We start from the raw sequence: 57,671 nt of genomic DNA, 5'->3' as shown, positions 1-57,671 counted from the left end.
CGACGGGCTCTCCACCCCGCCCGCGCCCCGCCCGCGCGGCGCCCGATCCAGCCCGAGATACCGCGCGATCCCGTCGCGCCGCCTCGAGGCGACCCCGAGCAGCGCGCCCGGCGCGCCGAGGGCCAGCGCCCAGACGAACGGCCAGGCAAAGCGGCCTCCAGGGAGCGCCTGCACGATCTCGCGCAGCGCCGCCGCACCGCGGAACACCCGCCCATCCGCCGGGTCGCCCGCGTCGCGCACCTCGAAGAGCTCCGGCCGGGGCTCCCCTCCCCCGGCCGCCTCCGCGCCGCCCGCCGGGACAGCGCGCGCCTCCTCGAACCGGAGCAGCTCCAGCGCGTCGAGCCGGACAAGGAGCCGCATGAGCGCGAACGCGAGCGGCGAATCGCCGTCATAAACGACGACCCGGGGCGCCGCGCGGCGGCGGTACCAGCGCTCGAGCGCGTCCCAGTGCTGCGCCGTCGGCAGCAGGAACGACCAGGCGATCATGAACCACGAGAACGGGCCGAGGCGCATCATCACCCCGAACGTCCCGTGCAGGGCCCACATCCCCCCCATCGCGAGCGCCCGCGTGAAGCGGCGGCCATAGGGCGAGAGGATCCACGTGATGAGCAGCGCCTCGAGCACCAGCACGCCCCAGGTGAGCCCCTTCGTCGCCCAGAAAGGGATGAGCTCCCGCGCGAGGACGGCGAGCCCGGTCACCATGCGATCGAGGTGCAAGACGTAGTGCACCGTCTCGCCGCGACGCCAGATCTGGCCCGACTTGTTGACGACGTTGAAATAATAGATGGTCGCCAGGTTCAGGATCGCGAGGAGCACGATCCCCGAGACGTACGGCCGCTCGGCCCACTCGGGGCGCCTCCTATCCGCGAGATCGGCGGCCGTCCGCTCCCGCCGCTCGCGGTACGAGCGAATCAGCGCGTCGACGGAGAAGCGCCTGCCGGTCGGCATGAACATGGCCCAGCAGGTGATGATGTTCACGACGACATAGCCGCCGTTCTCGATCATCACGATCCGGTTGTCCCTGCTCGCCACGAGCACGAACGACAGGATCGAGAACAGCCGCGTGTTCCATCCGACGAAGAAGCAGAGGAAGCAGAAGAGCGAGAGCGCGAACGCGACGTGGACCTCTGCCGTCGACGAGAACGCGTGATACAGGCTGAAGTTGTATCCGCTGCTCGGGTGGAAGAGGTGATAGTGGTTGGTGAGCACCCCGTCGTTGCTGTAGATCCAGCTCGCCTCGGCCCAGTGGCGCACGCAGTCGGCCGAGAGGAGGAAGCCGAGCACCAGCCTGAACAGGCCGAGCGTGCGCACGTCGATGGTGCAGTAACGCTCCTTGATCCATCGCCCCACCCGCCGGAGGCGCCCCTCGGCCGGGCGCCTCGGAGCCCCGCCCTCGGGCGCTCGTGGCGCGCCCTCACCGCGCGGCGCGCTCTCCGGCGGCGCGCCCTCGCCGGGCGGAACCTCCCCTGTCGGCGCGCCTTCGCCGGGCGGCGCGCCCGCGCCGCTTCCGAGCGCCGCGTCGGGCTCCGCGGCGCTCGGGTCCTCGTCAGGCCGGCCCATCCGAGCGCCTCAGTTCGGCTTGCCGTGGTGCCGGAGGACGCTCGGCGCGATGGGTAGGCCCCGCTCGCCCAGCTTCCCCGTGCCGCCCCGCGAGTGCGAGAACAGCTTGTCCCGCTCGAAGCTGCTCGGCGCGGGCTCGCCCGGCGCGGGGATCGGCGCCGAGACCCAGTACGCATCGAAGCCCGACAGCGACGCCTCGCGCCCTTTTCCGGACGCCTGGGGCCCGCCCTTCGCGAGGTAGTCGCGGAAGGCCCGCTGGTAATCGGACCACTCCGGCCGCCGGACGCGATCGAGGTAATCGGACCAGAGCTGGCCGAGCCGCGCCCCGGGGTGCCCCGCGGGCTGGAGCCGCGGCTCCCCCCCGGTCAGCGGATCGATCGGCTCCGACGCGCGCGTCTGACCGTCGATCACCATCAGCGCGTTGTCCCGCGGCGGCTCGGGCGCCATCACGTTCCACCTCGCCAGCATGCGCGGCCACGACGCCACGCCCGCGAGCACCGCCCCCTGCGGGACGGCCGCCGCGCCGGGCAGCGGGTTCTCCTTCGCCGTCTGCGCCAGCACCGCGGCGAGCACCACGAGCACCGCCGCCTCCCGCAGCGACCCCAGCGCGAGCCGCGCCGTCCGCACCGCCGGCGCAGGGACGTCCGGAGCGGGGCCCGCGTCGCCGCCGTCCGCGTCGCCCTCGTCGGGCAGCGGGACCCCGCACGCCTGCCGCCCGAGGAGCTCGCTGATGCGGTGCCTGCGGGCCGCGACCACGTCGTAGAGCGCGTTCAGGAGGTGCGAGACGCCCGGCAGCTTGAGCGGCCAGGCGAGCCAGCCGAGCGGCAACGCCAGGAGCCCTTCGGTCACCGCGGCGCCCCGCATGTACACGCGCCCCTTCCGGTCGATCGCGAGCGCCGTCCGCTCCACGAGCTCCGGCGTGACCTCCTTCGGCATCGGCACGCGCTCCTCGGCCCCCGTCTGGTTGCGGACGTAGAGCTCGTCGAGCGTGACATTGCCCTGGAACGTCAGGTGCTCGCGCAGATCGAGCCGCTTGACCAGGCGCGCCATGAGGAGGCAGACGCCGCAATCGGCGTCGTACACGAGCGTGCGCGCGCGCCCCTCGCTCCAGGAGCGCTCGTACGCGTCCCAGAGCTCGCCGGGCACCACGAGCGGCGCCGCGGCGGCGAGCGCCCAGCCGAACAGCCCGAGATCGAAGAAGACCCCGAGGATCAGCCCGTGCAGGACCATCAGCGCGGCCGCGACCCCGCGCGTCCAGCGGAAGAGCGCCGGGACGAAGAGCAGCGCCGGGATCGCGAGCTGCATGGCCCACGTGCCGAAGGTGAGCCCGCGCAGCGTGCCGAGCGGCAGGACGTCGCGGAGCCAGACGCCCGCGTCGCTCGCCAGGCGCTCGGCGTGGAGCGCATAGTAGAACGCCGTCCCGTCGCGCCACGCCTCGCCGCGCTGCTGGAGCGCCGTACAGAGGTAGATGAGGGCGAGCTGCAGCAGCACGGCCAGCGCGGCGAGCGACGTCGGCGACCACCCGGGCAGGCGCTCGGCCGCGATCTCGGCCTCCGAGGCCCTCGACCTGTCGTTCAGCTCCGTGTCGCGCTTCTCGTCCCGCAGGGCGAGCGAGGCGCGGAGGCTGTCAAGCGACAAGCGGCTCCCGCACGGCAGGAACGCCGTGAGCGCGAGGATCGCGATCGCCGCGTAGTTGCCGGCGTTCTCCAGCAGGACGTTCCTCGACGTCAGGCTCACCAGCACGAGCAGCGAGAGCACATGGAAGAAGCGCGTCCGGTGGCCGATGAGGAACAGGGCGTAGACGACGAGCGCCAGCGAGAAGGCGAAGTGGGCCTCGCCCTCCGTCGAGATGGCGTGGAACAGGCTGAAGACCTGCTGTTTGCCCCGGAGGTTGAAGAGGTGGTTGTGGTTCGGGAGGACGCCCTCGTTCGAGTAGAAGTCCCGCACCCATCGCCACCGCCCGAAGAGGTCGGCGATAAGGACCAGCCCGAAGGTGATGCGAAACAACCCGAGCGAACGGGCATCAAGACGCAAGAAGTGATCGCGAAGTGATTTCACGGAGAGTCCTCGACACGGAATCCGTAATCCGATGCGTGCTCGAGCTCAGGGACGCTCGGCTTACGCAAGAGCAGGGAGCGCACCGTCCAGAGATCGCCGAAGACGCGGTAGCGCAGCGCGGTCTGGTCGAGGTAATCGACGCCCGCGGAGCCGCCCGTGCCGGTGCGCCGGCCGATCACGCGCTCGACCATCCGCGCGTGGCGCTGCCGCCAGATGAGCATGGCCTGCTCCATCTCCAGGATGCGGTCGAGCACCTCGCGCGGCCACGCGAGCCGGGGCAGCTCGCGGTAGCTCTCGATGAAGACGATCGCCGCGCGGACCGCCCGGCGCTTCTCGCGCGTGGCCGCGTCGGCCGCCGGGTCGTCCTCGGCGAGCAGGAACGCCTCGGCGGCCGCGCTCTCCGCCTCGTAGCGCGCGCGGAGCCGCTCGACGTCCGGTGGGGTGAGCGCCTTGTCGATCGCCATCCGGACGCGGCGCTCGTTCTCCTGGCGCATCGAGCGCGTGTAGCTGCGCAGGAAGCCCACGACGCCCTCCGGCTCGCTCGATCCGTCGATCGGCGTCCGCGAGAGCCACTCGTCCAGGAAGTGCTTGAGGCTCGGCCCGCTCGCGAGCCTCGCCTCCACGCGGCGCGTGGCCGCCGAGGGCGCGCCGTCCGCGGTCTTGAGCGCCTCCTTGTAGCTGCCCTCCCGGCCGAGCGGGATCCGGAGCGCGTCGTCGAGGCCCAGCAGGAGCTCGATCTCGCGCAGCTGCGCCGACTGGAAGCCGCTCGCGGGGATGAGGCGATCGCGGAAATCGAGATAATCGCGGGTCGTGAGCGTCTCCATGACCCGGAAGTGCTCGATCGCCTGCTCGAAGATGGTGACGACCCGCCGGAACGAGCGCGCCGCGGAGGCGAGCTTCTGATCGGGCACGGGGTTCTGGCGGAAGAGCTCGCGCGCCGAGGTGAGCTCCCGGAGGATGAGCTTGAACCAGAGCTCGTAGATCTGGTGGACGACGATGAACAGGGCCTCGTCGTTGCCGACCTTCTGCTCGTCGTCGTCGAATCCACCCTGGAGGGCGAGCAGCTCCTCGACGTGGATGTAATCCCAGTAATTCATGTCCTTGGTGATTCGAGGGGCGCCGCCAGCAGCGTTCGCGCGGCGTGTTCGCAGCAAGCGGTGCGCCCGCGCCGCGAGCGGCGCCGGGAGTCTACTTCCCGCCCCCCAGGAAACGGAAGGGCCTGGCACGGGTCGCACGGATTGCGCGTCTGCGCAAAAAGCAACGGGATGCGCCGCCGGGCGGGCGCGCGCGGGCGGCCTCCGCCGCGGGGCGCGCGCGGGCGGCCTCCGCCGCGGAGCACGCGCGGCGCGCTCAGGGCGCACGCGTTGCGCCGGGCGGCGGGTCGGCCGGGGCGCGCCGCACGCCGTCGGGGCCCATGTCGACGGGCGGCGCGTAGCTCCTGAGCTCGGCCCGCTCGTGGCTCGCCCCGCCCGCGGCCTCGATCACCACCACGCCGACGTCCGGGCAGAACGTCGACACGTAGCGCGCGGGCCTGTCGCCGAGGCGCTCCTCCACGGTCCGCACGCACCCCGTGAACCGCCCCGCGGGCACCTCGATCGCCACGTCGACCGCGTCGATCCGCGCGCGGCCGCCGTGCTCGCCGGTCCACGTGGTGCCGGGCGCGATCGGCTCCTTGAGCACGAAGACGCCCGTATCGCCGCGGACCACGCCCTCGCCGGTGAACTCGAAGCGCTTCACCCCCGAGGGGAACCGGAGCTCGCCGCGGTGCGCGTCCGCGCGGTGCACGCGCGCGACGAGGAGGCCCTGCTCGCCGTCCTCGCGCAGGGTCGCGTAGTGGTAGATGTGCCCGTCGACGAGCGGGAAGTAGCGCTCGGCCCGCGTGCCCGAGGCGGCGCCCCGCTGCCCGTCGGGCGCCGCGTTCCACGCCGCGGGCCGACCCGGGCCGGGGGCGCCCCCGCAGGCGATCAGCGCGAGCGCGAGCGCGGCGAGCCAGCGCGCCGGGGGGCGGCCTGAGGGACGTCCGGGCTCGGCGTTCACCGCGCTGCCTCCTCGGTCGTCGCGGGCGTCACGGGGCCGCGTGGCCGTGGGACCAGTACCAGAGCGCGAGGAACGCGAGCAGCGCCATGGCCGCGACGAGCAGGACGACGGCGAGCGGGTCGGGGTCGATCCGGCGCAGCAGCGCCCGCGCCGCGCGGCGGATCTCGTCGCGCTCGGCCTCCTTCGCGAGCCGCCCCGCCTCCGCGCGGACCAGCGCGTAGTCGCCGCGCTCGAACGCCTGCTCGAGGCGCTCGATCTCGGGATCGCGAGGGTGCGCCGGCGCGTCGTTGCCGGGGGGCGGCGCCGCCTTCCCGTCGCGCCGCTTCCCGCGCTTCTTCGGCGGGCGCCGCGGCTCGGCGTCGGACGGCGCGTCCGGCGGCGAGCTCGGATCCGGCTCCGGCCGGGCGTCGGTGTCGGCCTGCTCCGTGTCCGTCACGTACAGCTCTCGGTGGTGATGTAGCCCATGGCCGAACCCGCGGCAAAGCCCCGGGACGGCGCAGGCTACCTCAGGCCCGGCCGCGCGTACCCGAAAAAGGCCCGAAAAGCCGCTGTCCGCCGGCGCTTGCCGCTGGCGCGCCGCCCGGGCGCATCGGAGGAGCGCGCCGGGCGCGCAGCGCGTTCATCCGATGCGCCCCGGCCTACTCGAACGGCAGCCGGTTCCGCTGCCGGTCGACCTCGGCCGGATCCGGGCGGTCCCTCCACGGGACCATCGCCTCGCCCTCGCCGCTCACCACACAGCGGAGCGCCTCGCAGGCGGCCCGGTAGTACGCTTTGCGACCGCAGCCGACGGCCTTGAAATGACCGCCGAGCTGCTCCTCGATGCGGACGTCCTTGTCGGCGCAATCGAGGTCGGAGGTGGCGCGCGCCCGGATCATCGGCATCGCGTTCGAGGGCACGTTGGACACGCTGCACGCCGGCGAGAGCGCGCCGGTAAGGAGGACGGCGAGGGGGGCGAGGGCGGCGAGAGGGGGCGGGCGCACGGCGAGAGCCTAGATCACAACGGGAGATCGCGCCGACTCATCTCTGCGCCGGCGACGGACAGCGTCATCCATCCAAGCCGGCGGGCCGGGGTCGTGCCGGCGGGACGCGTCGTCATCGCGGCCGAGCCCATCACACTCCGCGGCCGTGGTCGACCTGACACGTGCGTAGACTGCCGCTCCAGCAGGCAGCTACGCTCGCCGGCTCATGAGCAAGGTCACCGCGCTCGGGATGGACACGATCACCGAGAAGTCGGGGCATCAGATGACCGGCATGGCGGTCAGCGTGTGCACCACGCCCGCAGCGCCGAGCCCGGTGCCTATCCCCTACCCGACCGCGGGCACGGTGTCCGAGGGGATCATCGACGCCCCGATGCGCACGAAGATCACCGGCGCGAAGATCCTGACCGTGGGTGGCTGCATGAAGGCGTGTCACGGCAACGAGCCCGGCACGCTGAAGGAGGTCGTCAGCTTCAACACGGGCGGGCCGTGCTTCCCGTGGCTCGGCGCGCCCAACGTGCTCATCGAGCTCGGCATGGCCGGCATCACCGGCAGCATGGGACAGATGAACAAGTCGATCACCGTCGGCGCGAGCGGCAGCGCCAGCGGCGCAGGGGGCGGGGGCGACGGCGGCGGCGGGGGCGGGGCAGGGGCGGGGGCACCGGGCGCGGGAGGGCCGCAGGGCCCGAGCAACGGCGGGGGCGGGGGCGGCGGAAGCAACCAGGGTGCGGGGCCGCCCAGCCCGCCGGCGGCGCCGGCCGGGGAGGGGCAGGCCGGAGCTGGCCACCCGGTCGACGTGATCACCGGAACCCTGTACACGCCCCCGCGCACGGATTTCCTGCTGCCCGGCTTCCTGCCGGTCGCCTGGACGCGCTTCTACCGGACGTCGTCCGTCCGCGATCGCGTCGGGCTGGGCCATGGCTGGTCACACGCGCTCGCCTGGCGGGCGGAGCTCCGCGACGGCGTGCTCACGCTCATCGACGAGACGCTGCGCCGCACGGCCATGCGCGAGCCCGACGCCGGCACGGAGCTGCTCCTGCCATTCGGACGGCGACTGTGGTGGCAGAGCGGCGCGCTCGTCGTCGACCTCGACGACGGGCTGCTCCGCGTCCTTCGGCCCGCGGGCGAGGCCGGGCAGTACCGGCTCGCGGCGCTCCGGGATCGGTTCGGCAACGCCGCCGAGATCCGCTGGGACGACGGCGAGGTGGTCGGCATCGTCGACTCCGTCGGGCGCCACGCGTGGCTCGATCGCCAAGGGCCTTACAAGGTCTGGTGGGTCGAGATCACGGGTGAGGACGGCGCCGTTCACCGCCGCCGGCTCGTGACGTACGAGCTCGACGAGGCCGGCGATCTCGTGCGGGTGATCGACGCCGGCGGCGCGGAGGTCTGCTACGCGTACGACGACGAGCACTACCTCGTACGCGAGCGCCAGCCCGACGGACTCACGTTCCACTTCCGCTACGCCGACGTGCTGGGCCAGCGGCGGTGCGTCGAGACGTGGGCGGACCTCGAGGGCGGAGACGTGCTCGTCGCGATCGGCGCGCCCGAAGCGTTCGCCGCGGAGCGGCCGCGAGGCCTCTACGCGATGCGGCTCAGCTATGGGCCCGGCCCGTTCGAGACCGCGGTCCAGGACGGCCTCGGCGCCCGCTTTCGCTACCGGGGCAACGCGCTCGGGCTCGTCGAGCGCTACGAGGATCCGCGAGGCGGGTGGAAGCAGCTCGTCTACAGCACCCTGGGGCAGGTCGTGCGCTCCGTGACACCGGACGGCGGCGAGCGCCGGGCGTACGACGCGGCGGGGCGCCTCGTCGGGTTCGAGGACGCGGAGGGCCGCTCGTTCTCGCTCCGGCGCCGCGACGGCGACGGCGCGATCACCGAGGTGCGTGATCCGGCCGGCGAGCGGTACGCGCTCGTCCCCGGGCCGCACGGCGAGGTGATCGAGCGGATCGATCCGCTCGGCGCGAGGACGTCGTACGCGTACGACGCGCGCGGTCAGGTCACCGCGATCACCGGTCCGGACGGCTCGGCGGAGCGCTTCGTCTACGACGCGCGCGGCAACCTGGCCGAGCGCACGTGGCCGAGCGGCGCGACCTTCCGTTACACGCACGATCTGCTCGGGCAGCTCGTGCGCGTGGAGACGCCGCGCGGCGCGGTTTACGAGCTCGAGTACGACAGCCGCGGCCTGCCGGTGCGGGTGAATGGGCCGGGGGGCGTCGTGGTCGAGCACGGGTACGACGACGCTGGCCGCCGCGTCGCCACGCGCCACCCGGGCGGCGGCCTCACGCGGCTCCGCTACGCCGGGGGGCTGCTCGTGGAGGAGATCAAGGCCGACGGCAGCCGCTTTCGTTATGGATACGACGCGCTTGCCCGGCTCGCGTGGATCGAGAACCCCGCCGGCGAGCGCCTCTCGATGGAGCGCGACGCCTGCGGCAACGTCGCCCGGAGCAAGACGTTCTCCGGCGTGCTCACGGAGTACGAGCATGACGTGCGCGGCCGCGTCGTGCGCGCGGAGGTGCCCGGCGCCGTGGTCCGGCGCTTCGTGTACGACCGCACGGGCGCGCCGGTCCACCGGGAGGACGGCGACGTCGTCACGACGTTCGCCTACGACCCGCGGGGCCTGGTCCGCCGAGCCACGCGCGGGGCGACCGATGTGCTGCTGGAGCGCAACGCGCTCGGGCGTGTCGTGCGCGAGGAGCAGCGGCTCGGCGGGTTCCGCTTCGTCGTGGAGCGGGCGTTCAACGCCAAGGGCCACACGGTGGGCCGACGTTACTCGACGGGCTGGGAGATCAAGCTCGATCGGGAGCATGGCAGCGGCGTCGCGTCGATGACGATCGAGTCGGCGGCGGGGGTCGAGCGCGTCCGTATCGAGGAGGACGGCCTGGGCCGCGAGACGGCGCGCGTGCGCGAGGGCGGCTATGCGATCCGCACCACGCGGGACGATAGCGGGCGGCCGGTGGTCATCACGGTCGAGGACGCCGCGGGCCGGCCGCTGCGCGAGCGTCGGTATGCCTGGAGCGCGGGCGGGCCGGTGACGGAGGTCGAGGACAGCGCACACGGCAGGCGCCGTTACGCGCTCGACGTCTACGGCCGCCCGCTGGCGGTCGCGGGGCTCGGGGTCGAGGAGCAGTTCACCTACGACGTGACCGGCACGCCGGTCACAGGGTCGGGCGTCGTCGTTGGGCCGGCAGGCCGCGTGCAGCGCACCGAGACCGCGGCCTTCACATGGGATGTGCTGGGCCGCCTGTCGGGGCGCGCTGCGCCGGATCGGCGCGGCATCTGGGCGTATACGTACGACGACCTGGATCAGCTCGCGCGCGCGGAGCGCGGCGACGGCTTCGTCGTCCAGTATCACTACGACGCCTTCGCTCGGCGGCTCGGCGAGCTTCGCAGCGATGGCACCAGCATCTGGTACGGTTGGGACGAGAACGCGCCGGTCGAGGAGATCGGCAGCGACGGCCGATCGGTACGCCGCGTGTTTGCGGACGACGAGCACACGCCGCTCGCGGAGGCCGAGGCGGGCGGCGCTTTCCGCGGCGTCGTGACGGACGCGGCGTCGACGCCGTGGCTCATGGTGGATCCGACCGGCGCGCTCGCCTCGCTCGATCTCGGCGCGCTCGGCGCGGAGGGGCGCGCCGAGGGGAGGTTCACGGGGCTGCGCTTCGCCGGCCAGCGGCAGGACGAGCTCACGGGGCTCTGCTACCAGCGCGCGCGCTGGTACGCGCCCGAGCTCGGGACGTTCACCACGGCGGACCCGCTCGGCCCCGACGCGTCGGCGTTCGAGGTGGCGTTCGTGCCCAACGTGACGGCGTGGATCGACCCGCTGGGGCTGGTGATCCTGCTGATGAGCGATGACTGGCAGTGCCGGCACGGCGCACAGTCACGCGCCGCGAAGACCGGCCAGCGCATCGTGCACTGGAGCGAGCTCGGACGAACGCCGAACGTGCTCGCGGGCGAGCCGCACGTCGATCTCTACGGGCATGGCAACCCGGGGCAGCTCGCCTATGCCCACGGTAACGCGTGGCAATACAACAACGAAGAGAAACAGTGGCAGTGGGCACCGAACTTCACTGGGCACGGGTGGTCAGGTCGGGATCTCGGCCAACTTATTCACGGCGCCGGGTTCAGGGGCAGCACAATTCATATGACGGTGTGCCATGGTGGAACTGAGCCTCCGGGGCAGCCGGGAGGATCGATCGCACAGCAGATCGCGAGCGCAACTGGTGCAACGACCATTGGCTGCGTTGGCGACAAAATGTATGATCATCCAACCCTGCCCGGTGTGACGATCGCGGGGAAGCTCGGCAGGATGACGCCTTTCGAGCCGTCATCGTAGCCTCATCGAATCGGCTGATTCGCTCAGGAGAGGCCCAATGCCCATCACGATGTGTGCCACCCTTGCCGAGCCCCACGCCCCGGGGACGGATCTCGTCTTCTGCGTCCCGCTCGCGCTCGCCTGGCGCAAGCTGCAGGATCGCTTCGGCCCGCTGCGCTTCGACCCGCAGACGTCTCTTGCCGACGCCATGAACCGCGTCCCTCTCGACGAGGTCGTCAACCCGGCGTGGTGCGTCACCGGGGCCGGCTTTGGCGCCGAGGGAGTCCTCGAGCAACTGCGCAGCGAGCTCCATGCCAAGTTCCCTGACGCCGATCCGCGCCTGCTGCCCAGCCGCGTGGCGCCTGACGAGCTGCTCGCTTACGGCTATCTCTCGCGCGACCTCCAATTCCCGACGGTCTTCGCCATGCGGGATCGCTGGTTTCAGGGGCGGTATGTCCGCGCCTTCGGGATCGACGACGGCCCTCATCCCGACAACCCCGCCCGTCGCGCGCAGGTCATCGCACACGACTATGTGTCGTCGGACGAGTTCGTCATCGAGCTCTGCGCGGGCGAGACCGAGGACCGCATCGTCATCGCCCAGATCCCGCCCTGCAGTCGGCTCGGGGTGACGGTGGGGGCTGCGCTCGACCGGCTCGAGCGGCTGCGCCCTGAGGACCGCGCGCTCCAACCCGACGAAACGCTGTGGGTTCCACGGCTCGAGTTGGAGGTCTGCCGACGGTTCGACGAGCTCACCCATCGGCCTCTCTGCAATCGAGATCTTCAGGGCAGGAGCTTCGATGAAGTGCAGCAGCTGGTGAAGTTCAGGCTCGACGAGGCAGGCGCCAGCGTGACCGCGGAGGCGGTCATGCACGGGTATGGGGCGCCGGCGCGGAAGCGCTATTTCATCGTCGCAGGACCTTTCCTGCTGATGCTGATCCGCCGCTCCGCGCCCATCCCGTACCTCGCGCTCTGGGTCGAGACAACGGCGTGGATGCAGGAGCAGCCGGCGCCCGCGCCCCCGGCATTCCCCACGTTCGATCCATCGTCATGGCCTCACCTGCGTTGATCGTGGCCCGCTCCCTCCGCCCCGTCGCGCACGCTCTGCACACGCGCCGCAGAGCGGCGGTCACCCGCACAGGAGACGGGTCCAGATCGGCGTTTTCGGCGCGGAAGCGCACTCCAGTGCGCTGAGCACCGAAAACGCCGAGATGGGCCCGTATCCGAAGCGGGTGACCGCCGCTCTCAGAACTGGAAGTACACGAACGGCACCGCGGCCGCGCTCGCCGCCTCGTGGAGCCCGACGGCGACGAGGAACAGCAGCGCGCCCTGCACCGGCGCAGGCGCCGCGATGAAGGCGCCGCGGGCGCGCTCGTAGAGGCGCTCCGGCACGTAGTGGGACAGGAGCGCGACCCCGAGGAGCGCGACGAGCACGGGCGGGAGGTTCGGGTGGAAGGTCGTCAGCGTGCCGATCTGCCGCAGGATGAGCACGGCCTGCGAGAACGTCGGCACGCGGAAGAAGATCCACGCGAAGCAGACGTAGTGGAACGTCAGCAGCACGCACAGCGCGCGGAGGGGAACGCGGGAGAGCGGCGAGCTCGCGGTCGCGCCCCCGCGCTCGCCCTCGCCGGCCGGTCGCCGGCGCTGGACGGCGCGCTGGAAGGCGCGCGTCACGGCGAGGCCGAGGCCGTGGAGGAAGCCCCAGAAGACGAAGTTCCACGATGCCCCGTGCCAGAGGCCGCCGAGCAGCATCGTGATCATCAGGTTGCGGTACGTCGCCAGCTCGGAGCCGCGGTTGCCGCCGAGCGGGATGTACAGGTAGTCGCGGAGCCAGGTGGAGAGCGAGATGTGCCAGCGGCGCCAGAAATCGGCGAGGTTGTGCGCCTTGTACGGCGCGTCAAAGTTCTTCGGGAACCGCACGCCGAGCAGGAGCGCCGAGCCGATCGCGATGTCGGTGTAGCCCGAGAAATCGCAGTAGATCTGCGCGGCGTAGCCGTAGACGCCCGCGAGGACCTCCAGGGCCGAGTAGTTCTCCGGGCGCTCGAACACGCGGTCGACGAGGTTGAGCGCGAGCTGGTCGGAGAGGACGACCTTCTTCACGAGGCCGATCGCGACGAGGAACAGGCCCCCCCCGCCCTCCTCGAGGGTGAGGCTCGGGGCGCGCTCGAACTGCGGGAGCAGGTCCCGCGGGCGGACGATCGGCCCGGCGACGAGGTGCGGGAAGAAGGCGACGAAGAGCAGGTAGCGGAGGTAGCTCTTGTGGGGCGGCAGCTCGCCCCGGTACACGTCGATGACGTAGCTCATCGACTCGAACGTGAAGAACGAGATGCCGACCGGCGGCAGGAGCACCCGGAACGCGTGGCCCACGCTCGCCGGCTCGCCCGTGAGCAGGGCGCGGAGCGCCGCGGCGTTCTCGAGCGCGAAGTTCCAGTACTTGAAGAACCCCAGGAACCCGAGGTTCAGCGCCACGGTGGCGATGAGCATCGCGCGCCGCGCCCGGGGCCGCTCCTCGCGGGCGATCGCGCGGGCGAGCAGGAAGTCGACCGTGGACGAGGCGAAGATGAGCGGCAGGTAGCGCCAGTCCCAGGCCGCGTAGAACCCGTAGCTCACGAGCAGCAGGAACACGAGGCGCGGCCAGGCGCCGGCGTACCGCACGAGCGCCCACGATCCGACGAAGACGGCGGCGAAGAACTCGGCGTAACGGAGAGTATTGAAGAGCACGGCCGGTCGGAGCCCGGGTCAGGCTGCGGCGAGGGACGCGGCGCGCGGCAGGGCCGAGCGCGTTGTCGAGGAGGAGCGGGCTACCCGGGCGGTAGGGGGCCGTCTACCACAGGGAGCGCGGCGCGGTCGCTCTCCTGGCGCGGGCCGATGGCGCCGCGCGGTCGCGTTCACAACGCGGCGCCCTGCGGAACGGCGCGGAACGGCGCGGAACGGTACGCAACGGCGCGGAACGGTACGCAACGGCGCGGGACGGCGCCAGGAACGCGACCGTGCGGGGCCGCGTTTGAACGGCGCCACGACGCTGCGCGATGTTGAACGGCGCCCCGCGTCGTGCCAAGGATGGATCTGATGCTGGGTCGCCTGATCCTCGGGGTTGTGAAGGGGCTCATCGTGGGGGGCCTGCTGGGCTTCGCGCTGGCGAAGCTCGGCTTCGCCGCGCCCATGGCGATCGTCGCCTACCTGGCCGCGGCGCTCGCCGGGGTCCTCGTGGGGCTGGTCGCGGGCAAGCCCATCTGGGCGAAGGACGCGAAGATCGAGGCGGGGATGAAGGCCTTCGTCGGGGCGCTGCTCGGCGCTGGCCTGATGTACGCCGCGCGCAGGTGGCTCACGGTGCCGGTGCCGGTGCCGCTCGGCGAGCTCGGGGGCGCGAACCTGTCGCTCGGCGAGGCCGCGGGGGGCACCGGGACGTTCGGCGGCCTGGCGATCACGTCGCTCGCGGCGATCGCCGCGCTGCTCGGCGGCTTCTACGAGGCCGACAACGACCCCTCGGACGAGGAGAAGCCGGGCGCGAAGCCGGCGGTGAAGGCGGCGGCCGGGGGCAACAACAAGCGCATCGCCGCCTCCGCCGCGGCGGACGAGCTCGACGACGACCTCGAGGTCGAGGCCGAGAAGAAGCGCACGAAGAAGTAGCCGGTGCCGTTCGCGCGGGCCCTCCTCTATGCGGCGTCGCTCGGCGCGCTCGCGCTGGTCGCGCGCTCGCTGCTCGTCGCGCCGGTGCCCATGGCGGTCGCGGGCGCGGCCATCGCCGGCTACCTCGCGCTCGTCCTGTGCGGGGTCTTCTTCCTCGGGCTCGGGATGTTCGTCGACGTGGTGAAGCGCGGCCCGCCCGGCGCGCGGGGCGTGGCGCTGACCTTCGACGACGGGCCGAGCCCGGAGCACACGCCGGCGGTCCTCGCGCTCCTCGACGAGGCGGGCGTGAAGGCGACGTTCTTCGTCATCGGCCGCAAGGCCGAGGCCCACCCGGAGCTCGTCCGCGAGATCGCGGCGCGGGGCCACGCCGTCGCCCTGCACAGCCACGCGCACGACCGGCTCTTCTCGCTGCGCTCGGCCCGCCGGGTCGAGCGCGACCTCCGGCAAGGGCTCGACGTCATCGAGCGGATCACCGGCGCCCGCCCCACCCTCTTCAGGCCGCCGGTCGGCCACACGAGCCCGCGCATCGCCCGCGTGGTGGACGCGCTCGACCTCGACGTCATCGGCTGGTCGGCGCGGGGGTTCGACGGGCTCGCCGGGGCGGACCCCGGGCGGGTGGCGGCGCGGATCATCCCGGGGCTCCGCGACGGGGCCATCGTGCTGCTCCACGACGCGGCCGAGCGCGACGACCACGCGCCCGCGGGGCCCCTGGCGCTCCCGCGCATCCTGGCGGCGATGGAGAGGCGCAACCTGGTCGGGGTCCGCGTCGACGCGTGGCTCGACGACGGCGCGCGGGACGATGGCGCGACGTAGCTCCGTGTGTCGGAAATTCGGGACGACGGCACGGCGTAGCTCCGTGTGTCGGAAATTCCGCCAGGATTTGCGATCCAGCATCGCCTGGAGCGCGGGCAGCCTGGAAAACCTCCGGAGCCCCTCCACCGCTCCTCGTCCCGCTCAGTACGTGTACGCCATCGTGCCGCTGCACGACCCGGAGCCGTGGCAGCCGACCCGGAGGATGTACGTTCCGGTCGTCGGGAGCACGTACGATAGGTTGGAGCCGGTGCCGCCGCAGGCGTCGTCATTCTTTCGGAGCTGGTCGCCCGAAGGGCCGATGAGGCGAATGAGCGTGTCACCGGACTTGGAGGCGCCCGCCACGCCGCAGGTCCCGAACGTCAGGAGCATCCCGGCGTTGAGGTTCAGCGGCACGTCCTGCGTGTTCTTGGTGGCGTCTTTCGTGTTGCTCACGTTGAAGGCGACGGTGCCGTCCTGGCCCGGCACGGAGCCGCGCTCGCAAATGAAATGCCGATCGCTCGAGCAATCGACGTCGCTCCACTGGAACGTGCCCTGCGAGTTGTCCTCCACGCAGTCCTGGCTATTGTCGTTGTTCGGCTGGCCAGGCCTCCAGTTCACATAGACAGCAGGCTCGCCGGACGCCCAGGTGAACGTCCCCTCGACCCCTCTGTCGTTGTAGCCGATCCAGAAGGGGCTCGACGCCCGGCTGGTCTCCTCGGCCGTCAGGAATGCTTGCTCCGCGGGGCTCGAAATCGTCACCAGGTCGTAGCCGTTTTGAACGCAGTAGGAGCGCGCCGCGCTCCAGCTCATGAGGTTCGTCACGAAGAGGTAGTCGTGGCCCCCGAAGGTGACGGCCTCGGCCGCCTCGGCCACGTCCTCAGCCTCGTAAGGCTCCTGTCCTTCCCCCGCGACGCAGCCGAGGGCGGCGAGCGACGCGCCCGCGGCGAGCAGGGCGATCCCAAGACCACGGGTCATCACGATCGAATTGTTCACGTTCACGGTGCTCATGGATGGACTCCTCTCGGAGCCGGCTGTCCGCCGGCCAAGCGCTCTCGGTGGAGATGCTCGCGCCGCCTCCGGACTCCGGTGTCCCAGGGCCCGCCGCGGCGCTCACAGGATGTGACCTTGCACCTCGCGAGCGGCCTTCGCTATTTCAGGCCATATCAGCCGATTTCGCGCCCATCGGGGCCTCGTGGTCTCCATCGCGTCGACGCGGATCCGGAGCTTCCCCGAGCCCGACCGACGCTCGATCACCCTCCCGCATCCTCGCGCACGGCTCCTCCTCCGCGCTCTTCACGCGGCCTTTCGCCCCTGAAATAGGGTGATATATGCTGAAATGGCCCCGGGCGTACGGACGGTCGTAAGGTGCGTCCAGGCCTCGCTCTCCGATGGGGGCATCGCACACCAGGAGAAGAAACATGAGCGGAGTACGATTTGTACCGATGGATGCATGGACGAAGACAGAGGCGCACACGGAGGAGATCGACGGCGGCATGCTCATCGTGCTGACCGATCCCAACGGGACGATCGCAACCATCTACCAGCCGCCCTCGAAGGCCCCCCCCACCGGATTTTCAGGCGATCGGATCTACTACCAGATCTCGGGGGCCTGGCCGACGAGCGGCTCGCTCACCGTCAAAGCCACCAAGGGCGGCACCCCGACCTCGAGCGCCGACGAATTCAAGGCCGCGACGCCCGGAAGCTTCGAGCCCAAGGACAAGCCTGTTTCGTCGGGAACGAAGAGGTTCATGTACACGAATGCGGGGAGCGTGACCTGGGGCGTCGATCTGAGCGGAATCACGGAGACCCTCTCGGAAGCGAGGGGGAACGCCGTGTGGTGGAGCGACACGGACGGCCACATCCCCTTGGATTCGACCTGCGAGCTCACGCTGAACGACAACACACCCGGAAGCTCCGGCACGAGCTACTTCAAGGCGATGGACACCCTCGGATGACATCGCGCGAGCCGGAGGCCGATGGTGAGCCGCCGGCTCGCCGGAGCATTGCCGAACCGCGCCGCGACCCTGCAAAATTCGAGCGGGCTGCTCCACGATCCGCCGCGCACCGCGCGCACCTCGTCGCCCAGCGCCGTCTCCCGCACGAGCCGACCTCGCTCGATCCACGGACCATCCCGCCGCCAGGCGTTCTCGCACCAGTCTCGCGTGTTTCCGCCGAGCCCGCGCGCGCCGTAGGGGCTCTCGTCCACCGGATCCTCGTACACGCTCACGATGGCCGGGTTCTTCTCCACGCTCTCGACGCACCGGAGGAACTGCGCGTCCACATGATGCCCCGCGGGGCACAGCCGTCCGTCTGCGCCCCTCGCCGCCTTCTCCCGCTCGAGCTCGTCGAGGAGCCGCCAGGCTCTCCCCGTCCGCGAGGCGAACCAGCGCGCATAGGCCGCCGCGCCGAACCAGTCGACGAGCGTCACCGGCGCGTCCGGCAGGAGCGGGCGCCCGAGGTGATCGTCGCCCAGGGTGAACTCCCCGCGGCCGCCGAGCGTGAAGACCATCCGCTCTTCCCCCATCCCGAGCTGAGCGCGCGGACAGGCAGCGATGGCGTCTCCCTCACGGCCTTGGCGCACGAGATCATTCAAGAAGGCGCGGTACTCGTCGTTCGTCACGGCGAACCGCTTCAGGATGAACGCGTCGATCCAGATCCTCTGTCCGGGCAAGCTGTCCCCGGCCTTCGGATCACCACCCAACCATGCGACGCCCGCCGGGACGACCACCTCGTCCGCGTCGAGCTCGCCCTCCGCGGGCAGCACGATCGGGGAGGCGTCGTGCTCCCCCGGGGCGCGACCGTCCCAGTGCCCGGCACGCTCGACGAGCACCGGATAAAAGACCTCCGCGTGTCCCGGCGAGCGGACGCGCAACCGGTAGCTCCCGTGCGGCAGCGGCACGCGATCGAGCGGCGTACGGCCGAGCGAGCCAAAGGGCTCGGGGACGAGGCGCCTGCCCCGCTCGACATAACGCTCGCACACCACCTCGGCCCCGGGTGGATCCGTCGCCAGCGAGACCGCGCCTTCGCCGCGGAGGACGGCCGCGTACCGCCCTCGATCGTGCGCGCGGAGCAGGGCGAGACAGCGCGCGGCGTTCGCGTCGTCGTGCGCGCGCTCCGCCTCGAAGAGCCGATCGTGATAATGGTCCGCGAGCGCCGCGTGCGCCTCGTCGAGGTCCGGATCCACGCTGAGCGCGCCATGAACCGCTTCGACGAACGAGATCTCCGCGATCTCGGCCTTTACGGAGAGGGCTTTTGCCTCGTCCTCGCAGCGCCACCCCGGCTCCTTTTTCTCGATCGGATCGAAAGGACGAATGGCCCCGAGCAAGCCATCCGCCTCCGCCTGGCGCTCCGCCGAGAGGCCCCGCAACGAAAGGAGCGAAGGCTTCTTCGCCTCCGCGGCTGCGAGCGCGCGTTTCGCCTGCTCCCTGCGCCGCGCGCCGTCGAGCCACGCGACGAGGTCCTCCGCCAGCGCACCCGCGTCAGGGGAACGCGCCTCGATCACCCGCGCCATCGCGCGCTCGCAGGCCGCCACGAGCTCGACGGGCGGCGGCGGCCCCCCCGCGGCCGCCGCGATCACGGGGATCGGCGGGCCCGCGAGGATGGCGCGAAAGGACGCCCATCCCTCGGCCGCGTACGGGGGCCTGCCGGCGAGGAGGTGATACAAGATCGCTCCGAGCGCGTACACGTCGCTCCGCGGTCCATGCCGGTGACGCTCCCCGCGCGCTTGCTCTGGGGGCATGTACGCGGGCGTGCCGAGCACATCCCCCTCGCGCGTGAGCGACGGGTCGAGGGCGCGCTCGTCGTCGACCTCCGCCGCGCCACCGCCGTCCGGCGCCTCGACGTCGAGCACACGCCGCGCGAGCCCCCAGTCCATGACGAGGACCTCGCCGAGGTCCCCGACCATCACGTTCGAAGGCTTCAGATCCCGATGAAGGATGCCCCGGCCGTGCGCGTGCGCGACGGCCTGCGCCACGCGCGCGAGCGCATCGACCGCCCTGCGGAACGCCGCGGCGCCCTGGCGAAACCCCGCGGGCGTCTTGCCCTCGTGGAGCTCCGCGAGCACGACCTCGAACGTGCGGCCACGCACCTCCTGCATCGTGTACCAGAGCCGCCCATCCGGGAGCTCGCCGCGATCGTGGACGGCCACGATCCCAGGATGCGAGAGCCCCGCGGTGATCTCGGACTCCGCGAGGAAGCGCGAGCGCCTCCGCGGCTCGTCGGCGTGCTCGGACCGCTGGATCTTCATCGCGATCGTGCGCGAGAGGAGCTTGTCGCGGACGCGGCGCACCTCGCCGAACCCACCGGCAGCGATGCGACCGAGATCGTCGTACCGCTCGGGGAAAGCGACGGGCCGCGCCGGGTCCGGCGCAGCGTGCCCCTCGGGCAGGAGCAGGGAGAGGGTCGCGTCGCTCACCGGTCCAGGAGCTTAGCCGAGGGTCCTTTTTCCGGTCACCTCGGTGCTGTAGTGTCTCGGCACCTTGGGAATCCTGGAGGAGCTCGGGACGAACCGCCGCACGACGCTGGGGCCCCGCTACCTCATCGGAAGACACGCACCCTGCGACCTGCGCCCGCAGGATCCGCGCGTCTCCGGGGAGCACGCCATCGTGCGCTGGATCGAGGGGCGCTGGGAGCTCAAGGATCTCGGCAGCAAGAACGGCACGTTCCTCGACGGTCGGCGGCTCGGGCCCGGCGAACGAACGCCGCTCGGCCCAGGCGCCGTCGTCACGCTCGGCGGAGAGGGCGTCGGGTTCGTCCTGGTGGACGCGACCGCGCCCGTGCCCGCTGCGCGCTGCGTGAGGACGGGCGAGCTCCGATCGGCAGCCGATCACGTGCTCGTCCTGCCGAGCGAGGATCGGCCGCTCGTCACGGTCTTCGAGGACAGCGCGGGCCGCTGGGTCGCAGAGCGAGAGGAAGGGACGGCCGCCGTGGAAGACCATGCGCTCTTGGTCGTAGAAGGCGAGCCGTGGCAGCTCCTGCTCCCGACCGCGATCCGCGCGACGTGGGACGCGGGCGCCGGGCTCGTGCTCGAGGCGATCGGCCTCCGTTTCTCGGTGAGCCCCGACGAAGAGCACGTGGATGTATCGGTCCTTCACGACAGCGGGGTTCTCCCGCTCGCGCCGCGGGCATACCATTACGTGCTGCTCACGCTCGCGCGGGCGCGCGCCGAGCACCGCGCGGGCTCGCCGGAGGATCGAGGCTGGGTGGATCGCGACGTGCTCTGCGGCATGCTGGGCGTCGATCAATGGAAGCTCAATGTGGACGTGTGCCGCATCCGCAAGCAGCTCGCCGAGATGGGCATTCACGGCGCCGCGAGCATCGTCGCGCGGCGACCCGGCACCGCGCAGCTCCGAATCGGCGTCGACAGGCTCGAGATCATTGCGCGCAAGCCTTGAACCGGTGCGCGGGAGCTCGAAAATCCAAGCGCGATCGGAAAATCAAGCTCACTCCAAAGAGTGACGCTGGTTCACCATATGACAGGCGATCTCAGCAGAGCCTGCGGGCGCTGGCGAGCCGCAAGGCTCCGGCAGCGAGTCCACGCGAGCGGCGCCAAGGAACAGTCCCTGGCGGAATTCTGACACACCGGAATAGGTGAAGCCGACGCCGGGGTGTGGAGCGGGGCGAAGCCCCGAGGAGACAAAGTCAAGGCTGCCCGCGCGAAGCCCCCGCGAAGCGGCGCGGAAGTCCGGCCTTCGCCGGGACTTCCGGCGGGCGGCGCTAGACCATCTCCGTCGGGTGGCGCTACGCTCGGTCCGATGGCCGCGCCGGTGAGTCTGACGCTCTTTGCGCATATCGCCGGGAGACCGGAGGACGAGCTCGACCTCGCCGAGGCGGCGCTCCTCATCGACGACGCCGCGTACCCGGGCCTCGACATCCCGCACTACCTCGGCGTGCTCGACCGGCTCGGCGGCGAGGCACGGCGCGCGGTCGATCGCCCCCTTCGCGCCGCGGAGGCGACGCCGGGCAGCGGCCCCATCGAGCAGCTGCTCCGCTGGTTCTACGGCGACCTCGGGTTCCACGGCAACTCCGGGGACTACTACGATCCGAAGAACAGCTACCTGCACGAGGTCCTGGATCGCCGGACGGGCATCCCCATCACGCTGGCCGTCGTCCTCCTCGAGGTGTGCTGGCGCGCGGGCCTCGAGGCCCAGGGCGTCTCGTTCCCGGGCCATTTCCTTGTGAGGACGCCGGTCCGCGGCGGCGTGCTGCTCATCGACCCGTTCGAGGGCCGCCTGCTCGGCCGGGACGACCTGCGGGCGCTGCACACCCGGGCCACGGGCGCCACGCGCGATCCGGAGCCGCGGCTGCTCGTGCCCGCGCAGAAGCGGCAGATCCTGGTGCGCATGCTGAACAACCTGCGGTCGATCTACTCGAGCCGCTCGGACGCGTCGCGGCTGCGCAGCGTGCTCGAGCGGATGCAGGTGCTCGCGCCGACCGACGAGCTCCGGAAGGAGCTCGATCAGCTCGGCGGCGAGCGCCCCTGGCCGTCCGCGGGGCGGGACGTGAACTGACGCGGCCCGATCGCCGCTCGCGCACCGCGCGCGTTCGGATACGCTCGTCGGCATGGGTCACCGCGCCACGACCCCCCCGACCTTCGAGGAGCTCTACCAGAGCATCCGCGCCCTGCCCGAGCACCTGACGGGCGAGATCCTGGAGCCCGGCGTCCTCCGCACGATGTCGCGGCCCGGGAAGCGCCACCGCCGCGCGGCCAGGCTCTGCCTGCACGGCCTCGTCCCGTTCGACGCGAACGTCGGCGGCGTCGGCTGGTGGATCGAGCCCGAGACGGAGATCCGTTTCCCCGGCGGCCGGCTCGCCGTGCCTGACCTGTGCGGCTTCCGGGTCGAGCGGGTGCCCGAGCTGCCGGACGAGAACCCGCTGACGATCCTCCCCGACTGGTGCTGCGAGGTCCTGTCGCCGCGGACCGCCCGCGACGACGTGGCGGTGAAGCTGCCGCTCTACGCGCGCTCCGGCGTCGGCTGGAGCTGGATCGTGGACCCGATGCGCCGGCTGGTCGAGGTCTTCGAGACGGTCGGTGGGAGGCCGGCGCTCACGGCGACCGCGCAGGACGACGAGCGCGTCGTGCTACCGCCCTTCAACGGAGAGCTCGCGGTCGCCTCGTGGTGGATTCCGGGCGCCGTCGAGGAGTAGAGCGCTCCCGCCCAGGGCAGGGCGGGGGCTCGCCGCCAGACGGAGGAAGCGAGGGCCACTGCCGATCGCTCCGGTCGTGTGGGATCGCGCGTGGGATCGCGCGTTGGCCTTCCCATCAGCCATGCCTGTCGGCCGCCCCCGGCAGCAGCACCACGAACCGCGCCCCGCCGTCCGTGCCTCGCTCGACCCCGATCGTCCCGCCGGCCGCCTCCACGAGCCCCCGGCACACAGCGAGCCCGAGCCCCGTCCCCTCGCCGACCTCCTTGGTCGTGATGAACGGCTCGAACAGCGTCTCGCGGACCGCCTCGGCGATCCCCGGCCCGTTGTCCTCCACCTCGATCCGCGCGCCCCCGCCCGCGCCCCGCGACGCGCGCACGGCCACGCGCCCCCCGACGCGCGGCACCGCGTCGGCCGCGTTCAGGAGCAGGTTCAGGAGCACCTGCACGAGCTGCCCGTGCGCGAGCGGCACGGCCGGCACGTCGGGCGCGACGTCCCGCTCGAGCTCGATCGCGCGGAACGCCTTCTGCGGCGTGACGAGCGAGACGACGTCGCCGATCGCCTCCGCGACCGACCCCGAGGAGAGGTGCCCTGCCTCTCCATCGCCGCCGCCCTCGGCCGCGCCCCGCGCCGCGGGCCGGGCGAAGTCGAGCAGGTCGCGCAGGATCTTGTGGATCCGCTCCGTCTCCCGCTTCATCCGCTCGACGAAATCGCGCTCCTCGGCCGGCGTGAGGCCGCCGGCGAGCAGCAGATCCTGCAGGCCGAGGATCGCCGCGAGCGGGTTGCCGATCTCGTGCGCGAGCCCCGCCGCCAGGCGCCCCACGGACGCGAGCCGCTCCGAGCGGACCAGCCGCTCCTGCGCGCTCTTCAGGTCCGCCGCGTAGCGCTCGACCTCGGCGATCTTCGCCCGCAGCGACTCCTCGTCGGCGCGGAGGCGGCCCGTCATCAGCGCGAGGCTCGCGCCGAGCTCCGCCAGCTCCCGCGCGCCGGCCCGCGGCACTTCCAGGTCGCGCGCCCCGCCGGCCACGCGGCGCGCGGCCTCCGACACCGCGTCGATCGGCCGCACCACGAGGTGCGTCATGGAGATGTACGCGAACACGAGCAGCGCCAGCGCCACGATGCCCGTGTAGAGCGCCACGATCCGCACGAGCGGCGCGGCGGCCACCGTCGACGGGTCGGTCGGCACCAGCACGGCCACGGAGCCCGTCGACGCCGCGGGGGCCGGCTCCGCGAGGGACGCCGCCTCGCGCGCGGGCTCCGGGACGACCACCAGGAGCGCATCGCCGCGCGCCGTCCGCACCGTCTTCAGCACCTCCGTGCCGGCCTCCACCGAAGCCGGCAGCGTCGCCGCGATCTCCGGCTCCCCGGCGCGGCCCGAGAGCGCCCCGGCCGCGTCGTAGACGCCGATCGCCGACGCCCCGTCCGGGCCGAGCTGCGCCTCGAGCAGGAGCGAGAGCTCCGGGGCGGAGCGGGTCGTCCGCGCCGCGGCCACGTGCCCGGCGATGGCGCGGCCGATCGCGCGGGCGCTCGACGCGCGCGCGCCGCTCATCGTGGCCCGCGTGAGGCTCGCCACGGCGAAGAAGAGCGGCACGAACGCCAGGAAGAGCAGCGCGCCGAGCGCGAACAAGAGCTGAAGCCGGATCCCGAGCCGCACGGTGTGGTCTGCCCCCTGTCGTGCCGTCCTCGCCCAGCTCGGCGCCCGCTCATCCATGGCATCGCGCCGGGCTCGGAGGAACGACCTCCCTGATAGCGGCATGCGCGCCCATGGCAAAGCTCGCGAGGTTCGCAAGGCTCGCGAGGTTCCGACCGACGGCTGGGCCTGGCGTCCGCCGCGCTGGCCTGGTACCCGCCGCGCCGAGCTGGTACCCGCCACGCCGAGCTGGTGCCCGCCGCGGGAACCAGACGCGAACCACGTAAACAGCGAGAACCAACGTGAACGACGCGAACCACGCTGGCTGTTACAACGGCGAACCTCTTACGCGCTTGATCGCTCGCCCAGAGTCGTGACATCATGGATGGTTCAATGGGGATAGTCTTATGAGCTTGCTCGAATCCTCCTCCGACGTGATCGACCCACACCATGTTCCTTTCCTCGCTGGCTCCGCCGCCCGCGACGCGCGCCCGTCGACCGGCCGGCGCGACCGCTCGACCGAGCGCGCCGGGCTGGCTGCGGCGAGCGACGCCGATCACGGCCTGCTCCGCCTCGAGATCGAGCTCCTCCGCCGCGGCGCTCGGGACGCCCTGGAGCTGCGCCGGGAGCTCGCGGCGTTCTTCTTCGTCGTCATCGCCCTCTTCGGCGTCGCGCAGCTCGTCCGGGATCTCATCCGCGCGGATCTGCCGCCGCTGCTCCAGATGGGCTATTCGTGGGGTCTCCTGCTGCTGCTCCTCGTGCCGATCGGGTGGTTCGTCCGGCGGCAGCCGCTGCCGCTCGCGCGGCTCGGCGTGACGCTCTCGGGCGCGCGGCATAGCCTCCGCGAAGCGCTCGTCATCGCCGCCATGGCCTTCGCCGCGTGCCTCGCGCTCCGCGCGGGGCCGGCCCTGCGGGGCGAGCCGTGGCTCGACTGGGGCTCGGTCGCGGGGTATTCGCGCCTCGAGTTCGCGATCTTCCTCGCGAGCTATGGGCCGCACTGCCTGCTCCAGGAGTTCATCGCGCGCGGCGTGATCCAGACCTCGCTCGAGCGGCTCCTGCCCGACGCCGGGCGCCTCGCGCCCATCGTCGTCACCTCGGTGCTCTTCGGCGTGTTCCACCTGTATGTCTCGCTGGCCTTCGCGGTCATCACCTTCGCCGCGAGCGTCCTCTTCGGCCTCTTTTACGCGCGCCACCGCACCCTCGTCGGCGTCACCGCCGTCCATCTCACGGTCGGCCTCGCCAGCGTCGCCGCTGGCCTCAACTGACGCTCTCCGCGACAGGCAAGCACGTGCGCAGGTTCCTCCCAGGTGTACGTCCCCGGTAGAGCCATCCTCGATGCAAGAAGCGGGGAGTGGCCTGGTGAGGCACCATGTGGTGACCACGCCGAGATCGGGCGCACACCGTGGTCTCGATGGCCTTGCGCTTGCTATCGGCCCGCGCACGTGCTCGGCGTGCTCAGGGTCGCGGACCGGATCGGATCTCCCGCGCCGGCGTTTGCGCCCGCGCCCGAGCCGCAAGCGAGGCGAGTGTGAGGAGGTCTGCGGCGACAGGGGCTGCGCTGTGCGCGATCGCTGCAGTTCACCTCATGCCGGCCTGCCTGCACGCCGGGCATCGAGCCGGACCACGACCGCTGGGCCGCCGAGCCGGCGGCGTCGTCCCTGGGGCGCGCGGCGCAGCGGGCGAGCAGGGTTGGGTGGAAGGCCGTTCGTATGAATGACTTCAGCCGCGACGAGATGGTGGATGTGCTCTGGGAGCATCCCGAGAAGAGCCTGGCGGCGATCTGGCTGATGGAGGGGACCCAGCTTGTCGCGCCGGGGCCGGTCATCCCCGGGCTCGGCCGCGGCTTTCACGTCGTCACCGCGCGGGACTACAACGCCGACGGCATGGCGGACGTGCTCTGGTACGCCACAGGAACGAACCAGGCGGCGGTCTGGTTGATGAACGGCACTCAGCTGCTCGCGCCGGGGCCGGTGTTTCTGGGGCCCTACGACGGCGGGTGACTGGGCACCGTCCCACGTCCTCTGTGCTGTGTCCGTGCCGGCGGCGCCGAGGCAGAGAGGAGGCGGAGGAGCGCCGAACACAGCCGAGGTTGGGGAACAATTTCGGGCACTTGCGTCCGCGCCCGGCCGTCCTCCGCGACGATCCCTCCGGAGCGCGCAGAAACGGTGGATACAGCGTGGCTGTCCAGGAGGCGCGGGGCGCGCACGAGATTCTTGTCGCCTCGCGTCAGCGCCATGATTTGTCATTGACAGCCGCGAATCGCTTTGCTCTTCATTTGAATGCTGCCCTTCTGAGCCGACCGGGACGTACATGACCGCCGCATGCTCCGCGACCGCCCTCTCGTACGCGTCCATCCGCGTTTCGGTCCAGCGTGGCGTCCGTCGGGACGGAGGCGGCCTTGGCGCGCGGGATTGAGCTGGATCGTTCGCGCTATCCGCTGGTCGTGATGCGGGCCGGCGAGCACTACACCCAGGACGAGTGGGACGTGCTGATGAGGGGCATGATCCAGCTCATCGTCTCGGGGCCGTTCGGCCTGATCAACGACACGCGCGGCAGCAGCATGCCGAACGCGGTGCAGCGGCGAGCCGTCGCGCAGATGTACGTCGACTACGAGAAGCAGGCGCGCGCGCACCTGCTCGCGTCCGGCATCGTGGGCGATTCCAGCCTGGTGAACGGCATCCTGACCGCGCTCAACTGGCTGAAGCCGCCGCCGCACCCCGTCAGGGTCTTCTCGTCCATGACCGACGCGGAGCGCTGGGTGCTCCAGCATTTCAACGTCGAGCTCCGCCGGCACGTCGGGGCGCACAGCGTCGAGCACCGGGTCGGCTGACCCGCACAAGAGCGCACGCGAGCTACGGGCGCGGCGCGAGCGTGGCGCCCTCGGAGGTGGCGATCGCTCGCCGCCTTTTCATCGAGCACCTGCGCTCCGCCCGGCGCGGGCGGCTCGGCGCGCCCGACACGCTCGACGGCGCCGCGACCCCGCGCGCCGCGGTCCCGCCCGACGAGGAGCTCGCCGCGCGCCGGATGGCGGGCGCGGGCGAACCGTCCGCCGCCACATCGGCAAGGCGTGAGGGGGTCGCGGCGTGAGCGAGGGGAGACGGGAGAACGATGAGGATCTCGCAGGGCGGGAGATCTGGCGACCGTTGGCGTGAACACGTCGCAACCATGGTAAGGTGCCAGTACCGCGCTCCCGACGTCCGAGCCCAAGCCCGCTCCCCGCGGGGAAACACTGCCGACCAGAGGCCGCGCGCGCCGCTCGCGGAACGACAAGCTGCCCGAGCTGCTCCGGCCGTTCTTCTGGGAGTACGATTTCGACGAGCTGACGTGGCAAGCCGACCGCGCGATGATCATCGAACGGCTCCTCAGTCGCGGCTCCTGGTCCGCGTGGCGGTGGCTCAGGGACGAGCTGGGAGACGGCTCGCTACGCGACTTTCTGGCACTCCTAAACGTTTCGTGGGTGCACGGGCGTTCGCACCGTGCACCCACGAAACGTTTAGGAGTGCCCTGTTTCAGGACCGCCCGTGCCCGCGCCGAGTCGTGGGCCGACGCCACCCCGCGCCCAGCATCGTCGACCCCGGCGAGAGCCGCAAGGAGCCGTGCCCATGGCGATGGCCGGGCGCTTACGCCGGTGCCGGGGGCGGCGCCGGCAATCAGCGCCACGAGTGCGATATCTTGAGCAGGAGCGCGTCCGAGGCCGCTCTCGGCGCGAGCAGCGGCAGGCGCAGCGTAGCGGGCTCACCGGATGGCGGTGTTCTATCCCCGTTCTGGTCGTGCGTGTAAACGAGGAAGAACGTCGACCCCAGGCTGTATTCCCAGCGAAGCACCAGGTTGGCAATGAGCGTAGCGGACTCGTGATCCGGGTTCGCTTCGGCCGACGCTGGAGCAGGGCCTAGATCGCGCAGGCGGATGCGGGGCGGCGGACCTGAGCGAACCGCGGGAAACGTGGTATAATTACCGTACGCCTCTGATACGATGAACGCTTGTGCATAGGCCTCGAAGCTTAGCCGCGGCGTGAGGGTGTAGGCTCCTCGCAGGGTGAGCCCCAGGCTCTGCGCCCGAAGTTCGCCGAACAGATGGGCGCCGCGCTCGGTCGCAAAGTAGCGCTGCTCCCCGGAGGTGTAGAACGCGGTAGGCGAGAACGAGAACTCGAGCTGCGGCAGAGGCAGGAATGTCACGGCCGCCTCTGCGTTCCAGCTCATGCCATCCTCGAGGACATCGACCCACGAGGACAGCTCGCCCCGAACGGGCTTCCGGGGGTCGGTCGAGACGGCCGCGGACACACTGCAGAAGCCGCCGCGCTGGAGGGCGGTCCCGTCACCGACCTCGCGGTCGTCGAACCGGGGCGCGCTGTATGTGACATTGAGGAAGAGCTCCCAAAAGTTCTTCAGCGTCCACGTTGACTCCACGAAAGCTCCCCGTTGGAGATTCAAGAATTCGAGCGTCTCGTGATCGAAGAAGCTTACCTCCGTGTTCGTGTTCAGGGTCGTCCACCAAGGTGTCAGCGAGCGATATCGAAGCGTCGCGACGCCAATCTGATGGTTCTGGCGTTGCATGTAGCCGAGATCATTATAGTCGACCCTGCGGCCCCGGCTCTCGTACTTGACTTCCCAGAGCCAATTTCCCCCCTTTTTGGCGACAAGCACGCGACCCGCGGGAGAGACGTCTCCCGACGCAATGACCGTGCCGTCCGGCATGGTGCGCGGCGGGCCCTCGTGAATCACCGATGCACCGACCTGCCCGGATGCCACGTAGTCACCCGAGGGTGACCGCCAGGTCGCGTCGGCGCCGCCGACATACGCATCGTGGAAGCAGCGCTGTCCGGCCCGTACCTCCTCCCCGCCGGGGCAGCGCTGGAGCCCAGGCGAGCCCCCGTCTGAGGGCGCGCGCGGATAGCTGCCCGTCGACTCCGCCCGGTGGGTGGACATCGCGATCCCGCCGACCTGCCATCCAGCGCCAAGATCGCTCGCGAGCCGAAGCACCGTGAACCCGGTGAGCGGCTCGGCCACGCGGTGCGCGAGGCTGCCGTCAGCGCGTCGAACCGCGATTGTCTCCTGGTCCGTGATCGCGACGAGCTGTCCGAGCGAGAAGTGCCTGCCGATGTTGCCGACAAGCTTCGCAGCGCCCAGGATGGTCGCGGGTGCCGGGGTCTGCGCGAGCTCTTCATGGTGGGGCGCCTCATCGGTCAAGGCTGGCTCGGCGGGAATGCGACCTATGCGACGCGTATAAAACAGGTTAAGCGGTGTATTGAAGGTATCGGCGCCCTCGACGAAGAAGAGGCGCTTCTCGGTGCGCAACGTCTCGAATGAGTCCAGGTTGAGCACGGCGGGGTCTGCCTCGATATGGCCAAAATCGGGATTCAGCGTAACGTTCCACGTGAGCTGCGGGGTCACGCGCCACCGCAGATCGAAGCCCGCGGAGGCGTCCGGGACCACGCTGCCCGTGGTGGCGTCCCGGCGCAGTCGCGCGATCGCGAACGGCAAGAAGTCGAGGCTTTCCCGATGATGCAACCTCGACATCCCCTCGAGCCGACCGTAACGCGATACCTCCCCGGCGCGGGCCGCCGGGGCAAATGCCCATTCGTCGAGCTCCCGGCGCGCCGACAGGTAGCGCCGCACCTGAAGACCCCAGCGCTGCACCCGGTCCGACTCGTACCGCAACGCCTGCAGCGGGATACGGAGCTCCGCCGACCACCCGCCACGCGTGATTGCGGTGCGCGCCTCCCAGAGCCCATCCCAGTCTGATGAGAAATCAGTGTCGTTGGCGTACACTCCGTCCGAGAGGACCCCCGCGGCGTTGACGGTGAACTCGAACGCAGTCCTGCCATCCATCCGCGTATCGAGCCCGACCGTGACTGAATCGGACTCCACCTGCCGGTCACGCCGCGCGAGGCGCGCGACCACCGGCGCGCTCTCCTGCGCGCAGGCGATGCCGACGTACACCGCATCATCGTCGTACAGGACGCGCACCGTGGTGCGTTCGGTCGGTTTCTGGCCCTCGAAAGGGCGCTTCTGAGTGAAGCTATCGGTCGACGGCGCGTTCTGCCATTCAGTCTCAACGAGCCGACCATCGATGATCGGCGGAGTTGCGGCTCGTGCAGCGGTCAGGGTGGGTAGCGAGCCAGATTGGAGCGTAAGCAATGCGGGGAGCACAATCATGAGCGTTCACGCAGCAGTTTGGAAGAGCGCCTGGATTGTAATCGAATATTCGTCCGCCCGTTCTGGATAGAGGAGCGTCGGGGCCTTCGCGTTCTCGGGCAGCGGACCGACCGCGAATGCGGACCGGCGGGCGAGCGTCGAAGCGCGAAGATACAGAGATCCCCGCTGCCCTCAGGCACTCCCCCCGTGTCGGACCTCCACGACGAGCTTTGTCTTGGCGATGTGATCGAGGAGATCGGACACGCGAGCGCGGTTGTCATCGTCCAGGTTCGCGTCCCATTCGTCCAGGAGCAGCATGCTCACGTCGGTTTCGGCAGCTTCCTCCACCTCCGCGAGCGTCTTCTGACCAGTGGAGAGGCCGCCCGACGACGTCTGGTGGAACACCAGGGAATGACTCGCCGGAATCAAGAGACTCGACCGCGTCCCGCGCAGAAGGTAGAGAATCGAAGACTTCCCCGCACCGTTCTGGCCGCGTAGCGTCACCCGTGCGGCTGGGAGCTCGGCCACGTAAGACACCAGGCTGTCAGCGCTCGAGAAGCGCCTGACAGTCCCCTCATGATGAACGTCGATGGCTTCGGCCCGGACTCGCTTGGCGAAATCCTGTGCGGGCACCTCGAGCGACGCGAACAGCGTGAGAAGACGCTGCGTGACGTCCTGGTAGGCGGCAGCATGGGATACGATGACATGAAGATGTTGAATCGTCTGTACCTGGCGTGGCAGCGTCGCGACCAGGACGGCCATCGCGCCGACGTCGGAGCTGAGCCGCCAGGCATCGAACGCTAGGAATCCGAGGATCGGGGCCAGGCCGGCCACCATCGCCCCAGACGACACCGTCTGCTGGACCAGCGAGGCTTTTTCCGCTGCGCGCCGCGCGCCGCGGACGCTCTCGTGGTAGCGCCGCTCCCACAAAGATAAGTTATAAGCGTTGCCGATGATGATGCTGTCCCAGCCGGCGAAGAGCTCTGACTGCAGCGCCATGCTCTGCTGTTGCGATGCCTCTGACGACCGGAGGATGGCGCCGGCCCGGAGCCGGACAACGAGGAGCACGAAGAGCGCGCTCACGGCATAGGCGAACAAGAGGTCCGTCGACGTCACGAGTGCAAGCGCTATCACGGAGAGGAATGTATTCAGCAGAACCGCGACAAGATCATACCCATAGTCGAGGGTGAGTCGGAGCACCGTAAAGCTCTCCGCCGCGAACACCTGTATCTGCCGATGCTCCTCGGCTGGCGCCCCGCGGCCTCTGGCGAAATGGGACTGGCGGAACCTCGTCGTGAAGCTGTCGAGCGCATCGATCTTGGCGCCCTCGAGGAGCACCTGGCTGGCGGAGGCGGGGAGGTAGACGAGGACGAGCGCCATCACGAACGCAAGAGCCGCAGCGACATCAATCCGTCCGTTCGCCACCGTCGCCGCGAGGTGCGCGATGAAGAACGTCGATGACGCGACAATGAGCTGCTGCACCACGAGCAACAGCAGCGAGAACCGAAACCGCCCGCCGGAACAAGCCTGCATGAATCTACGGAAGGGCCGCATCACTGCCACCTGTAGGTGTGAGCGCCGATGTCGATGCCTGCTTGAACACAGCGGGCCGGACACTGGCTGGAGCAGGGTAGCATACCAACCCGCCGAAGGGAACCTTCGTGCCAGCCAGAGCCTGAGCTCGCGTCCACGACGGCTCGTCGCTAGGCTGCCGCCATGGGCTGCGGCGAGGTTTGCGGCGCAAGCACCTGGGTGGCCGCACCTCGATCGCGCGCGAGCTGAGCGAGGTTGTCGCGGCAGGCCTCCATGAGATAATGACCTCGCTTGGTCAGCAGTGCGGTCACGTTTGGCGAGGCGTAGATGGAGTCGAGAGCGGCCAGCGTACATTCCACCATCCTCTCCGTGGGAGGATGGACCTTTGGAGAGGACGGCTCTCCCAGGAAGTTGCGGCGCGCGTGGATCAGCTCGACTGCAACGATAATGCTGTGAAAGACCTTGTCGAGTGGGCGCTGAGTCGCGAGGATGGCCGAGCGGGCGTAGTTCTGCGGTTGAGCGATGAGCTTGTAGTCTGCGAAGTGAAGATGGCGGAGCTCGTCGAGGAAGACGAGATTATGCGTCAGCTCGTGGATCAAGAGCTCTTCAAAGTCCTGACGCGACCAGTCGTCGCGGCAATTGACCCAGATGACGCCGACAGCATTGGACGTCGATCCCCCGCCGGCGCCGGAGGATTTTCTGAGAAAGATGCTGTGAATCACAAGCTCGAAGAGCGCGGAGAGCTCCGGGTGATGAGTCTTCATGGCGCCGATGGCGGCCTCGAGCGCGGTCTCGGCTCGCTGCCGCGCCTTTACCGAGTAGGGGCTCCCGAGCATGGAAGACTGATCCCGATCATCAAGGACCGCAGTCGTCTGGTAGCTCTTGACCAGCGCTTCCTCACGCGAGTTTTCGGACACGAGGATCTTGCTGAACGGGATGTGCGGGACGTCTGGCTGACAGTTGTCCAGGAAGCGGCCCAAGGCGACCTTCAGCTGCCACAGGTCCTTGAGATCGCCGCCGTGGTACGGGCGGGCAAGCGTCGCGATGGTCTTGATGATGTCGCGGAATCCGACAAGGTGAAGCATGTGTGGTACCTTTTGTGTTGTATTAATGGGCGGAAACAGCCCTCCGGAGAGGGCTGTTTCCGCCACGAGATCAGATGTCGTCAGACGAGGCCAGGTCGTCGTACGCGATCATGCGGAGCCTCGCGCTCCCGATCTCGTTGGCCATGGCGGAGACGCTGGCGCGCGCATCCTGGACGTCCTCGTCGGAAACCGCTGCGATGACCTCTTCGATGTTCGGCATGACATTCACCCTTCGTAATTGCTTCCGTAATTGGAAGGTGTTGTTACCATGTGCAGTATCGATCGTGTTGTCAACCGCATATTGTGCCGGAATCTCGCTGATTGATTCGGTCGAAGTCGTCGTAGCTCTGCGCTCTGAGAGTCTGCGCTCTGAGAGCAGGATTTGAGCTCGATTTGATTGCTATTGATGTCGAGGGCGCCGCAGGCTGTGGAGTGAAAGTGGCCCCTTCGATGCATGGATGAATTGTTGCACTAGCGTCGCTTTTTCCGGCGGCGGCAGGTGGCGTAGAAGTATGTTCTCTCAACCCGGGGGCAGGCCCTGCCGTTTGGGCTTGACGGTTCCGAAACGTTTGAATTTTCGTAACCGTTCACGGGCCGGATCGACAAACGCGATAATTTCGTACACTTGCAAGGCTGAGCGGACTCATGAGAACAACGAACAACTTGATCGTAAATACCAGGAATCGCTCAGGAATGCGATCCGACCCGTGAACGGTTACCTGTCATCCTTCATTACAATAATTCTCCTCATCTAGGCCGATGCGCAGGAACATCATCGACGTGCCGCGGACCGCCGCTCTCGCTCGAGGCGGAGCTCGCGGCAGTGGCTCGCGCACACCGTGCACGAGGGCCAGCGGACGCGAGCGCGCCCCACGCTCATCTCAAAGCAGCCGACGTGCCATGTCGATGTGGCCCGGGATTCCAGCGATCCAGCGCGGCGGAGCGCCGCCCGCGCTTCGCCTTCGGTGGCTCCGAACAGTTTGCGAACCGTCCGCGAACCGTCCGGCCCCGCGCTCAGGCTGGCGGCGTCACCGCGTGCGCCGTTGTCCTGTGACGAGGAGTTCCCGTATGCGCAGCTTCAGTCCTCGCTTCGATACCCTGAGGCGCGCCGACATGGCCTCGAGATCGCCGGCGCACGCGTCGTGGCAGCGCATCAGCTCGTCCTCCGGGATGTCCGCCGCCTTGCGGACGTGAGGGCTTCGCTCGATGAGACGGTAGAGAGCGGAGCGCGAGACGCCGAGCGCCGCCGCCGCGGGTCCGATCGACCAGTGGCTCTGCCGAAGCGCCCTGAGCAAGGCGTCCTCGTCGACCTCACCGTGCATTTGGTGGTTTGCTAGATTGGCCGTCGAGGCGTCCGCATCTCGCCTCTCGGCCAGGCGCGATGCATCCGACGGTGGCCGCGTCGTCTGATGCGCCTGCGCCAGCATTCGCTCCAGACTCTCATCGACGACGATGGTGTCGGCGCCTCGGCTGGAGATCACCAGCTGCCGCGCGACGTTCCGGAGCTCTCGCACATTGCCGGGCCAGCTGTGCTGGATCAGCCGCACCATGAGGGCTCGCGGAAACCACGGCAGCGCGCCGTCCGAAGGCAGCTCCAGCCGGCCCAGATCTCCGACGCGCGCGAGCTCCTCGCGCAGAAAATGGACCAGCAGGCGGGGAATGTCCTCGCGGCTCTGGCGGAGCGGAGGAATGGTGATGGTGTAGCCCTGTAGCCGATGGAGCAGCGGCGCGCGAAACCTGCCTTGAGCGACGGCTTGCTCCAGGTCGACGTCGGTCGCCGCGATGACCCTGACATCCACAGCGCGCAGCTCGGTGTCGCCGAGCGGCAGGATCGTGCCGGTCTCGAGCGCCCGGAGCAGCATCGCCTGGACATCCATCGACATGTCGCCGATCTCATCGAGGAAGAGCGTCCCACCGTGCGCGCGCTCGAACAGGCCGGCGTGGCGCTGATGAGCGCCTGTGAAGGCCCCTTTCGCGTACCCGAACAGCTCCGCGGCCGCGGTGGTCGGGGCAAGCGCGGCCATGTTCACCGCGAGCCAGGGGCGACCAGCCCGCGGGCTCGCCAGGTGGATGGCCTGCGCGACGCGCTCCTTGCCAGCACCGGTCTCCCCCCGAAGAAGGACGGAGACTTGCAGATCGGCGACGCGCGCGATCGATCGGAGGACCACCTCGAGGGCGCCGCTGTCGCCAACGAGCCCGTATCTCGGCGCCGGGGGCGCGGCGGTCACCATATGGACGAGGATCACGATCCTCCTGGAGAGCTCCAACAGCAGCCCTGCGTGCAGGGCCTCCGGAGGAAACCGGTGGGTCTCGTCGATGAGCTGTCCATCGACAGACAGCTGTCCCCGTCCCGCGGGCGTGATGGTCAGCGACTCGTCTGCGCCCCACGTCACGAGGTGAGGTTTCCGGCTCACGTGAGGGTCGCAGAGCGGCGCGCACTCGTGGCTGCGCGGCTGCGCGAACTCGGGCTCGAGGCGGGAAAGGGGCACCGCGTCCCCAGGGATGGCCACCCTGGTTGCCCGCGCGCCGACCCGGCGCAGGTCCGGGTGGTAGAGCAACGTGAAGCGCAGGCCATGGGCCACCCCGGATGCGCGACGCTCCGGCCCCGTGTCGACGCCATTCAGCGTTTTCACCTGATGCCATGAGTCCCCCGAGGAGCGTTCCACCGCGGTGGGCGGCTCGCCTCGCGCTCCCTGGGTCATCCCTGTCGAAAGAGCAGACGCCTGAGCGACAGCCTCGAAACTGTCACCGCCCCTGATCTCGGTGCTGCGCTGACGCTGAGACACGATGCGTTACTCTATCGCTGATCTCGTGGCGTTCGTCCAGCAATTAGTTGGCCACCGCACAGTTGGCACGCTCCTGCGCCGTGCCGCCCAAAGGCCGACCAGCCCCAGTCGATCTCGCGCTCCGCTCGTACCAACCGTCCACGGTCCCGTGGGGCAGCTCAGTCGCCCCTGCAAGGTCGTTCACGGTGCCCGATGGCGATCGTCGAGCCGCGCGCGTGTCGACGAGGATCGTCGCCCCGCCCCCGCGTACCCGAGCCAGGGCCCCCTCAACTCTCCTCCCTCCACGACTCCAGGTCACACGCTCACCCCCTCTCTCGCCCCTTTCCCCCATCGCGCAGCCGCCTCCGCCGGCAGAGAACTGGGCCCCGGCGATCGACCTCTGGTACCGGCATCCGAGCCGATGGCCAACCTGGTGCTCGCCGTGCTCACCGCCCGCCGTACCGCGCGCAACGCGGCGCCGCTCGCCTGCGCGCTGGCCCTCGGGGCGCTCGTGGTCCTCGACGCGGCCGCGCCGCTCCCGCCGCTCGCGGCCGCGACCGCGCTGGTCGTGCTGCTCGTGGCGCTCGTCCAGCGGGCGCGGCGGCGCGCCGCCGCCATCGAGGCGAGCGCCCTGCTCGACCTCGAGGTCGGCGCCCTGCTCCTCGTCGCCACGTTCGGCGCGGTGCTCCGCCTCGACGGCTCGCTCGACGGCGACGCCCAGGCCGCCCTCTACGTCGTCATCGCCCTCGTGAGCGCGTTCGCCCGCCCAGGGGCGTCGCTCCTCGTCGCGATCGCCGCCGCCGCCCTCGAGATCGCCGTCCGCTCGGCCGCGGCCCGGCGCGGCGCGCTGCCCTTGCTCGACGCCGCGCGCGCCGCCGCGCCGCACATCGGCTTCATGGCGGTCTTCTCGCTGCTGAACGCCACCATCCTCCGCGCGGAGCTCGGCCGCGTCAGGAAGGCCTCCCACACCCGCCTCCAGGCCGAGATCGAGCGGCTCCGCGACGACGCGCGCAGCTACCGCCTGCTCTCGGCCCCGGCCCAGGCGCGCGGCGCGGGCGCGTGCCAGAAGGGCGACGACGAGCGGCTCGCCCGCTCCGGCGTCGAGGAGATCCACCAGTCGGTGCTCTTCGCCCTGCGCCTCCTGCGCGAGTCGCTCGACCTCTACACCGCCGTGCTCCTCTGGCAGAACGACGCCGGCACGCACCTGCGCATCAGCGAGCTCGCGAGCGACGCGCCGAACCTCTCCGAGGGCCCGTTCCTCTCCGGCGACGGCGTCTTCGGCGCGGCGATCACCCAGCGCGCGCCGGTCGTCCTCGGGGGCCTCAAGCCCGGCTACAAGCTGCCCTACTACGTCGGCCCCTCCCCGGTGCGCGCCGTGTGCGCGCTGCCGGTGTTCGAGCACGGCCAGCTCCGCGGCGTGCTCGTCGTCGATCGCGTCGAGGAGCGGCCGTTCTCGCCGCGCGAGCTCGAGCTCATCGACGAGGCGTGCCGCTACGCCGTGCGGGCCATCCAGAACGAGCGCGTCTTCGTCCAGCTCGAGCGCGCGAAGATCGAGCAGGGCAAGCTCTACCGCGCCGCCGAGGGGCTCGGCGCCGCCACGACCGAGGCCGGCGTCATCGAGGCCGGCGTCACGAGCGCCCGCGAGATCACGTCCGTCGATTTCGCGGCCGTCACGCTGTACGACGAGGCGCAGAAGGTCCACGAGATCCGCGCCGTCAGCGGCGACGGTGGCGCCGAGCTCACCGGGCAGCGCTTCCGCCACAACGCGGGGCTCGTCTCGATGGTGCTGCAGAACCGGCACCCGCTGCCGTACCGCGGCGAGTACGACGAGAAGCGGCAGGTCGTCTTCACCCGCCGCGTCACGCCGCCGTCGATGCCGTCGATCATCGTGCTCCCGCTCGTCGTGCACGACCGGCCGCTCGGCACGCTGGTGCTCGGCTCGCGGCGGCGCGCGGCCTTCACCGACTCGGTGCGCAGCACGCTCGAGGTCCTCGCCAGCCACATGGCCGTGTCGCTCTCGAACGCGCGCATGGTGCGGCGCCTCGAGGAGCTCGCGACGATGGACGGGCTCACCGGGCTGCTCAACAAGCGCGCGATGCTCGAGGTGGCGGACCAGAAGATCACCGCGGCGCGGCGGTTCTCGCGGCGGCTCTCGGTGCTCGTCACGGACATCGACCACTTCAAGAAGGTGAACGACACGTACGGCCACGACGTGGGCGACGTGATCATCAAGGGGCTCGGCGACGTCCTCCGGCGCGCGAAGCGGACGACCGACGCGGTCGCGCGCTTCGGCGGGGAGGAGTTCGTCGTGATCTGCGAGGAGACGGACGCGCGCGGCGCGATGCTGCTCGCGGAGCGCGTGCGCGAGGAGCTCGGCCGGACGACGTTCCACGCGGCCGGGAGCAACGGGCCGGTGCAGTGCCAGGTGACCTGCTCGATCGGGATCGCCACCTACCCCGAGGCGGGCAGCACGTGGGAGGAGCTCTTCAAGGCCGCGGACGAGTCGCTCTACGTGTCGAAGCGGTCGGGCCGGAACCGCTCCACGGCGTGGTCGCCGGCGGTGCGCTCGAACAGCGCGCATCCGCCCGCGGCGGAGGCGGGCGCTCCGGCGAAGCAGGCGGCGGAGGCGGCCGCCACGGCGAGGCACGCGGCGGAGGCGGCCGCTTCGGCCACGGCGAGGCACGCGGCAGAGGCGGCGGCCACGGCGAGGCACGCGGCGCCCGCGACGGCGCGGCCTGGGGCGACGGCCGCGGCGGCCAGGGCTGCGGCGGCGAAGCCCGCGGCAGGGGCGCCCGCGCCGCAGCGCAGGCCGGCTGTGACGGGCGGCGCAGGCGGCGCCCCGGCGGCCCCGGGACAGGACGGCCCGCTGTCCGGCGGGAAGCGCGCCGCGGCCGCCGCGCAGGCGCCGGGGAAGGCGCCCGGCGAGGCCGAGCCTCGGAGCAAGCCGAGGCGCCCGCCGGACGTCGATCCCACGAGCAAGCCGAAGACGGCCGCCTGAGGTCTGCGCGCCGCTTGCGGCGCAGGCGCGGCGGGAACATAAGCCTCCTCGGCGAAGGCAAGAAGCCAAGGAGGCGCGATGAGCTCGGACCCCGATCGAGACGACCCCAGGGAGGATCTCAAGCAGGGGCTGAGCCTGCTCTGGCGCGCGGCGCGCAAGACGGCCGTGGACCTGCGCAAGGACCTCGACAGCACGAACGTCGGCAAGGCGATCGACGACGCCGGGCGCGAGCTCGTCCGGGCCGCGACGAACGTGGTCGGCCGGATCGGCGCCGAGCTGAGCAAGGGCCCGGCGCAGGCGCCCCCGCGGGACGAGCGCCCCGAGGGCCGCGGGGAGGCCGAGGGGCCCGAGACGCGGCCCGCCGGGCCCACGCCGGAAGACCCGGGGTTCCGCATCGCGGTCGACGACCCGGAGGACAAGGACACGAAGCCCCGCTAGCTGCGTCGGTCAGGGATCCCGCCAGAAACTCGCCAATCCGTTCGCCGGCGGCCCGCCGATCCTGTACGCCGCGCTCGCCGGCCGCGCCATCCGCGGCGCGATCACCCCGAACATCGCCGCGGTGCTGCGCGGCGAGAAGGCCCCCGACGACGCGCTGGCCCGCGCGCTGGGCGCGATGGGGCTCCTCTGCGTCAGCGCGCGCGCCGGTAGTGCATCGCCACCGCGCCGCAGCGGAGGGACTTGGCCGAGACCAGCTCGAGCCGCCGCGCGGCGGGCAGCCCGCTCTGGTACAGGGTCGGGCCGTGGCCGGCGAGCTTGGGGTGAACGAGGAACTTGTACTCGTCGATGAGATCCAGCCGATCCAGCTCGGTCGCGAGCTTGCCGCTGCCGAGGAGCACGCCGGCCGCGGTCGCGTCCTTGAGCTTCTGCACGCCCATGCGCAGATCGCCGGCGATGTGGTGGCTGTTGGTCCACGGGAAGTCCTTGCGCGTGGACGACACCACGTACTTCGGCTTGGTCTCCAGCTTGGCCGCCCACTCGCGCATCGCCGGAGGCGCCTCCTCGTCGCCGCGGGCGACCGCCGGCCAGTAGCTCTCCATCATCTCGTAGGTGACGCGCCCCCACAGCATCGCGCCGCTCTCGTCCATGAGGCGGGTGAAGAAGGCGCGTGTCTCGTCGTCGGCGATCCCCTCCTGGTGGTCGACGCAGCCGTCCAGGGTGACGTTGATGGCGAAGGTGAGCAGTCCCATGCGGCGAGTCTCCTTCGGAACGAGGCATCGGTCAATGTTCCGGTATTGCAATGCGCACCGCGAGGCTCTCGGCTTTGTCATCCCGCAAGACTCTCGAGTCCCTGTAGTCGCAAAGCACAGGCCCAATGAGACGTTCTGGCAAGATGTACAGCTGCAGGGATCCCTGAGTCCCCCCTACGATAAATGGGACGTTTCCGGGCGTTGGTCTGGCCCGGGAGGCGCGTCGCGAGACGCTATGCGGCGTCACCGGGCGCCTTGCGGCGCACAACGGTGCTCTTCCAGTATGGCGGCCCTCGGTTGGGAGAGCGTGGCTTGCGCGCCTCCGGACGACGCGCAGCCCTCTGTGCCAACGTCGGGTGAGACAAGCTACCCCTGGAAATCTGTGATGAGAGCGCGGAGAATGGACCTGACCCGTGCCGAAGCCTTCCCATCTCCGAGCGGTCGATCCTACCCCCGCCCCAGCGGCGCAGGGCGCTGCTGCTCGCCCGAGTGGCGCCGCCGTCGAGAGCGTGCCGAAGCCGGGCAAGAGGCGGAAGTTCTCCGCGGCGGAGAAGCTGCGCATCGTTCGCGAGGCGGCCGCGTGCACCCAGCGCGGGGACATCGAGGCGTTGCTGCGCCGCGAGGGCATCTACAGCTCCCTCCTGGCGGCGTGGCGCAAGCAGCTCGCCCTCCACGGCAGCGAGGCTCTCGCGGAGCGTAAGCCCGGCCGCAAGCCGAAGCAGGACGCGAAGGACCGGCGCATCGCCGAGCTCGAGGAGCGCTCGGCGGCTCGAGGAGAAGCTCGCGTTCGCCGAGAAGCTCATCGACCTCCAAAAGAAAGTCTCTGCCATTCTGGGCGTCAATCTCACGACCGGCGGAGAGCGCTGATGGACGTCATCGAGGAGCTCGATGACCCGCACATCCCCATCGCGCAGGCGTGTGCCGCGCTCGGCGTCAGCCGCGCCACGCTCTACCGGCAGACCCGGCCCGCGTCGCCTCCCGCGCCGCCCCGGCCCGCTTGATGTCGGTGGGATAGAATTGATGGCGTTCCGGACATGTGCAAATTGATCGGTGCGCAGCGAGCTTTGCACATGGAGAACTTGTCATATCGATTGGTCGGTGACTTTTAGGGCACTGTGCAAACAAATAGAAACAATACGATCAGCCATGGAAGAAAAAAGTTTCTGGCAACGCAATCAATCCGACAAGGCACAGAATCAGATAGCGCGCGAAGCGAAGAAGTTTGGCCTTGATAAAAAGGCGCTGAATATCGCATACAACGCGTGTAAAGATCTGGATGCTTTTGATCCGGCGTTGACGGATTATCTGGAGCCGCCGGAAGAAGATCTTGCTTATGCTATAGAGAAAAAAGCGCTGTTGCGTTTGCCGCTCAATAACCACGATCAAACTATTTCCATGTTACGCGACAAGGTTAGACAGATGGATCGTGTCAGCCTTGTGAATTCATTTGTCGCCAGTTTGAGTGCCGGCAGACCCGATTGGCGCTCGCCGCTTTCTTCTTATGCCTATCATTTGCATCACCCCGCGCATGATGCGCAAGAAAAGGCATTGGGCCACACAGGGAATTACGAATGCCAGATTTGCGGCTTTCTGCGAAATCCAAACAATGGACACGCAGGAGTCATCGAATATATACTAATTCGCTTTCGCGGCGGCGGCATTCACCATCCCTCGCCAGGCTATGCACTGGCAGATTTGATCTGGTCTCAGGAAGGCGAGAAAGTCAAACCAAGCGAAGCGGATTGGAAAATTTTATTGAAGATCTTCTCGGTCATCAGGGCATTGCCTGAGACGGATCAATTGAAAGAATTGAATGAGAGCCTGTCAGGCCTTGTTAAAGGAAATAAGTCTGATCGCCAGGGCATACTTGAAACGCTGGGTTATTGCGGCATTCTAACCGCGCGCAGCAGGCCGATTGTTTGCAACACCTGGTTTCGTCCACATGAAGATCTTCCTCCACATTTTTATAAGAAAGAATGGCGTTACCCGACTTGCTGGTGGACAGGTGAAGAAGGATTGAACGAGGAAGCAATTGCGTTCTGGTTTCCGGAATTGAGTCTAATGTGACAACTTTTTTCTCGGAAAGAAGAAATGAAGCTTGCGCGTAGGTGAAAGAAGCCGGATCGCAGCGCGAGGCAGTGTGGCGCAGCAAACCTAAGAGGTCGTCGTCGCGGGCCTCGACGACGCACGTTCCGTCGGCACCATGCGCATACACGAAGCGGGCGTCGATGTACCCGTCGGCCTCACGGTCGAGTCGGATCTCGCGTCGCCGGCCCTGCGGATCGTGGTCGATCAACCGCCGGTCGCGCCGCACGCCCGCGTGGTTGACCTCGATGAAGGTGATCCGCCCGGCGTCATCGCAGCCGCAGGTGTGATCCGTCGGGCAGACCCCGGCGGGGCACGGGCCGCCGCGGAAGCCCGATGCCATGCTCGCGCTGTTCGAGGCCGTCAGGGATCGAACCGGGGTCGAACCCCGTTCCTTCGAGCGGTGCAGCCGTCGCGGCGGAGGCGGCGATGAGCGTCCGTTCGTTGAACAGGCGCTTCAAGGAGCAGACGGGGACAACCCCGCTGTAATGGCTGCTGCGGGCTCGACACCGCGCACCAGGGCAATATGCCGTTCGTGCGGCGCTATGAATGTGCTCCTATGAGCCATCACGGCCCGCCGCGGGAGCGCGGGCTCGATCAGGGAGACGTCCATGAACGCGAAATCATTCGTCCGTAGTGCGCTCGCCGGTGCGTGTCTCATGTCCAGCGCCGTCGCGACGGCGCAGGACCTCCAGTTCTTCGGCACCGGCGGCACCGGGCTCGACATCGGCCACGGCGGCGGCAAGGTCTGGGCGGTCGGCATCACCGGCAAGGTCTACCGTTTCGACACCCCGCCCGGCGCGTGGACCGAGATCGGCGGCATCACCACCGGAATGCGCATCGACGTCGATAGCGGCGGCAACCCGTGGGTCGTGACGAGGGACCAGAAGCTCTTCACCTGGAACGGCGGCTGGTATCAGGTGTACGGCGACATCCGCGATGTCGGGCGCAGCGCCGTCGGCGACCACATGTGGGCGATCGGCGGCGGCGGCGACGGCCGCGGCAACTTCAACATCTACCGGTGGGAAGGGCAGGCGGGCTGGGTGCAGAAGCCCGGCGTGGCCGCGCGCATCGACGTCGATCCCGATGGCGTGCCGTGGGTCGTGAACGCGTACAACGCGATCTACCGCTGGAACGGGGCCGACTGGAACCAGATCCCGGGCGGCGCGACGGACATCGGCATCGGCGCGGAGCGCTCCGTCTGGGTCGTGGGCAACGACGGCACGCTCTTCTGGTGGAACAGCCGGGACTGGGATCGGCGAGGCGGCCGGCTCGCGCAGGTGAGCGTCGACGAGGGCGGCAATCCGTGGGGCGTCGATCCGGCGGGCAGCCTGCTTCGCGGCAAGCGCGCGGACGTGAGGCTCGTCCACGCGTACGATGGCGCAGAGCTCTACGCGGAGGACTACTTCCAAAACGGATCGCGATGGAGAGCGGTCTTCGTCGATTACGGGAGGGGCCGCCCCGCCGCACGCTGGATCTTCGGCGGCGACGGATCGCTGCGCAACGCCGCCGCGAACAAGTGCATCCACCTGAAGGGGGAGGGGGTGAGCGGCTGGACCTGGCTGCTCGATTGCAATGGCGCGCCCGAGTCCCTCGGCTGGTTCTGGAGCGCCTCGGACCGCACGATTCGCAAAAGCTCGCATCCGGCCGGCTGCGTGTACAGGAACGCCTCGAGCAGCTTCGAGTTCGCCCTCACGTGCGAGCGCGAGATGCGCTACGCGATCACCATCGACGTGAGATAGGCGTGAGTCGTTGCAGGCGTGGGGGCCGTCGCCTCTGGCGAGCGCGACGGCGCGATCACAGAGGAGATCCTTCAAGGCCCAGCCTGGTGCGGTCGCGCACGCTTCTTCTACGACGGAGACGCCCTCCGCTGCCGGCTGCTCGGCGCGGCGCGGCGCGCGAGGTCACGCGGGTGGCGTAGCCGCCGCGCGCTCGGCGCGGGCATTTGTGACGCGGCCGAGCACCCCGGCAGCCTCGGCCGTGGGATGGGCCGACCACCAGGGCCACGAGCGGGACCGCTCACCAGCGCGATGGACAGCAACCAGCCTGCACGATCGAGCAGTAACCATCGTGAGCGTCGACATTTGATGCGTGGCGGCGTGCCGCGTATCCTAGGAGAAAGCCCTCGCTCACCTTTCTGCAACGAGTTTCTGCAACAAGCCGACCAACCGTGACCCAGCTCGACCTCCGGTGGTGCGTCCGCACCGAACAAGCACCCTGCACGGCCTTCGTCAAGAAGGTCGACCCTTCGCTGCCCGCCGCGGCCGTCGAGGCGCTCGAACGATTGGATATGCATGCTCGCAGCGCGAACGCCTTCTTCGCAGGCGTTGGCTTCGGAGACGCCGCTCGGCATGCGGACATTCTGCTCATTGCGAACCTTGCCGAAGCGAACGCGCGCAGCATCACGTCCGCCGATGAATGGGGAGGTTGCAATGAGGTGCTTCGTGATTCGTCGCTCTGCGACGGGCGAGGAGCCATTCTGTTCGGCGTGCGCGGCTCGCAGCTTTGCGCCGATCCGGACGTGGTGACGCACGAGCTGGCACACGTCTGGATGCATCCGATGCTGGGCGAAAGCCGCTGGACCCTCGACGCCGCAGGCAGCTCGGACGACCCTGCGATCATCAAAGAAGCCCTCGCCGATTTCTACGCGGCCGTCAAAAGCGGCGATCCGGTCTGGGGAAAGCGTTCGGCATTTCCAACGGAGGCCGCTCGATCTCTTCGTGTAAAGGTTGTTTTCCCGGAAGCCCGCACCGGCGCCGCCCATAACGATTCATTGGCGCTCTCGAGCGCATTGTGGGGTGTGTACACGGAGGGAAAGGACCGTTTCGTCGAGGGTCTCACGCGCTACCTCGTCCACACGGCGTCGCCTCCGAAAGCGCTTGGTCCTTGGGCTCGCGGGCTGGTCGTGGAGCTGCAATCGATGGACCCGGCGCTTGCCGCGATGTGGCAGCGCGCAGCGGAGGAGCATGGGCTCTTGCTGGAGGAGCGGGTGCTCGAGCTCAACTTTGGGGCCATGACGCGCGCCCATGCCGATGGGTTTTTGGTTCCCGGGCGGCGTGATGTGCCGGACGCGCCGCTGCCGCGGTCGGTCCTGCAATTCCGTGGGCAATCGCCGGCAGCAGGAAAGGCGATCCTTTCGCTCCGCGTCGCCGCGGGCGCCGAGCGCGACCTGGAGGCCGTCGTTCGGGCCGGAGAGCTGGTCGACGAGGCAACGGCGCTCGGGGCACGGCCAGCATTCACGCGTGCGGGTGGTCGATTCGAGGCGTCGTTGGAGCTGCCGCAGGAGCGTTATTACGTGCAAATCACCAATCGGGGGGAGGCCGCGGCATTATTTGATGATCTGGCCATTCGCCTGGTGGAATCGGCGCCTACATCGACGCCGCCCGACGGTGGGTCGCCCTCGAACGCGATGGTTGTCGGCGTGGGCCTCGTGGCGGCAGGTGCATTGGCGTTTGCGGTGCTGAGGTCGCGCTTCGAGAAGCGCGCGGCCGCCGTGAGCTCGCGGCGATGAGGTGTTGGCACAGGCATGTCCAGCGCTTCGACTCGACCGCTGGCGGATGTTCCCGAACCAGGAACGCCTGTTCAGGGGGAGCGTCGGAGGGGGATGGGGCAGCGTCAGGGGAGCGCGAGGCCGCAGAACAGGCCGCCTGCATTGCGGCCGCAGATGTCGGAGCTGCCGTCGCCATTGATGTCGGGGAAGCGGATCGTCGACCAGCGCGATGCGTTCGCGTTCCAGGCGTTCGAGTCGGTGTAGTTCAGGTCCCAGTCGCTTATGCCAGTGAATGCCGTTCCCGAGGACACCGCGCAGAGCACCTGATTCGCTCCCCGGCCGCACACGTCGGCTTTGCCGTCGCCATTGATGTCCGGGAAGCGGATTGTCGCCCAGTAATAGGGCTGCGAGCTCCAGTTGCCGGCGTCCGCATAGGCATTGACCCAGATGGATGACGCGCCAAATGCGGTGCCCGTGGAGAGCGCGCAGCGAATCCCAGACTCTTCGCGCCCGCAGACGTCGGCGCTGCCATCGCCGTTGAGGTCGGGGAACTGGATTGTCCCATAATACTCGGGACCGTGGCTCCAGCCGTTGCTGTTGCTGAAATCGGTCGTCCACCAGCTCGTCGCGGCAAACGCAGCGCCTGTCGATAGGCCACAGATGATTCCGTCACCGCCGCGCCCGCAGACGTCCGCCTTGCCGTCGCCGTTGAGGTCGGGGAAGCGGATGGTCTTCCAGTGTATGTCCGAGGTCCACCCCGCCGCGTCGCTGTAATCGTCCGACCAGAAAGACGACGCGCCAAATTCGGTGCCCGTGGAGAGCGCGCAGCGCATCCCAAGCTCATGGCGCCCACAGATGTCAGCCTTGCCATCGCCGTTGAGGTCGGGGAACTGGATTGTCCCATAATACTCGGGACCGTGGCTCCAGCCGTTGCTGTTGCTGAAATCGGTCGTCCACCAGCTCGTCGCGGCAAACGCAGCGCCTGTCGATAGGCCACAGATGATTCCGTCACCGCCGCGCCCGCAAACGTCCGCCTTGCCGTCGCCGTTGAGGTCGGGGAAGCGGATGGTCTTCCAATGTGCGTCTGGGGTCCAACCCGGGTCGGTGTAATCGTTTGACCAGTGGGAGAGCGCGTCAAATGCGGTGCCCGTGGAAAGCGCGCAGTGAATCCCGTCCACGTCGCGCCCGCAGACGTCGTCGCGGTTGTCGCCGTTCACGTCGGCGTATTGAATGGACCCATAACGGGCCTCGCTGGCGCCCCACCCTTCGGCGTCGCTCAGGCTGCTACTCCAGTATTGGGCGTCTTTGAACGACGTGGCGGGGGTGACGAGCGCATACACGAGCTGGAGCGGCGGGACGACCTCGATCGGGTTGCCGCCTGTGACCGTATTCCAGCCGCAATGGCCGCCGCCTGTGAGGTGCACCGTGCGCCCACCTGCACCATACGTGGTATTGCCGCTCGGCATGAAGCCAGCCACGGTAAACTGGTCGGGGGCGACGACGAAGGGGACCCCTGTGAGATCGACGTTTCCGACGCCGGAGCTGCTCCCCTGGGCCAAGCAGTCGACAGCGGACCCATAGGGTACGGAAGTGAGGATTGCATCGCCGTGGTCCAAACTGCCGGTCGATGTGGAGAACGTCAGGTCGTTGGGATCCACCTGGAGCGTCGCCGGATCGATCCGCACCTTCGTGAAGCTCGTCCGCACGTCGGTCCCGGGAGAAGCCCCCCCGGCGGTATATTGCGAATAGTTCGCGTTCGTCGTGTTGACGAGCGAGAGGTAGGTCCTGGGCGTGCCCGCCATGTCATGGCAATATGCCGTCCAGGGCTTTTGAGGATCGCCGCCGACGTAGAGCGTGTAATCGCCGTCGGCGGCCGCCGGATCCGCTGCTCGGCGCTCCGCACAGCTCGAGAGCCACTGGTTCTCGCAGATGCCCGCAATGCAACTTCCATCGGCGCAATCAGCGTCCTGAAAGCACCTCTGACCCTGTGCGCAGCCGATGAAGCAGGCGGCACCGCAATCGATGTCCGACTCGCCAGGCGAGAGCTTCAGGTCCTTGCACGTCTCATCGACGCATCGATAGCCGTTGCTGGCGCCGGTCGCGCACTCCGCGTCAATGTTGCAATACGCGCCCAGCGCGCAGGCGTTGCAGCTGCCGCCGCAATCGGCCCCGCATTCACCGTTGTTCTTCGTGTTGTCCTCGCAGGGATCGGCCACGCAGAATCCAAGGCTGGAGCCGCTTCCCGGCAACGCTTTGCAGAAGCCGCTCTTGCAATCGCTCGGCGTCAAGCACGCCCGCCCAAGGGGGCACTTGTCACAGAGCGCTCCGCCGCAATCCGTGGCGGTCTCGTCCCCGTCGATGATCCCATCCTGGCAATGATCCGTATTCGAGCACTTCCCGGCCGCGCAGAAGCCGACCGCGCAATCGCTGTTCTTCGAGCACCCTTTGCCTTCCGCACAGCCATTGCATTGACCGCCGCCGCAATCGGCGTCGGTTTCGAGGACGTCCTGCGCCGCGTTGGTGCACGTGGGCGTGCAGTAACCGAGCCCCAGTACGCTCCACTTGTCTTCATACAACGGAAATTCTTTTGTGAAGAGCTCGGGCGGATACCACGTCGCCCCAAGCGCGGTTCCGGATGTGCCAAGGAAGCTCGAGCCCGGGACCTGTCCGCGCGCTCCGACCTTGAGGCCGAGGCCGGCCGAAAGGCCGAGCTTCACTTCCCCTTCGGGCTTCCAGGTCGTCGCGGCGTTTTCGCAGGAAGTCCTATACGATGCTCGCCCGATGATCGACGCCCGGAGTCCCGCGTTCAATCCAATGGTGTCATAAATGAACGCATTGATGCGGGGAATGAGCCCGCACGTGGCGACAAGCGAGCCACCGGCGAGCACTTGAATGTTGAACCTGTTGCCTACTTTGACGTCCGGCTTCGAGCTCGTGACGGCTCCCTTCTCATAGCGTGCCGAGTATTTGAACGTCAGCGATTGCTCTGTTTCGAGCACCGCGGTGATGTTCGCCTGCGCTTGGAGGCCGCACTCGAGGTCGAGCTGGAACGTCTCGGTGAAGACCACCGGCACGGGGCCGGCCGCGACCGTTTGTGTCATTGGCTTGGAGATGAAGATCGTCTTCGTCCAAGCCGTGCCCGGCTTGAGATCCGGATGGCCCAGGAAGAATTCTTTGGTGTGCGTTTCGACTTCGGCCCGGGTCGTGGGCGCTTCCTTGAAGAGGTTTTCCAGGTCGACCCCCGACTTGCCTCCGGCCGACTCGAGGGTAGCCTTGAACGCGAGGTCGATCTTCTCCGATGCGCGCAAGTAACTGTCGGCGTTGATCCACAAGGCAAACGGCTTGTCCCCTCCGATGGAGCCCAGCCCCGGAACGGTGAAGCCGACCTGCACTTTCGGGTTGAAGGCCAGCGTGCCGGTGACGATTGCGTTGCCCTTGATGCCTAGCTCCAGCGGCAACTTGCCCGAGGGGTTGAAGGTTTTCTTGTAGTCGAGGTCGAGAAAGTCTTGTGAAACCGACTTGCTGATTTCCTTGTCCAGCGGAACGCTGCCGTCGAAGCTCTTCGCTGTCACGGTTTGCCAAACGGTGTTCGACGCGCTCGCGATGGCCTTCGCCGCTCCGCCAATGGCGCCCCCGACGGCGCTGACGCCCTTCTTCGCGGCTTTGGCGAGCCAACCGAAGGCCGGATCGCCAGGCATTGCCGGAGGCAGCGACATGCCGTCCTCACCGACGTCGCCTGCCTCGAGGGGGAAGCTGTCGGTGAGAACTCCGGGGCTTTCGCTGGAAAAGTCGACATTGGCGTACAGATTCTCGGCGGCCCACTCCAGGTCGAGCTTGGTCAAGTCGACTGCCTGAGCTTTGGCGGGATCGAACGTCATCTGCACGTCGCCCTCGAAGAGCTCTTGAAGGACGGGGATTTCCGTCGTGACGACGATGTTCGCTCCCTGCTCGGCGACGCTCACGACGCGCCGAGCAAAGCCCAAGGGGTTTTTCCCTGCGCCTGCACCCGGCCCCGCGACGACGATGCGCCCGGGCTTCCAGGTGAGAACTTCCGGGTGCGTCGCTCTGGGGAAGACGAGCTCGGTGGCCGTGACGGTTACGTCGTCCGTTTGCGCCTTCGTCGCGGGTTCGACACCCGGCCGTGGGGTCAGGTTGTTGTAATCGGGGTCGAGCGAGGGCTGCCAGTTGGCGGCGATGGCGTCGAGGGCTTCTGTCGTGTCGCCTCCTGAGATGTTCGTTCCCGCCGGCAGCGTTTCGTCGGGCGGGGGGCCGACGGGCGGGGGCGCCGTATCGCTGCAACTGGCAGCGATGATGACACCGAGGCACAAGAGGGGCAGTGCGACCGTGTGTCTGGTTCTCATTGGCTCCTGTTACGAGTGAAGAGGTGAAGGCCCAAGGGGTGGGCACCCGTGGGGGGCCGGCGCACGACAAGTCCCGTGCCTGTCGCAGTCAGGCAGGAGTCGGCGTGATTGCTGCTTTACCGCCCAAGAGCTCCAGGAGAGGCATTCGGGGTTGCTCATCGACGGAAAATTCCGAATGACGCAAGCCCACCCGTAACATCTCCCGCATACGTAACGCAACCCCCACAATGCGCGTGGCGCGCGACATGGGCAAATCTCGCGTGCAGATTCATCGCTGGGTGCGGACGTTGTCGATCAATGTCGGCGCGTATCGCGAGTGAGCGCCCGGACAGGTGTGGGGGTGCGCGCTGTACGTAGTGCTGTCCATGTACCGTACAGGTTACAGCTAGGGAATCGGTCCTACGAGCTCAGCCAGCGACGCTCGAGGTGTACCGCCTCGAGGGCGGGCGGTGGGTGCTGCTCGAGACCTACGAGGACCGACCCGCGCGATGAGGGGCGCGAGCTGCTCCACGCCGCCCCAGCGGCTCAGCGTCGAGACGACGCGTGACGCACGCGCGGTGCAGCGTCGCGAGCGCGACCCGCACGAAGCTCGAGATCGCGTCGGGCGGATTCACCGCCTCTTCGACGGCGCCGGATCGAGCTCCGGATAGTGCCGGAAGATGCCGTCTTCGTTGAAGCGTATCCGCCGATCCGAGGCCAGGTAGGCCGCGATCCGCGGGCGCTCGGCCACGCGGTCGTGCAGGGCGACGAGCCCGGGGATCCTGGGCGCGAAGGCGGCCATGGCGTGCGGGAACGCGTAGCGGAGGCCCGCGATCACCTGGAACAACGAGAGATCGACGTAGGACATCGCGCCTCCCAGGACGTGACGGCCGCCGTGGCGCTCGAGGACGCGCTCGAAATAGCCGAGGAACTTGGGCATGCGCTCGGCGAGGAAGGCCTGGCTGCGGCGGAGGGCCTCGGGCTTCTGGTCCTCGTAATAGAGCTCGACAGAGATGGGGTGGTGCGTGTCGTGCACCTCGGCGACCAGATCGGTGATGGTGAGCTGGAGCTGATGGGCGCCGAGCCTGCTCGCCTCGTCGTCCGGCGCGAGGCCGAGGCGCGGGCCGAGGTAGAAGAGGATGTTGGCCACCTGGGCGATCACGAGATCGCCGGAGCGGAGAAACGGCGGCGCGAAGGGCGCGAGCGCGTGGCTCTTCATGAGCTTCTGCATGGCGGCGACGCCGCCGTGCTTCGCCGCGGGCAGGCGGGCGACATCGACATAAGGAGCGCCGGCGTCCTCGAGCGCGAGGCGCACGAATTCGCCGCGGCCCTGAATGCCAGGCCAGTAGTGCAGCTCGTACGTTGGCGCGTTCATGATGGATAGCTCGCGCCGGCACGGGCCGGGGTCAATGGGCGCGCCGCCGAGCGGTCCGCCGGGCCCCGCGCGGGCACGCGAGCCGGTGCGAGCGCTCAGGGTGTCGGCACGTCCCGCGCGTAGGTAAAAGAAGCCGTATCGCAGCGCGAGGAAGTGTAGTGCAGCAAACCTAGCCGTGGGCACACGTGTCCGTCCGGGCGTTGGTCTGGCCCGGGACGCGCGACGCGAGACGCTCTACGGCGTCACCGAGCGCCTTGTGGTGCACAACGGTGCTTTTCCAGTACGGTGGCCCGCGGCTCGTCCGGCATCTTCCTCTCCGAGGGGTTCGAGCGCACGCCGCTCGAACTTTCTGCTCCTGATGCAGAAGGTCTCCGGGGTTGCGGCCGGGGACGCCGAGCTTTTTTGTCGAAGAATTTTTGACCCGTTCGACCCACCGCTGCCCACCGGGAAGGACGCTGGCGACGTGGGGCCTCCGACGTCGTCCCGTGCGGGTTCGATGGCTTCTGGCGGTCGGGAAAAGGGGCGAGACATGATGGCTTATCGGCGGATGGTGGTGGCGGTGTCGGCGTGCGTGACCCTCGTGGCGGCGACCGCGTGTGCAGGAGGGACCAGCGACGCTGGTGACGCAGCCTCCGACGGCGCCGGGACGGCGAGCGGCTCCGGGACGGCGAGCGGCGGCTCCGGGACGGCGAGCGGCGGCGACTTCGGGCAAGACCCTTCTTTCGGCGAGATCGGGGGTAGCTCGGGCGGCAACCCGAGCTCGGGCGACGACGCCTGCGGCAGCGATCTCATCGCGATCGTCCGCGACTTCAAGGACACGCACCCTGATTTCGAGGCGGGCCGGTTCGGGAGCGACCGGGGCCTCGTGGAGGCTCAGCTCGGCGCGGACGGCAAGCCGGTGTATGCGGGCGACAGCGAGGGCACGCGGACCACGACCGGCAAGGAGGCCTTCGATCAGTGGTTCCGCGACGTGCCCGACGTGAACACCGCCGTCCAGATATCGATCCCGCTCGCCGACAACGGGAATGGCACGTCCACGTACGACAGCTCCGACTTCTTCCCGATCGACGACATGGGGTTTGGCAACGAGGACCGGAGCCACAACTACCACTTCACGCTCGAGCTCCGCACCAAGTTTGAATACGAGGGCGGCGAGGTGTTCACCTTCTCGGGCGACGACGACCTCTTCACCTTCATCAACGGCCACCTCGCGATCGATCTGGGCGGTGTTCACAGGCCGGAGAGCGCGACCATCGACCTCGACGCGCGCGCTGAGGAGTTCGGCATCACGCCGGGCAACAGCTACACGCTCGACTTCTTCTTCGCCGAGCGCCACACGACCGAGTCGAACTTCCGCATCGACACGTCGATCGGTTGCTTCACCCCGGTCGTCAACTGAGCTCGGTCAGCCTGGGCGCCCAGAGGAACTGCCGTACATTCCAGCCGGCCTCCGGCGCCCACGGCGGACGCAGGTCCGTGCCGCCGCTCGCCCGCCCGCGCGCCGAGGAGCGCTCGGCCGCCTCGTGCGCGGTCTTCTTTCCCTCGCGGCCTGCCGTCAGATCACGCCGAGCGCGATCATGGCGCGCGCGACCCGCAGGAACCCCGCGACGTTCGCGCCCACCACATAGTTGCCCGACACGCCGAGCTCCTCCGCCGTGTCGTAGCACGTGCGATGGATGTTCGTCATGATCTCGGCGAGCCGCGTTTCGGTGTGCTCGAACGACCACGAGTCGCGGCTCGCGTTCTGCTGCATCTCGAGCGCCGAGGTCGCCACGCCGCCGGCGTTCGCCGCCTTGCCGGGGCCGAACGCCACCCCGGACTCGAGGAAGACGCGCACGCCGTCGGGCGTGGTGGGCATGTTCGCGCCCTCGGCGACGGCGCGGCATCCGTTTTTCACCAGCGTCGCCGCGTCGCGCGCGTTCAGCTCGTTCTGCGTCGCGCAGGGGAGGGCGATCTGGCACGGCACCTCCCAGACATTGCCGCCCGGCACGAAGCGCGAGCGCCGGCCGCGCCGCGTCGCGTACTCGCTGATGCGAGCGCGTTCGACCTCCTTCACCTGCTTGAGCAGCGCGAGATCGATGCCGTCGGGGTCGTGCACGTAGCCGCTCGAGTCCGAGCACGCAACGACGTGGGCCCCGAGCTGCTCCAGCTTCTGGCTCGCGTAGAGCGCGACGTTGCCCGAGCCCGACACCACGCACGTCTTGTCCGTGAGCTTCTCGCCGCGCACCCGCAGCATGTCGGCGACGAAGTAGACGGCGCCATAGCCGGTCGCCTCCTTGCGCACCAGCGAGCCGCCCCACGCGAGGCCCTTGCCGGTGAGCACGCCCGACTCGTAGCGGTTCGTGAGGCGCTTGTACTGCCCGAACATGTACCCGAGCTCGCGCTCGCCCACGCCGATGTCGCCCGCCGGCACGTCGGTGTGCTCGCCGAGGTGGCGGTGGAGCTCGGTCATGAAGCTCTGGCAGAAGCGCATGATCTCGCCTTCGGACTTCCCCTTGGGGTCGAAGTCCGCGCCGCCCTTGCCGCCGCCGATCGGCATCCCGGTGAGCGCGTTCTTGAAGACCTGCTCGAAGCCGAGGAACTTGATGGTCCCGAGGTAGACCGTCGGGTGGAAGCGGAGGCCGCCCTTGTAGGGACCGAGCGCGCTGTTCACCTGCACACGGAAGCCGCGGTTCAGCTGCACCTCGCCGCGGTCGTCGACCCACGGCACGCGGAAGATCACCTGGCGCTCGGGCTCACAGATGCGCTCGATGATCTTGTGCCGCGTCAGCTCGGGATGCTTGGAGAGCACCGGGCCGAGGGACTCGAGGACCTCACGGACCGCCTGGTGGAACTCCGATTCGCCGGGGTTGCGGCGAACGATCTGCTCGAAGAGTGACTCAACTTTCTCGTCCAAATGCACCATGTCGAGGGGGGGGTATACACCGGCGCGGCGCGCGGTCCAGTCGTCGTCGCCATCGCCCCCGGTTGTTCGGAGTATGCAGCCCGCCCACCGGGGCAGCATCGGTGTTAAATTGTTAATGCAGTGTAATTTCAGGAGGGCGGCGGACCGCAAAGGGACCTTCTGTCACCTGACGCGGGCGTGGCGGGTTCGCCCTTGACATCGCATGGCGTCGAGCATTGTTATAAGCACTAGTGACCGAGCTTACGGCGCTCAGGCGAGAGAGGAAGGGGGCGGCGACGGCCCAAGCCGCGGCGACCTTCGAGCTCTGCTTCGGCGAAACCGCCCCGCACGGCCTCATCGCAAGATGCGCTAACGAGGCTGCGCTGCGAGGCGGAGGCTCCGCTGCCCGCTGCGCGCGAAGCCCTGAAGGCGACTCTTCCTGCTCGTCCCGTCGGTGACGTCCAGCAGGAGGAGGGCGGCTGCGCCAGACGGTATGTCCGTGATCGGGACGGTGAGCGTCGGCTCGCCAGACCAGGGTCACGTCACCTGCAGCCGGTGGCGAGAGCAGCTATCGCCGGTGCAGATAGGACAAGCAAACGTGTTCCGCAAAGAAGATTCTCGGAGCCGTTCCTGACTCGTGCAGTCCGACGGTACGAGCTCATTGACAGAACGGGCCTTATGCGATCCACGTCGCTTCGCGGTCTCTCGCCATCATGGCGGCGCCCCGACGTCATTCGGTATCCCAGTCGCAGCGTAAGAAATGTCGCTGCTGCCGGAAGATCAATACCGCGTGCCTGCCGCGAATGCCGAGATGAAACGGCCGCCTGTCAGCGTCCGCGCGCTTGCGAAGTGCAAGCACTTGCTGTCCGGCCATGCGCCAGAAGGTCGGCTCCAGATAGGCTGGGGCTGGTTCGTCCTGCGCCGAGTAGGCGATCGCGACGAGCTCGCCCTCGCCGCTGTAGTTGACGATCAGTGTGACGCGCGTAGTCGAACAATGAACGCTGTACGTTGCCTGAGCGAGACGCGGCCAAGCCAGTACTCCGAAAGCGACGAGGAGCGCGCTGAGCAGCTGATTCACGGGTCGCGCGCCAGCAAGCTCCGTGCCGCAGCTCGATGACGCAATTCGCGCGCGCGGACGCCTCGCCGCGTGCGTGAGCAGCCACCGCCCGTGGCAAAGCAACCACGCATCCGCCACCTCGTCCCCGGGGGCGACGGCGCGGCTCAGGGTGCTGGCCAGCGAGGCGACCACGGCCGCCCGAGGCGACGGATCGGTCACGGCGAGCGCCCCAGGCCCTGGGCTTGACAATTGGACCCGGGCTGGGCCCACGCCTTCCGAGGGGCTGCGATCCGTCGTCACGCCCTCCCCAAATCCCCGGGGATGCGACGGATCGCGACGGTTCGCCACCGCGGAACAGTCCCGCCAGAAACACCGGCCGATGACGAGCGGCCGCTGGAAACAGTAGTGATTTCCATGGTTTCCGCCTGTCTCCCCGCCGAGGGCGGCCCCGGTGTGGCCCAATGAGGCGTCTCGTAGCCGCCGCGTCGGCGGGGCGCGAGGTCAGAATTGCGTGAAGAAGCTCCAGATGGCCGAGCTCGCGAAGCTCGGCGTCTGGTGGTCACCGGCAAACTCGCAGCGATGCACCGGGTATCCATCCCGGCACCCTTGATAGGCGACGCACGAGCTGGGGCCTACGGGGCTCGTCTCGGTGCTGCAGCCGTTCTTGCGCACGAAGACGTCGAGCGCCGCCCTTCCGGCCGAGACGGGGACGACGCTGTCGGACAGGCCGTGCGACATCCAGACGGCGACGGGCTGGGTGTTGGACTGGTTGCAGCCGCTGTAGAGGGCGCCGGACATCGGCGCGATGGCTCGGAAGACGTCGGGCATATCGCAGCCGATCGCGTTCGACATCATCCCCCCGAAGCTCCACCCGGTCGAGAAGACGCGGCTCGTGTCGACGCACAGGTTGGCTTTCAGGGAGTCGACCATGGCGCGGGCGAAGGCGATGTCGCGCCCGCCCGTGTTGGCCCAGCCGTTGTCGATGCCGTTCGGCGAGACGAAGATGGCGCTGCCGTTCGCCAGCGCCTTGAGCCCATAGTGCCCGTTGTTCACGACGTCGTTGGCCGATCCGCCGCGCCAGTGCCAGCCGAACACCAGCCGATAGGCCCTGTTCGGGTCGTAGTTCGCCGGAATGTCGAGCACGTACTGGCGCGTGGTGCCGTTGACGTTGATGGTGCGGTTCCCGCTGGTGAGGGAGGTGGGACTGCCACAGCCGGTGCTGCGCGTGTCTCCGGAGCCGCCGGTGCCGCCGGTTCCACCGGTTCCACCGGTGCCGCCAGTGCCGCCGGTGCCGCCAGTGCCGCCGGTGCCGCCGGTGCCGCCGGTGCTGCCGGTTCCCGAGCCCACGGGCGTGAGTCGGAATTGCTGATTGGTGCCGCCGTTCGACGCCCATTGAATCACGGCGGTGCCGTCCGCGGTGCCGCGGCCGTAGACGTCCAGGGACTTGCCGCTGTGGCGCGCGGTGAGGCGCACCACGCCGCTGGTGACGTCCGTGAACGACCACTGCTGGTTTCTCCCGGTCCAGCAGGAGTATTGCTGGATGGCGGCGCCGTCGCTGGTGGAGGCGCCCGCGACGTCCATGCAACGGTTGCTGTTGACGTTGCGGATGCGATAGTAACCGCCGCCTGCCGATTCCATGCGGAACTGTTGCCGCGTCGAGCCGTTGCAACTGGCAATCTGCATGGCCGCTGCATCAGCGGTGCTGCCTCCAGCCACCTGCACGCATTTTCCACTCTGGACGCCGACGATCGTGTAGACCGCGCTCGTATCGATCGTGATGGCGCCCTCGAGCGAGCCTGCCTCCTCGATCTCGGCGTCGTACGCCCCGTCGGGGCCGATGACGCACGACACGGCGAAGATGCCCGTCGCCACCGCAAGCAAGCTCTGCTTGGTTCCGAATCTCATCTTGTCCTCCTCGTCCTGTTAAGTAAGTGGAACTGGAATCTTCTCACGGCGCAGCGCTGCCCTCGCTCAGGTCGAGGTCGCTCGCCGCGCGCTCAAGGCTCCCGCGCTGGCCATTGCCGCTGCGGACGAATACCGAGATACGCGCAGAGTGGATAAGTTCGCTCTGCGTGCGCCATTTGACACGATAAGCGTGTTAATCTCCTGGATGCGCATGACGCGCCTATCCGGAGCGAAGCAAAAGCGGAACGACCGGTCGTGAGTGTGAGCGCTCACATGATCGATGTCAACTTGGATCGACCAGCCCGCCGCTCGGCTAGCGAGGTACTCGCTGCTGTGAGCATTCAGAATTTCACCCAGCGAGCGCGCTCGCGTGCTGAGCCGCGGCACGCCGTCCAGCTCGCCCCTGCTCCCGCGCTCGGCGTGGGCCCGGGCCACTCGGCACGACGCCCCGCGAGACAATGGATGACCTCGGGCGCCGCAGCGCTACGGCTCTCCGCCGTCGGCGCTCCCCTGCCCCAGCCGGACCGGCCGCGCCCGCCGCTCGCGGTTCCTCGCCACCCGCGCCGTCCGGCTCGCCAGGATCTCCGGCGACGGCGTGCGCCCCTGGTGCAGCACCTGCTCCGCGTGATGCCCGTCGAGAAACCTTGATCAACCCGCGATTGACCCGAGGTGTCTCGGTTCACTCGGACTGCGTACCTCG

43 protein-coding genes (1 of these 43 running past the window's edge) are annotated in these 57,671 nt (G+C 69.1%); 20 read left to right on the top strand and 23 right to left on the bottom strand.

Translation table 11 applies throughout. From position 1 onward, the window contains the following. The 6 genes from WMF27_RS42630 to WMF27_RS42605 form a co-directional block, all read right to left on the bottom strand. Positions 1-1,560, bottom strand: partial view of a hypothetical protein gene (locus tag WMF27_RS42630; protein ID WP_437763166.1) — the 5' portion only. It extends 618 nt beyond the left edge of the window; 1,560 of the gene's 2,178 nt are visible here — the first part of the coding sequence; its start codon is at positions 1,558-1,560; its stop codon lies beyond the left edge, outside the window. A gap of 9 nt (positions 1,561-1,569) precedes the next feature. Continuing rightward, positions 1,570-3,618 (bottom strand): DCC1-like thiol-disulfide oxidoreductase family protein, encoded by a 2,049-nt coding sequence (locus WMF27_RS42625; RefSeq protein ID WP_437763167.1) that lies wholly within the window; start codon positions 3,616-3,618, stop codon positions 1,570-1,572. After that, positions 3,615-4,715: a tryptophan 2,3-dioxygenase family protein gene (locus WMF27_RS42620; protein WP_437763168.1), complete on the bottom strand. Its 1,101-nt coding sequence runs from the start codon at positions 4,713-4,715 to the stop codon at positions 3,615-3,617. Before WMF27_RS42620 ends, WMF27_RS42625 begins: the two co-directional genes overlap by 4 nt. A 253-nt stretch (positions 4,716-4,968) precedes the next feature. Further along, complete coding sequence (locus WMF27_RS42615; protein WP_437763169.1) at positions 4,969-5,655, bottom strand: hypothetical protein; 687 nt, start codon at positions 5,653-5,655, stop codon at positions 4,969-4,971. Positions 5,656-5,683: 28 nt separating this feature from the next. Next, positions 5,684-6,091 carry a hypothetical protein gene (locus WMF27_RS42610; RefSeq protein ID WP_437763170.1) on the bottom strand — a complete coding sequence of 136 codons (408 nt, stop codon included), beginning with the start codon at positions 6,089-6,091 and terminating at the stop codon, positions 5,684-5,686. 202 nt (positions 6,092-6,293) lie between these two features. Then, a complete protein-coding gene (locus tag WMF27_RS42605) occupies positions 6,294-6,635 on the bottom strand; it encodes a hypothetical protein (RefSeq protein WP_437763171.1) in 342 nt (113 codons plus the stop codon). A gap of 205 nt (positions 6,636-6,840) precedes the next feature. On the opposite strand from WMF27_RS42605, the gene WMF27_RS42600 reads away from it, so the two are divergent. Next, entirely contained in the window at positions 6,841-10,962 is a 4,122-nt protein-coding gene (locus tag WMF27_RS42600; protein WP_437763172.1) for a PAAR-like domain-containing protein, read from the top strand. 37 nt (positions 10,963-10,999) lie between these two features. Next, positions 11,000-12,007 (top strand): hypothetical protein, encoded by a 1,008-nt coding sequence (locus tag WMF27_RS42595; protein WP_437763173.1) that lies wholly within the window; start codon positions 11,000-11,002, stop codon positions 12,005-12,007. A 176-nt stretch (positions 12,008-12,183) separates the two neighbouring features. On the opposite strand, the gene WMF27_RS42590 is transcribed toward WMF27_RS42595, so the two are convergent. After that, positions 12,184-13,659: an MBOAT family O-acyltransferase gene (locus WMF27_RS42590; protein ID WP_437763174.1), complete on the bottom strand. Its 1,476-nt coding sequence runs from the start codon at positions 13,657-13,659 to the stop codon at positions 12,184-12,186. A gap of 348 nt (positions 13,660-14,007) precedes the next feature. Here WMF27_RS42590 and WMF27_RS42585 point away from each other — a divergent pair, with 348 nt between their 5' ends. Both WMF27_RS42585 and WMF27_RS42580 read left to right on the top strand, forming a co-directional pair. After that, entirely contained in the window at positions 14,008-14,568 is a 561-nt protein-coding gene (locus WMF27_RS42585; RefSeq protein ID WP_437763175.1) for a hypothetical protein, read from the top strand. Between the two features lie 3 nt (positions 14,569-14,571). Continuing rightward, positions 14,572-15,381 carry a polysaccharide deacetylase family protein gene (locus WMF27_RS42580; protein WP_437763176.1) on the top strand — a complete coding sequence of 270 codons (810 nt, stop codon included), beginning with the start codon at positions 14,572-14,574 and terminating at the stop codon, positions 15,379-15,381. Between the two features lie 141 nt (positions 15,382-15,522). Here the strand turns inward: WMF27_RS42580 and WMF27_RS42575 are convergent, their stop codons facing one another. Continuing rightward, positions 15,523-16,368 carry a C-type lectin domain-containing protein gene (locus WMF27_RS42575; RefSeq protein ID WP_437763177.1) on the bottom strand — a complete coding sequence of 282 codons (846 nt, stop codon included), beginning with the start codon at positions 16,366-16,368 and terminating at the stop codon, positions 15,523-15,525. Between the two features lie 410 nt (positions 16,369-16,778). Here WMF27_RS42575 and WMF27_RS42570 point away from each other — a divergent pair, with 410 nt between their 5' ends. Further along, positions 16,779-17,315: a hypothetical protein gene (locus WMF27_RS42570; protein ID WP_437763178.1), complete on the top strand. Its 537-nt coding sequence runs from the start codon at positions 16,779-16,781 to the stop codon at positions 17,313-17,315. Here the strand turns inward: WMF27_RS42570 and WMF27_RS42565 are convergent. Continuing rightward, positions 17,285-19,774: a protein kinase domain-containing protein gene (locus tag WMF27_RS42565; protein ID WP_437943531.1), complete on the bottom strand. Its 2,490-nt coding sequence runs from the start codon at positions 19,772-19,774 to the stop codon at positions 17,285-17,287. The genes WMF27_RS42570 and WMF27_RS42565 overlap by 31 nt on opposite strands. Positions 19,775-19,838: 64 nt before the next feature. Here WMF27_RS42565 and WMF27_RS42560 point away from each other — a divergent pair, with 64 nt between their 5' ends. The 3 genes from WMF27_RS42560 to WMF27_RS42550 all read left to right on the top strand — a co-directional run bounded on the left by WMF27_RS42560 (position 19,839) and on the right by WMF27_RS42550 (position 22,506). Continuing rightward, a complete protein-coding gene (locus tag WMF27_RS42560) occupies positions 19,839-20,753 on the top strand; it encodes an FHA domain-containing protein (protein WP_437943530.1) in 915 nt (304 codons plus the stop codon). 360 nt (positions 20,754-21,113) lie between these two features. Then, the gene (locus WMF27_RS42555) at positions 21,114-21,869 is read left to right on the top strand and encodes a SirB1 family protein (RefSeq protein ID WP_437742681.1); all 756 of its coding nucleotides are present in this window, start codon (positions 21,114-21,116) and stop codon (positions 21,867-21,869) included. A gap of 52 nt (positions 21,870-21,921) precedes the next feature. Continuing rightward, positions 21,922-22,506, top strand: a complete 585-nt coding sequence (locus WMF27_RS42550; RefSeq protein WP_437763181.1) for a Uma2 family endonuclease — start codon at positions 21,922-21,924, stop codon at positions 22,504-22,506. A gap of 115 nt (positions 22,507-22,621) precedes the next feature. Here the strand turns inward: WMF27_RS42550 and WMF27_RS42545 are convergent, their stop codons facing one another. Beyond that, a complete protein-coding gene (locus WMF27_RS42545) occupies positions 22,622-24,214 on the bottom strand; it encodes an ATP-binding protein (protein WP_437943529.1) in 1,593 nt (530 codons plus the stop codon). A 326-nt stretch (positions 24,215-24,540) separates the two neighbouring features. On the opposite strand from WMF27_RS42545, the gene WMF27_RS42540 reads away from it, so the two are divergent. The 5 genes from WMF27_RS42540 to WMF27_RS42520 all read left to right on the top strand — a co-directional run bounded on the left by WMF27_RS42540 (position 24,541) and on the right by WMF27_RS42520 (position 27,809). Beyond that, positions 24,541-25,398, top strand: coding sequence for a CPBP family intramembrane glutamic endopeptidase (locus tag WMF27_RS42540; RefSeq protein WP_437763183.1), 858 nt, complete (start codon positions 24,541-24,543; stop codon positions 25,396-25,398). Between the two features lie 444 nt (positions 25,399-25,842). Then, positions 25,843-26,133, top strand: a complete 291-nt coding sequence (locus tag WMF27_RS42535; RefSeq protein WP_437763184.1) for an FG-GAP repeat domain-containing protein — start codon at positions 25,843-25,845, stop codon at positions 26,131-26,133. Positions 26,134-26,531: 398 nt separating this feature from the next. Continuing rightward, a complete protein-coding gene (locus WMF27_RS42530; RefSeq protein WP_437943528.1) occupies positions 26,532-26,963 on the top strand; it encodes a hypothetical protein in 432 nt (143 codons plus the stop codon). Positions 26,964-27,019: 56 nt separating this feature from the next. Then, positions 27,020-27,220, top strand: a complete 201-nt coding sequence (locus WMF27_RS42525; RefSeq protein ID WP_437943527.1) for a hypothetical protein — start codon at positions 27,020-27,022, stop codon at positions 27,218-27,220. A 142-nt stretch (positions 27,221-27,362) separates the two neighbouring features. Beyond that, positions 27,363-27,809 carry a DUF6922 domain-containing protein gene (locus tag WMF27_RS42520; RefSeq protein WP_437944559.1) on the top strand — a complete coding sequence of 149 codons (447 nt, stop codon included), beginning with the start codon at positions 27,363-27,365 and terminating at the stop codon, positions 27,807-27,809. Here the strand turns inward: WMF27_RS42520 and WMF27_RS42515 are convergent. The 5 genes from WMF27_RS42515 to WMF27_RS42495 all read right to left on the bottom strand — a co-directional run bounded on the left by WMF27_RS42515 (position 27,784) and on the right by WMF27_RS42495 (position 35,518). Continuing rightward, entirely contained in the window at positions 27,784-30,288 is a 2,505-nt protein-coding gene (locus WMF27_RS42515; protein WP_437943526.1) for a DUF5916 domain-containing protein, read from the bottom strand. The genes WMF27_RS42520 and WMF27_RS42515 overlap by 26 nt on opposite strands. Before the next feature lie 171 nt (positions 30,289-30,459). Further along, complete coding sequence (locus tag WMF27_RS42510; protein ID WP_437943525.1) at positions 30,460-31,821, bottom strand: hypothetical protein; 1,362 nt, start codon at positions 31,819-31,821, stop codon at positions 30,460-30,462. Between the two features lie 149 nt (positions 31,822-31,970). Further along, the gene (locus tag WMF27_RS42505) at positions 31,971-32,885 is read right to left on the bottom strand and encodes an aKG-HExxH-type peptide beta-hydroxylase (protein ID WP_437943524.1); all 915 of its coding nucleotides are present in this window, start codon (positions 32,883-32,885) and stop codon (positions 31,971-31,973) included. A gap of 70 nt (positions 32,886-32,955) precedes the next feature. Next, positions 32,956-33,105 (bottom strand): hypothetical protein, encoded by a 150-nt coding sequence (locus tag WMF27_RS42500; protein WP_437943523.1) that lies wholly within the window; start codon positions 33,103-33,105, stop codon positions 32,956-32,958. 808 nt (positions 33,106-33,913) lie between these two features. After that, entirely contained in the window at positions 33,914-35,518 is a 1,605-nt protein-coding gene (locus tag WMF27_RS42495; protein ID WP_437943522.1) for a sigma 54-interacting transcriptional regulator, read from the bottom strand. Between the two features lie 553 nt (positions 35,519-36,071). Between WMF27_RS42495 and WMF27_RS42490 the strand changes: the two genes are divergently transcribed. Beyond that, a complete protein-coding gene (locus WMF27_RS42490) occupies positions 36,072-38,648 on the top strand; it encodes a diguanylate cyclase (RefSeq protein ID WP_437943521.1) in 2,577 nt (858 codons plus the stop codon). A gap of 78 nt (positions 38,649-38,726) precedes the next feature. Continuing rightward, positions 38,727-39,086, top strand: a complete 360-nt coding sequence (locus tag WMF27_RS42485) for a hypothetical protein (RefSeq protein WP_437763188.1) — start codon at positions 38,727-38,729, stop codon at positions 39,084-39,086. 191 nt (positions 39,087-39,277) lie between these two features. On the opposite strand, the gene WMF27_RS42480 is transcribed toward WMF27_RS42485, so the two are convergent. After that, positions 39,278-39,835, bottom strand: a complete 558-nt coding sequence (locus WMF27_RS42480) for a dihydrofolate reductase family protein (RefSeq protein ID WP_437943520.1) — start codon at positions 39,833-39,835, stop codon at positions 39,278-39,280. A 413-nt stretch (positions 39,836-40,248) separates the two neighbouring features. Here WMF27_RS42480 and WMF27_RS42475 point away from each other — a divergent pair, with 413 nt between their 5' ends. After that, positions 40,249-40,836 (top strand): transposase, encoded by a 588-nt coding sequence (locus WMF27_RS42475; RefSeq protein WP_437943519.1) that lies wholly within the window; start codon positions 40,249-40,251, stop codon positions 40,834-40,836. A 145-nt stretch (positions 40,837-40,981) separates the two neighbouring features. Beyond that, positions 40,982-41,902 (top strand): hypothetical protein, encoded by a 921-nt coding sequence (locus WMF27_RS42470; RefSeq protein ID WP_437943518.1) that lies wholly within the window; start codon positions 40,982-40,984, stop codon positions 41,900-41,902. A gap of 287 nt (positions 41,903-42,189) precedes the next feature. Here the strand turns inward: WMF27_RS42470 and WMF27_RS42465 are convergent, their stop codons facing one another. Further along, entirely contained in the window at positions 42,190-42,381 is a 192-nt protein-coding gene (locus WMF27_RS42465) for a hypothetical protein (protein ID WP_437944569.1), read from the bottom strand. A gap of 150 nt (positions 42,382-42,531) precedes the next feature. Between WMF27_RS42465 and WMF27_RS42460 the strand changes: the two genes are divergently transcribed. Next, positions 42,532-43,662 (top strand): tectonin domain-containing protein, encoded by a 1,131-nt coding sequence (locus tag WMF27_RS42460; protein ID WP_437943517.1) that lies wholly within the window; start codon positions 42,532-42,534, stop codon positions 43,660-43,662. A gap of 428 nt (positions 43,663-44,090) precedes the next feature. Beyond that, positions 44,091-45,431: a hypothetical protein gene (locus WMF27_RS42455; RefSeq protein ID WP_437943516.1), complete on the top strand. Its 1,341-nt coding sequence runs from the start codon at positions 44,091-44,093 to the stop codon at positions 45,429-45,431. Between the two features lie 104 nt (positions 45,432-45,535). On the opposite strand, the gene WMF27_RS42450 is transcribed toward WMF27_RS42455, so the two are convergent. Further along, positions 45,536-49,771 carry a hypothetical protein gene (locus WMF27_RS42450; RefSeq protein ID WP_437943515.1) on the bottom strand — a complete coding sequence of 1,412 codons (4,236 nt, stop codon included), beginning with the start codon at positions 49,769-49,771 and terminating at the stop codon, positions 45,536-45,538. 610 nt (positions 49,772-50,381) lie between these two features. Then, on the bottom strand, positions 50,382-51,125 hold the full coding sequence (locus tag WMF27_RS42445; RefSeq protein WP_437763195.1) for a glutathione S-transferase: 744 nt from the start codon (positions 51,123-51,125) through the stop codon (positions 50,382-50,384). 529 nt (positions 51,126-51,654) lie between these two features. Here WMF27_RS42445 and WMF27_RS42440 point away from each other — a divergent pair. After that, the gene (locus WMF27_RS42440) at positions 51,655-52,524 is read left to right on the top strand and encodes a fibro-slime domain-containing protein (RefSeq protein WP_437943514.1); all 870 of its coding nucleotides are present in this window, start codon (positions 51,655-51,657) and stop codon (positions 52,522-52,524) included. Positions 52,525-52,680: 156 nt separating this feature from the next. Here the strand turns inward: WMF27_RS42440 and gdhA are convergent, their stop codons facing one another. The 4 genes from gdhA to WMF27_RS42420 form a co-directional block, all read right to left on the bottom strand. Further along, entirely contained in the window at positions 52,681-54,030 is a 1,350-nt protein-coding gene (gene gdhA / locus WMF27_RS42435; protein WP_437763197.1) for an NADP-specific glutamate dehydrogenase, read from the bottom strand. 709 nt (positions 54,031-54,739) lie between these two features. Continuing rightward, positions 54,740-55,087 carry a hypothetical protein gene (locus tag WMF27_RS42430; protein ID WP_437763198.1) on the bottom strand — a complete coding sequence of 116 codons (348 nt, stop codon included), beginning with the start codon at positions 55,085-55,087 and terminating at the stop codon, positions 54,740-54,742. 480 nt (positions 55,088-55,567) lie between these two features. Continuing rightward, on the bottom strand, positions 55,568-56,971 hold the full coding sequence (locus WMF27_RS42425) for an RICIN domain-containing protein (protein WP_437943513.1): 1,404 nt from the start codon (positions 56,969-56,971) through the stop codon (positions 55,568-55,570). A gap of 483 nt (positions 56,972-57,454) precedes the next feature. Continuing rightward, a complete protein-coding gene (locus WMF27_RS42420) occupies positions 57,455-57,586 on the bottom strand; it encodes a hypothetical protein (protein WP_437763200.1) in 132 nt (43 codons plus the stop codon). Positions 57,587-57,671 lie beyond the last annotated feature (85 nt).

Origin of the sequence: Sorangium sp. So ce281 (assembly GCF_051527395.1) — a bacterium.
In the GTDB taxonomy this organism is placed as follows: Bacteria; Myxococcota_A; Polyangia; order Polyangiales; family Polyangiaceae; genus Sorangium; species Sorangium cellulosum_B.
Note: the sequence above shows the minus strand (reverse complement) of the source record. Positions and strands in the feature narration are given on the sequence as shown.

Coding starts and splice junctions, on each gene's coding strand:
- WMF27_RS42620 (WP_437763168.1), bottom strand. CDS start 4,715: ATGAATTACTGGGATTACATCCACGTCGAGGAGCTGCTCGCCCTCCAG.
- WMF27_RS42600 (WP_437763172.1), top strand. CDS start 6,841: ATGAGCAAGGTCACCGCGCTCGGGATGGACACGATCACCGAGAAGTCG.
- WMF27_RS42595 (WP_437763173.1), top strand. CDS start 11,000: ATGCCCATCACGATGTGTGCCACCCTTGCCGAGCCCCACGCCCCGGGG.
- WMF27_RS42585 (WP_437763175.1), top strand. CDS start 14,008: ATGCTGGGTCGCCTGATCCTCGGGGTTGTGAAGGGGCTCATCGTGGGG.
- WMF27_RS42575 (WP_437763177.1), bottom strand. CDS start 16,368: ATGAGCACCGTGAACGTGAACAATTCGATCGTGATGACCCGTGGTCTT.
- WMF27_RS42570 (WP_437763178.1), top strand. CDS start 16,779: ATGAGCGGAGTACGATTTGTACCGATGGATGCATGGACGAAGACAGAG.
- WMF27_RS42555 (WP_437742681.1), top strand. CDS start 21,114: ATGGCCGCGCCGGTGAGTCTGACGCTCTTTGCGCATATCGCCGGGAGA.
- WMF27_RS42550 (WP_437763181.1), top strand. CDS start 21,922: ATGGGTCACCGCGCCACGACCCCCCCGACCTTCGAGGAGCTCTACCAG.
- WMF27_RS42545 (WP_437943529.1), bottom strand. CDS start 24,214: ATGGATGAGCGGGCGCCGAGCTGGGCGAGGACGGCACGACAGGGGGCA.
- WMF27_RS42540 (WP_437763183.1), top strand. CDS start 24,541: ATGAGCTTGCTCGAATCCTCCTCCGACGTGATCGACCCACACCATGTT.
- WMF27_RS42535 (WP_437763184.1), top strand. CDS start 25,843: ATGAATGACTTCAGCCGCGACGAGATGGTGGATGTGCTCTGGGAGCAT.
- WMF27_RS42515 (WP_437943526.1), bottom strand. CDS start 30,288: ATGATTGTGCTCCCCGCATTGCTTACGCTCCAATCTGGCTCGCTACCC.
- WMF27_RS42510 (WP_437943525.1), bottom strand. CDS start 31,821: ATGCGGCCCTTCCGTAGATTCATGCAGGCTTGTTCCGGCGGGCGGTTT.
- WMF27_RS42505 (WP_437943524.1), bottom strand. CDS start 32,885: ATGCTTCACCTTGTCGGATTCCGCGACATCATCAAGACCATCGCGACG.
- WMF27_RS42500 (WP_437943523.1), bottom strand. CDS start 33,105: ATGCCGAACATCGAAGAGGTCATCGCAGCGGTTTCCGACGAGGACGTC.
- WMF27_RS42490 (WP_437943521.1), top strand. CDS start 36,072: ATGGCCAACCTGGTGCTCGCCGTGCTCACCGCCCGCCGTACCGCGCGC.
- WMF27_RS42485 (WP_437763188.1), top strand. CDS start 38,727: ATGAGCTCGGACCCCGATCGAGACGACCCCAGGGAGGATCTCAAGCAG.
- WMF27_RS42480 (WP_437943520.1), bottom strand. CDS start 39,835: ATGGGACTGCTCACCTTCGCCATCAACGTCACCCTGGACGGCTGCGTC.
- WMF27_RS42470 (WP_437943518.1), top strand. CDS start 40,982: ATGGAAGAAAAAAGTTTCTGGCAACGCAATCAATCCGACAAGGCACAG.
- WMF27_RS42460 (WP_437943517.1), top strand. CDS start 42,532: ATGAACGCGAAATCATTCGTCCGTAGTGCGCTCGCCGGTGCGTGTCTC.
- WMF27_RS42450 (WP_437943515.1), bottom strand. CDS start 49,771: ATGAGAACCAGACACACGGTCGCACTGCCCCTCTTGTGCCTCGGTGTC.
- WMF27_RS42445 (WP_437763195.1), bottom strand. CDS start 51,125: ATGAACGCGCCAACGTACGAGCTGCACTACTGGCCTGGCATTCAGGGC.
- WMF27_RS42440 (WP_437943514.1), top strand. CDS start 51,655: ATGATGGCTTATCGGCGGATGGTGGTGGCGGTGTCGGCGTGCGTGACC.
- gdhA (WP_437763197.1), bottom strand. CDS start 54,030: ATGGTGCATTTGGACGAGAAAGTTGAGTCACTCTTCGAGCAGATCGTT.
- WMF27_RS42425 (WP_437943513.1), bottom strand. CDS start 56,971: ATGAGATTCGGAACCAAGCAGAGCTTGCTTGCGGTGGCGACGGGCATC.